Here is a 50,844-nt window from a genome sequence, read left to right on the forward strand (position 1 = left end):
GTCGTTGCCGTCCACCCGGATGCCGGGGAAGCCGAAGCCGGACGCCCGCTGGAACAGCGGCACCCGGCTCTGGCGCTCGACCGCCTCCGAGATCGCCCACTGGTTGTTCTGGCAGTAGAAGACCACCGGCAGGTTCGCCGCAGCCGCCCAGATGAAGGACTCGTTCACGTCGCCCTGGCTGGAGGCGCCGTCGCCGAAGAAGGCCAGCACCGCGGTGTCGCGGTCCGGCTCACCGGAGCCCACCGCACCGTCGCGCACCACGCCCATGGCGTAGCCGACCGCGTGCAGCGTCTGCGCGCCGAGGACGATCGTGTACAGGTTGAAGTTGTTCTCGTTCGGGTTCCAGCCGCCGAGGCTGACCCCGCGGAACATGCCGAGCAGGGTCACCGGGTCGACGTCGTGGCACCAGGCCACCCCGTGCTCGCGATAGGTCGGGAACGACATGTCCTGCGGGCGCAGCGCCCGGCCGACGCCGACCTGGGCGGCCTCCTGGCCCAGGCAGGACGCCCACAGTCCCAGCTCGCCCTGCCGCTGCAGCGCGGTCGCCTCGCCGTCGAAGCGGCGGACCAGCACCAGGTCGCGGTACAGGGACTTGATCTCGTCGTCGCTGATCTCCAGCGGGAAGTCCGGATGCGACACCCGAACGCCCTCCGGAGTCAGGAGCTGGATGAGATCCGGCTCCGGGGGAACATGTCCGTGCAGCGACATCAGGGTCTCCTCGCGTGTCGAGCACCGCTTCGGGATCACCGTACGGGTGCCGTCAGGCTTGCTGTTCTGGCCGAGGCGGCTCTGCCAGTGGCGACGATATGAACTTCTCCGTGGGACGAACTTCTCGGCGAGGAACACTCCGGCTCAGGGGTGGCGAGCTGGGGTGGAACTCGGCACCCCATAGTCGCATGAACTGATCGGAGCCCGTTGACAGCTGGCGATACTCGGCACTAACACGGTCGCCCGATGGCGGTAATCCTGCTCACAACCGGCGGCCGGTGGACTGCCGCCAGAGCAAGAAAACCCTTTCGGGGCTGCCGGTACTCCACTAGCGTCTGACCTCACGGGGCCGCCACTCCCAACACCAGGAGGCCAGATGCTGATTTCGGACATCTTGCGGCGCAAGGGCTCGGACGTCGTCACCATCCCGTCCGACGCGACCGTCCCCGAGCTGGTCGCCAAGCTCGCCGAACACCGGATCGGCGCGCTGGTGGTGGTCGAGGGTGGCCGGACGGTCGGGATCGTCTCCGAGCGGGACGTGGTGCGCCGGCTGCACCGAGCCGGTGCCGGGGTGCTGGAACTGCCGGTCTCGGAACTGATGACCACCGACGTGATCAGCTGCGAGCCCGGTGACAGCGTGGACGAGATCGGCGCCGCCATGACCGACCGGCGGATCCGGCACATGCCGGTGCTGTCCGGCGACCAGCTGGCCGGCATCGTGACCATCGGCGACGTGGTGGCGGCCCGGATCGCCGACCTGGAGCAGACCCGCGGCCAGCTGGAGTCCTACATCACCCGCGGCTGACCGCGCGGCCGGCTCGGCTCAGCCGGCCGGTTCGGCCTAGCAGCCGGTTCGGCCTAGCAGCCAGTTCGGCCTAGCAGCCAGTTCGGCTCAGCCGGCCAGCTCGGCCGGCAGCGGCTCGGTGTGCACCACCGCCAGCCGGGACACCGCCCTGGTCCAGCAGACGTAGAGGCGGCGCAGGCCTGCCAGCCGGTCCGGCTCGGCAGCCACGATCTCGGCCGGTTCCACCAGCACCACCGAGTCGAACTCCAGGCCCTTGGCCGCCGTCGCCGGCGCCACGGTGACCCGGTAGTCCTGATCCTGGGCCACCTCGTCGGCCAGTGACGCGGCGGTCACGCCGGCCGCCGCCAGCTCGGCGAGGACGGCGGCCACCCGCTCGTCCGGGACGATGATCGCGATCGAGCCCTCGGCAGCCAGGCAGCGCCGGACCGCGGCGAGCAGGTCGGTGCCGTAGCTGAGCGCGTCGGCCCCGGTCCGGATCGAGGACGCCGGCGGCACGTCGGAGGCGATGTGCGGCAGCAGCCGGTTGGCGACGCCGAGTACCTCGCCGGGTACCCGGTAGCCCACCGTCAACGGCCGGATCTCGGCAGACGGGTGGCCGAGGTGGGTCAGCGCCAGCTGCCAGGAACCGGCCGCCCACGGCGCGGTGGCCTGGGCCTGGTCGCCCAGCACGGTCAGCGAACCAAGCGGGCAGCGGCGGGCCACCGCCCGGCACTGCATCGGCGACAGGTCCTGCGCCTCGTCGACCACCACGTGCACGAAGCTCTCGACCCCGGTGATCAGCCCGGTCAGCTCGTCCAGCAGCACCTGGTCGGCGGCGGAGAAGGCGGCCTTGCTGGCCGGTACCGGCCGGAACGGCGCCGTCCGGCGCAGCAGCTGGAGCTCCTCCTCGCTCAGCCGGCCGCCGGCACAGCGGTCGGCGAAGCCGTCCTCGCTGTACAGCCGCAGCAACACCACGCGCGGGTCGAGCACCGGCCAGACGGCGTCGAGGAACTCGCGCACCTGCGCCGAACGGGCCACCTTGGCGGTCTCGGCGTCGGACGGCGCGCCGCCGGCGTCCTCGCGCTGCCGCCGGACGTCCTGGGCCAGCAGCTGCCGCAGCCGCTCCCGGGCGCTGTCCCAGTGCAGCTCGCCGGCGGCCATGCTGCGGCGCACGTCGTCGACATAGCGGCGCACCCGCTCCACCGGGATCCGGTACCGGCGGTTGCCCACGATCGGCACCACGTCCTCGGCGGGTTTCACGACGTGGCTGAAGACCGCCCGGCGCAGCAGCTCGGCCATCCGGGCGTCGCCCTTGAGGACCGCGACCGGCACCGGGTCGTGCCGGCCGGGCGGGGTGGCCGACACCAGCTGGTCGACGGTGCTCTGCTGGATGCCGTTCTCGCCGAGCGCCGGCAGCACCTCGGCGATGTAGCGCAGGAAGGCCGAGTTCGGGCCCACCACCAGCACCCCGGACCGGCGCAGCCGGTCGGGGTAGCTGTAGAGCAGGTAGGCGGCCCGGTGCAGGCCGACCGCGGTCTTGCCGGTGCCGGGCGCGCCCTGGATGCACAGCGAGGTGTCCAGGTCGGCCCGCACCAGCTCGTCCTGGTCGGGCTGGATGGTGGCCACGATGTCGCGCATCGGCCCGACCCGTGGCCGTTCGATCTCGGTGCGCAGCAGCTGCGAGGCCAGCCCCAGTTCCTCGCCGGCGTCGAGGTGCTCGTCCTCGAAGGAGGTCAGCTGCCCGTCGGCGAAGCCGAACCGCCGGCGCAGCCGCACCCCCTGCCGGTCGGCGGTGCTGGCCCGGTAGAACGGCCGGGCGATCGGGGCCCGCCAGTCGATCACCATCGGGTCACCGGAGTCGTCGCGGATGTGCCGGCGGCCGACGTGGAAGACCTCACCGGCCGGGTGCTGGCTGTCCGGATCCCGGTCGATCCGGCCGAAGAACGGGGGTGCGGAGCTGTCGGCCAGCTGCTTGAGCCGGTCGGCCCGCAGCCGGCCCAGGCCCTCGCTGGCCAGGGCATCCACGCCGTAGTCGGCGATCCTCTCGGCGGCCTCGCGCATCTGCTCCAGGCAGGCCAGCGACTGTCGTAGGTGGTTCCGTTCGGCAAGCAGTAGCGGATCGTCACTCACGATTGGTCAACGCTAGACCCCATCCGCAACTGATTTATCTCCCCGGGCGCCGACCGGACGGGCGCCGCGGGACCGCAACGGGATCGACCCGGCCCGCGTGGTGCGGACCGGGTCGATACCCGTGCTGTCAGGTGAGGTTCAGCCGGTCCTCACGGTGCCGGCCGAACCCGACCTGTTACTCCTCGTCGTTCCGGCGCCGCCGGCCGACCAGCATCAGTGCCAGCCCGGTGAGGGCCAGCGCGCCCGCCGAGGCGGCCGAGATCCGCTGGTCGCTCAGGCCGGTGTTGGCCAGCATCCCGCCGCCACCGGTGCTCGTCCCCGTGATCGGTGCGACCACCGAGGTGCCCGACGGCGGGTTGACCACCGTGGAGGCGTTCAGCAGGCGCGTCTTGCCGTTGGAGCCGATGCCGGATGCCACCACCGTCTTGGAGCCGGTGTTGTTGGCCACCGTGACCGGGATGCTGAACTTGCCAGCAGCATCGGCGTAGCCGTGGGCGAGCACGGTCAGCCGCATCTGGTTGTTGCTGCTGCTGTAGTACCAGCCGATCTCGATCGGCGCCCCCGGCTTGTAGCCGGTACCGGTGACGGTGATCACCTGGTTGACGTTCACCTTCTGCGGCACCCCGCCCAGCGCACCGTCGAACTTCGTCGGCAGCTTGGTCGGCAGCGGCGCCGCGGCCACCGCGGTCACCTTCAGGGTGAAGGTCTGGCTGGCGTCGGGGGTGATCCCGTTGCTGGCCTTGATGGTGAGGGTGTAGTTGCTGCTGGTGGTCTGCGTCGGGGTGCCGGCGATGGTCGCCGTCCCGTTGCCGTTGTCGGTGAACGTCACACCGGCCGGCAGCGCGCCGGTCTCGGTGATCGTGGTCGCCGTCGGGTAGCCGGCCGTGGTGGTCACCGTGAAGCTGCCCGCCAGGTGCGAGGTGAACGTGACGGTGTTGGTGCTGGTGATCACCGGCGGGGCCGTGACGGTCAGCGTGAAGATCTGCGTCGCGTCGGTGCTGGCCCCGTTGCTGGCCGTGATGGTGAACGTGAAGACCCCGGTCGCCGTCGGAGTGCCGGCGATGGTGGCCGTTCCGTTGTGGTTGTCGGTGAAGGTCACCCCGGCCGGCAGCGTGCCGGTCTTGGTGATCGTGGTCGCCGTCGGGAACCCGGCCGTGGTGGTCACCGTGAACGTCTGGCCGGCGACACCCTTCTTGAAGGTGGCGTGGTCAGCGCTGGTGATCACCGGCGAGGAGTTCGGCGGCTGCACCGTCAGGGTGAACGACTGCTGACGGGTTCCGGTGGTGTTGGTCGCCGAGAGCGTCAGCGGGTAGCTGCCGCTGGTGCCCGATGCCGGGTTGCCCGACAGCGTCGCGGTGCCGTCACCGTTGTCGGTGAAGCTCACCCCGGACGGCAGTGAACCGGTCTCGGTGATCGTGGTCGCGGTCGGGAACCCGGCCACCGTGGTCACCGTGAACGAGTTCCCGGTGCCGATGATGAAGGTGGCGTGGTTGGCGCTGGTGAAGTTCGCCAGCTCGTTGACCGTCAGGGTGAAGGACTGGGTCCCGGTCCCGGACGGGTTGGTGGCCGACAGCGACAGGGTGTACGTCCCACCGGTGCCGGCAGCCGGGGTGCCCGCCAGGGTGGCGGTGCCGTTGCCGTTGTCGGTGAAGGTCACGCCGGCCGGCAGCGTGCCGGTCTTGGTGATCGTCGCCGCCGCCGGGCTGGTGGTCACCGTGAAGCTGCCCGCGCTGCCAGAAGTGAACGTGGTGTGGTCGGCGCTGGTGATGGTCGGCGCCTCGGTCACGGTCAGGGTGAACGACTGCTGACGGGTGCCGGCCGAGTTGGTGGCCGAGATCGTCAGCGGGTAGCTGCCGGCAGTGCCGGCCGCCGGGGTACCCGCCAGCGTCGCGGTGCCGTCACCGTTGTCGGTGAAGGACACGCCCGACGGCAGCGACCCGGTCTTGGTGATCGTGGTAGCCACCGGGTAACCGGCCGTGGTGGTCACCGTGAACGAGCCCGCCGTGCCCAGGATGAACGAGGCGTGGTCGGCGCTGGTGATGGTCGGCAGCTCGGTGACCGTGAGCATGAAGCTCTGGGTCGCGTCGGTGGTGGCACCGTTGCTGGCCGTGATCGTGATCGGGAAGGCACCCGACGCGGTCGGGGTACCCGCCAGCGTGGCGGTGCCGTCACCGTTGTCGGTGAACGTCACACCAGCCGGCAGCGACCCGGTCTCGGTGATCGTGGTCGCGGTCGGGAACCCGGCCGTGGTGGTCACCGTGAACGAGCCCGCCGAGCCCTTGGCGAACGTGGTGTGGTCGGCGCTGGTGATCACCGGCGAGGCGTTCGCCGGCTGCACCGTCAGGGTGAACGACTGCTGCCGGGTACCGGCCGCGTTGGTGGCCGAGATCGTCAGCGGGTAGCTGCCGGCAGTACCGGCCGCCGGGGTGCCCGCCAGCGTCGCGGTGCCGTCACCGTTGTCGGTGAAGGACACGCCCGACGGCAGCGACCCGGTCTCGGTGATCGTGGTCGCCACCGGGAAGCCGGCCACCGTGGTCACCGTGAACGAGCCCGCCGTGCCGACGACGAAGGTGGTGTGGTCGGCGCTGGTGAAGCTGGCCTTCTCGTTCACCGTCAGCGTGAAGGACTGGGTGGTGAAGCCGGTGCTGTTCTGCGCCTTGATCGACAGGGCGTAGCTGCCACCGGTGCCCGTTGCCGGGGTGCCCGCCAGCGTCGCGGTGCCGTCACCGTTGTCGGTGAAGGACACCCCGGACGGCAGCGAACCGGTCTCGGTGAGCGTGGTGGCCGCCGGAACACCCGGGTTGGTGGTCACCGTGAACGAGCCCGCCGAGCCCACCGCGAAGGTGGTGTGGTCGGCGCTGGTGATGCTCGGCGCCGAGTTGACGGTCAGGGTGAACGACTGGGTGCTATCCGGGGCCACGCCGTTGCTGGCCGTGATGGTGATCGGGAACGAGCCGCCCGTGGTCGGCGTGCCGGCCAGGGTGGCGGTGCCGTCACCGTTGTCGGTGAAGGTCACACCAGCCGGCAGCGAACCGGTCTTGGTGATCGTGGTCGCCGCCGGAACACCCGGCGCCGTGGTCACCGTGAACGAGTCCGCGACACCGGTGGTGAAGGTGGCGTGGTCGGCGCTGGTGATCACCGGCGGCTGGTTGACCGTCAGCGTGAACAGCTGGGTGCCGTCCGGGGTGATCCCGTCACTGGCGGTGAAGGTGAGCGCGTAGCTGCCACCGGTGCCCGCCGCCGGGGTGCCCGCCAGCGTCGCGGTGCCGTCCCCGTTGTCGGTGAAGGTCACGCCCGAGGGCAGCGTGCCGGTCTCGGTGATCGTGACCGGACCCGCACCACCGGAGGTGGTCACCGTGAACGACCCGGCGTTGCCGGCCACGAACGTGGCGTGGTCAGCGCTGGTGAACACCGGCGACGCGGTCACCGTCAGCGTGAACGACTGGGTCGCCGGGGTGCTCGCCCCGTTGTTGGCGGTGATGGTGATCGGGTAGCTGCCCGCGGTCCCGGCCGCCGGAGTGCCGGCCAGGGTGGCGGTGCCGTTGCCGTTGTCGGTGAAGGTGACACCGGACGGCAGCGACCCGGTCTTGCTCAGCGCGGTCGCCACCGGGAAACCAGCCGCCGTGGTCACCAGGAAGTTGCCCGCCGAACCCACCTGGAAGGTGGTGTGGTCGGCGCTGGTGATGGTCGGCGACTCGTTCACCGTCAGGGTGAACGCCTGGCTGTCCGCCGGGGCGGTGCCGTTGTCGGCGTTGATGGTGAAGTTGTACTGGCCACCGCTGCCCGCCGGCGGGGTGCCGGCCAGGGTGGCGGTGCCGTTGCCGTTGTCGGTGAAGGACAACCAGGCCGGCAGGGTGCCGGTGGTGGTCAGCGTCGCGTTCGGGAACCCGGTGGTGGTCACCGTGAAGGTGCCCGCCGAGCCGACCGTGAAGCTGGTGGTGTTGGAGCTGGAGATGGTCGGCGCGGTGTTGACCGTCAGGGTCGCCGCGGTCGAGGTCGCCGAACCGGTCGAGTTGGTGAACACGGCCCGGTACTTGTTGCCGTTGTCAGCCGAGGCGGCGGTGAAGGTGTAGGTCGTGCTGGTCGCACCGGCGATGTTGGAGAAGTTGGCACCGCCGTCGGTGGACCGCTGCCACTGCACGGTCGGGGCCGGGAAGCCCGACGCCGCCGCGATGAAGCTCACCGAGTTCCCGTTGTTCACCGTCTGGCTCGACGGGTTGGTGGTGACCGCCGGCGCCTGGTTGACGGTGACCGTCAGCGTCTGGGTGCCGTTCGGGTTGACCCCGTTGGACGCGGTCAGGCTGAGCGAGTACACCCCACCGGTCCCGGCCGCCGGGGTGCCGGCCAGGGTGGCCGTGCCGTTGCCGTTGTCGGTGAAGGTCAGGCCGGACGGCAGGGTGCCGGTCTTGGTGATGGCCGGCGTCGGGTACGCGGTCGGCGTGGTGGTCACCGTGAAGCTGCCCGGCGTGCCGACCGTGAAGGTGGTGCTGTTGGCGCTGGTGAAGGCCGCCGGCTGGTTGACGGTGATGCTCAGGGTCTGGATCGCGGTCGGGTTGACCCCGTTGTTGGCGGTCAGGCTGAGAGAATAGAGACCACCGGCGGTCGGCGTGCCGGCCAGGCTGGCGGTGCCGTTGCCGTTGTCGGTGAAGGTCATGCCCGGCGGCGTGGTGCCGGTCTTGGTGATCGCCGGTGCCGGGTAGCCGCTGGTGGTCACCGTGAAGTTGGCCGCGGTGCCGACCGTGAAGGTCACCGTGTTGGTGCTGGTGATCGCCGGCGGGCGGTTGACGGTGACGGTCGCGGTGGCGGTGCCGTTGTCCAGGGTGGCCAGCACGTGGCCGGGGCCGCTGGTGTTCTGCGAGTTGTAGCTGGTGCTCGCCGAACCGGAGGCCAGGTTGACCGAGGCCGCACCCAGGGTGGCGCCGCTGGGCAGCGGGTCGCTGAAGCCGATCGGCAGGCCGGCGAAGGCGTCCAGGTTGGCAGCGCCGATCGCCGAGCCGAGCGAGTTCTGGGTGAGAGTGGCGGTGATGGTCGAGGTCGCGTTCGGGCCCACCACGGTGGCCGGGCTCGCGGTGGCGGTCAGCACCAGCCGCGGCGAGACGGTCGGGCTGCCGGCGGCGCTGTCACAGCCGGCGGTGCCGGGGCCGGTGTTGCAGCCCCACCAGTTGTCGGTGGCGTTCAGGGTGGCGCCGCTGGCGACGCCCAGGGAGACGCCCGATCCGGTCGCGCCGGTGTTGCCGGTGATCCGGTTGTAGTGCAGGGTCGTCGTGCCACCGAGGACGGAGACGGCACCGCCCTGCGGGTTGCTGCCACCGGCGACGGAGTTCGAGGTGAACGTCGACTCGGTGACGGTCAGGGCGCCGCCCTCGGAGAAGATGGCACCACCCTGCGGGATGCCGGTGCCGCTGCCGACCACCGTGTTGCCGGTGAACACACTGTTGGTCACGCTCATCGGCGTGGTGCCGCTGACGCCGGACACGTGCAGCGCACCGCCGACGTTGATGTTGGCGACCGAGGCGTTGGCGCTGTTGCCGCTGAACGTGCTGCCCGAGACGGTGAGCTGCTCATTCGCCGCGACGTCGAAATGCTGGTATTCCAGGGCTGAACCCGAGCTGCTGCCGCTGGTGTTGCCGGTGAACGTCGTGTTGGTGACGGTCAGCGAGCCGCCCTGGAACTCCACGCCGCCGCCGTACTTGTTGGTGGTGGCCGAGTTGACGTGGTTGTTGCTGATGACCGAGTTGCTGAGGGTCAGGACGTCCCTGGTCGTCGCGTTGCCGGAGCCCGCGATGATGCCCGCCCCGCCGAAGGTGGTGACTGCACCATTGGTGATGGTCACACCGGAGATGCTGGTGGTCACCCCGCCGATGACGCTGGGGTCGAGGTCGAACACCCGGCTGGCGTTGTTGCCGCTGATGATCGTGCTGGCCGAACCCGCGCCGGTCAGGGTGATGTTGCTGCCCGACACCTTGCCCATCTGCAACTCACCGTTGGTGAGCGTGTAGGTACCGGCGGCGACGGTGATGGTGGAGGAGGTGGCTCCGGCGTTGTTGGCGGCGCACACCGCCTCGCGCAGGCTTCCGCTCGAGGTGGTCTGGGCGGGGTTGCCGCACGCACCGAAGTTGGTGGCGACGTCTGCCGTCGAGGTGACGGTCAGCGTGGCGGCCGAGACCGAGGGCAGGAACACCACCTGGCCGGCCAGCGCCAGGGCCACTACGAGGCCGGCGCGTGGGAGTAGCCGCGGTAGCGAGGAACGAATCTGCAGCATCGACATGTCCTTAAAGCCCCCGTAGCGAGTGGACTCGCTGTAAAGATGTGACAAGAAGTTGTTGGCTAAGCAGGAAGTACGCGCAAGTAGCGCAGAGCGCAGCAGAAAACAAGAGCGAAGGAAACTGTAGCTAGCCGAGGAAGATTAAGAAACCCGAATGGCTACAGAACTTTAACGCCAGACCTTAGCATTACCTGGCAAATCGCTACAAAAAAAGTCCCTTCCGCCGGGTGATCTTTGTGTTATAAAGCTGCTTGCACTGCTGCTGCCACCTCGCGGGCCGGTGTTGGAACTGGTATTCATCCAGTTCACCGAGCCTAGGAGTCGCTGGATGACCGAACAGATACCGCGGCTCCTCTCGTCGCAGGGCGCTCCGCCCCTGCGACCCGCCGGTTCCTCGGACCAGGCGGTCCTGCTGCGGGTCTTCACCGAGGCGCACTGCGCCGGGTTCGAACTGCTCGGGATGGAGCCCGCCGCGCTGGCCGGCCTGGTCGGCATGCAGTACCGGGCTCGGCAGGCCCAGTACTCCGCCGCCCATCCCGAGGCCGTGGAGTACCTGATCTGCGGCAGCGACGGCAGCCCGGTCGGCAGCTGCTGGCTCGACGACACGCCCGGGCAGCTGCGGGTTCTCGACATCGCGGTGCTGCGCGAGCACCGTCGCCGCGGCATCGCCCGGGCGGTGCTCGGCTCGCTCTGCGAGCAGGCCGCGGCGGCCGGCAAGCCGGTCCGGCTCTCAGTCTGGCACGAGAACGTCGCCGCCCTCGAGCTGTACCGGTCGCTGGGGTTCACTACCCCGGCCGGCAGCGGCGACCCGGCCGATGGTGGCGACCTCGGCAACGGCTACCTGGAGCTGCAGTTCGTCCCCGACCGCGCACCTCGGCTCCGAGCCGGCGCGCGATGACCGACCGGGCACTGGGCTTCTCCGACTTCAGCGACCGGGTGGGCCAGCGGTTCACCATGCGCTTCTCCGTCCGGCCCGACGGCGAGGACGCCGACGGGGCCTGCGAGGTCGAGCTGACCGAGTGCGCCCGCAGCACCGTGCCCGGTGCCTCCCGCTCGTTCGACCTGACGTTCCGGGGCGGCCCGGACGCACCCCGCGAGCAGGGCAACTACCTGCTCGTCCGAGAGGACTTCCCACCGGCAGCGATCTTCCTGGTGCCGGTGCGAGCGCTAGCGGACGGCCTGGAATTCCATGCCGTCTTCAACCCACTGACGGAGGATGAGAATGTGCTATGAGTACTCCCTACATCGGTGAGATCCGGATGTTCGGCGGCAACTTCGCGCCGGTCGGCTGGTTGCTCTGCCAGGGCCAGCTGCTGCCCATCTCGCAGTACGACGTGCTGTTCAACCTGATCGGCACCACCTACGGCGGCGACGGCCAGAACACCTTCGCGCTGCCCAACTTGGCCAGCCGGCTGCCGGTGCACCAGGGCTCGGGCTACGTGCTCGGCCAGATGGCCGGGGTGGAGACCGTCACCCTGAACCGCAACCAGATGCCGGTGCACACCCACCAGCCGGTCGGTGCCGCGGTGGCCCAGGGCCCGTCGCCGAGCAACAGCTACTGGGCCAGCAACTCCAACCTGCCCTACACCCTGGCGGCCCCGGCGGCCGCGATGGCACCCAATGCGCTGAGCAACTCCGGCGGCAACCAGCCGCACGAGAACATGTCGCCCTACCTCGCGATCAACTTCATCATCGCCACCGAGGGCATCTACCCGTCCCCGAACTGACCGACGTCCAGACCGGAGTGGACTGACATGAGCGATCCCTACATCGGCGAGATCAAGCTGATCTCCTTCAACTTCCCACCCAAGGGGTGGGCCTTCTGCAACGGCCAGCTGCTGGCCATCAACCAGAACCAGGCGCTGTTCTCGATCCTGGGCACCATGTACGGCGGCAACGGCCAGACGAACTTCGCGCTGCCCAACCTGCAGGGCCGGGTGCCGATCCACCAGGGCATCAACCAGGGCAGCTACAACGTCGGCCAGGTCGGCGGCGAGACCTCGCACACCCTGACCATCAACGAGCTGCCGGCGCACCTGCACCCGGCGGTCGCCCAGTCGACGCCGTCGAACCCGGGTGGTGACAACCCGGCCAACTCGATCTGGGCCGCCACCCAGAATGCGGCCTTCGCCTCCGCGCCCAACGTCTCGATGAACCCGGCAGCGGTGACCACCACCGGCGGCAGCCAGCCGCACGAGAACATGCCGCCCTACCTGGTGCTGAACTACGTCATCGCCCTCGTGGGCATCTTCCCGAGCCGGAACTAGCTACGGAGCGCATACCGTGACCGATCCTTACCTCGCCGAGATCCGGATGTTCGGCGGCAACTTCGCACCCACGGGCTGGGCACTGTGCAACGGCCAGCTCATGTCGATCTCGCAGAACACCGCACTGTTCTCCCTGCTGGGCACCACCTACGGTGGTGACGGCAGGGTCACCTTCGGCCTGCCCAACCTGCAGGGCAGCACCCCGATGCAGCAGGGGCAGGGGCCCGGCTTGTCACCGCGCTATCTCGGTGAGATCGGCGGCAGCCCCTACGTCACCCTGATCCAGTCGGAGATGCCGCTGCACACCCACACCGCGCTGGGCGTCAGCGATGCGGGCACCGAGACCAGCCCGGCCAACGCCACCTGGGCCCAGTCGTTGAGTGGCCGGGTGGGCCTGAACATCTACTCGACGCAGGCACCCAACCTGATGATGGCTCCGCAGACGGTGCTGCCGACCGGTGGCAGCCAGCCGCACAACAACATGCCGCCGTACCTGACGATCACCTTCATCATCGCGTTGCAGGGCATCTTCCCGCAGCGCCCCTGAGAACGGCGCAGTCCTGCCGGACAGACAGCGACGCCCGAGGAGTACGAACTCCTCGGGCGTCGTCGTGTGTCTGGGTACCCGCCGGCTCAGCTCAGCCGGAGCTTGAGCGAGGCCAGCTCGTCGTGCAGCGAGGACGGCACCTTCTCGCCGATCTTGGCGAACCATTCCTCGATCAGCGGGATCTCCGCGCGCCACTCCTCGGCCTCGACGGCCAGCGCCTGGTTGAGCTGCTCCGGGGTGAGCTCGAGGCCCTCGGTGTCCAGCGCGTCCGGGGTGGGCACCCAGCCGATCGGAGTGTCCACCGCGTCGGCCCGGCCCTCGATCCGCTCGATGGCCCACTTCAGCACCCGGATGTTCTCCCCGAAGCCCGGCCACAGGAACGCCCCGTCGGCGTCCCGGCGGAACCAGTTCACGTAGAAGATCCGGGGCAGCTTGCCGGCGTCGCCGCTCTTGCCGACCTCGATCCAGTGCGCCAGGTAGTCACCGGCGTGGTAGCCCATGAACGGCAGCATCGCCATCGGGTCGCGGCGCACCACGCCGACCTTGCCGGTGGCGGCGGCGGTGGTCTCCGAGGACAGGGTGGAGCCGAGGAACACCCCGTGCTGCCAGTCGTGCGCCTCGGCCACCAGCGGCACGGTGTCCTTGCGGCGGCCACCGAAGAAGATCGCGTCGAGCGGCACGCCGCGCGGGTCGTTCCACTCCGGCGCCTTGGTCTCGCACTGGTGCAGCGGGGTGCAGTAGCGGGAGTTGGGGTGCGCGGCCTTCTCCGTCGAACCCGGCTCCCAGTCCCGGCCCTTCCAGTCGGTCAGATGCGCCGGCGGCTCGCCCATGCCGTCCCACCACACGTCGCCGTCGTCGGTGAGCGCGACGTTGGTGAACAGCGAGTTGCCCTTGGCGATGGTGCGCATCGCGTTGGGGTTGGTGTGCCAGTCGGTGCCCGGCGCCACCCCGAAGAAGCCGTTCTCGGGATTGACCGCGTACATCCGGCCGTCCTCGCCGAACCGGATCCAGGCGATGTCGTCGCCGACCGTCTCGACCTTCCAGCCGGGCAGGCTGGGCTGCAGCATCGCCAGGTTGGTCTTGCCGCACGCCGACGGGAACGCCGCGGCGATGAAGTACGGCTTCTGCTGCGGGCTGGTGAGCTTGAGGATCAGCATGTGCTCGGCCAGCCAGCCCTCGTCCCGGGCCTGGGCGGAGGCGATCCGCAGCGAGTGGCACTTCTTGCCGAGCAGCGCGTTTCCCCCGTATCCCGATCCGTAGGACCAGATCAACCGCTCCTCGGGGAAATGCACGATGTACTTGGTGTCGTTGCAGGGCCAGACCACGTCGGCCTGGCCGGGTGCCAGCGGGGCGCCGAGGGAGTGCAGGCCGGCGACGTAGGGCTGCTCCACGCCGTCCTTGACGAACAGGTCCAGGGCCTGGCGGCCCATTCGGGTCATGATGTGCATCGAGATGACCACGTAGGCCGAGTCGGTGATCTCGGCGCCGAGCATCGGCTTGTCGGCACCCAGCGGGCCCATGCAGTACGGGATGACGTACATGGTGCGGCCGCGCATCGAGCCGCGGAACCGCTCGGTCAGCAGCGCCTTCATGTCGCTGGGGTCCATCCAGTTGTTGGTGGGACCGCAGTCGTCGGGATCCTGGGAGCAGATGAAGGTCCGGTCCTCGACCCGGGCGACGTCGGACGGGTCGGAGGCGCAGTAGAACGAGTTCGGCTTCTTGGCGTCGTTCAGCCGGACCAGGGTGCCGGCGGCGACCAGCTGCTCGGTGAGCCGGTTCCATTCCGCCTCCGAACCGTCGCACCACACGATGTCGTCGGGCTCGGTCAGTTCAGCGGTTTCACGCACCCAGCGCAGCAGGCTGGCGTGGTCGGTGGGGGCGGTATCGAGCCGGACGGCGGTGCTCGTCATGATCAGAACTCCTTGTCAGTCGACGGTGACTGGCGGGGTGCCGCGGGACGGGCGACGGATTCGCGCTCCGGTCCTGGCGGGCAGTGATCAAAGCGTAACGAGCGGCAGCGCTTACAAGCCCGTCCGAAGCTTGCGGCCCCGGTCACAACAGCGCAGAACCGGATAAAGCGAGCCGGATATTCGCGGTATACCGGGCTTCTCGGAACGTGGTCGCGAACCCGAATGGCCTAGCTCACACCGGGGCCTATGAGGCCTGGCTCACAGTGGAGAAGTTGAAGTCCGCAACCCGCAGGGTGGGCATGGCCGTCCGGGTGAAGTAGTCGCTCCACTCCCGGGGCAGCGTCCGCTCGGTTCGGCCAACCTCGGTGATCCGGCCGAGCAGGTCCACCGGCGACTCGTTGAACCGGAAGTTGTTGACCACGCCGCGCACTTCGCCGTTCTCGATCAGGTAGACGCCGTCCCGCGTCAGGCCGGTCACCAGCAGGGTCTGCGGATCGACGGTGCGGATGTACCACAGGCAGGTAAGCAGCAGGCCGCGCTCGGTGCCGGCGATCATCTCGGCGAGGCTCTTGGCGCTCCCGGCGCCGCTCTCGGGCCCGGTCATGATCAGGTTGTCGACGAAGGGCACGAACGGCTGGCCGGTACGCGCCGCCCAGTTGCGGGTGCGCTGCAGGTTCGCCAGCACGCCGTTGTCGATCCAGCGGGTGGCCGGCACCGGGGCTCCGTTGTCGAAGATCGACTGCTCGCCGCCCTCGACGACCAGCTGGAACGGCACTGCCGCCATGCCGGGCTCGGCGGGGTCGGAGCGCAGCGTGATGCCCAGCTGCGACAGGGTCTCGCCGATCCGGCTGCGGCCCTCGCCGGCGGCGAAGACGCTGCGGCCCTCTTCGGCGTCGCGGGCGGTGGCGGTCCAGTACAGGTAAATCATCAGGTCGGCGACCGCCGAGGGCGGCAGCAGCGTCTCGTACCGGCCGGCCGGCAGGTCGATCCGGGTGGCCGCCCAGTCCAGCCGGGTGCCCAGGTCGGCGGCCATCGCCTCGACGTCGATGTCGGTCCAGTCCCGGGTCTGCGCGCCGGCCCAGGCGGTACGGGTCAGGTCGCGGGACTTGGCGTTGAGCTCCAGCCGGCCGGTCGGCTGGTCGTGGCGACGGCGCAGCCCGGTCGAGGAGGCCAGGAAGAGCGAGGACGTCAACTGCTCGGCGAAGCCGTAGAGCAACCGGTCGGCCTTCTCTGCCTCGGCGAAGGCCCGGCCCAGCGCCGGCGCGAAGCCCTCGAACACCTCGATGCCGGTGTTCGCCGCGGGTGCGTCCCAGTCGTCGGAGCTCTCGTACGGCTCGATCAGCGGCGAGACGTCATCGGCGGGCGAGGCCGACCGGGCGGCCTCCTCGCTGGCGGCCACCAGGGCGGGCAGGTCGTCGGGACCGGTCACCGCCCGCGACACCACCCCGGACGAGACGCCCTGCTCGCCCTCCACGATGGAGATCACGACGAGCTTGCGGGAATGCGCCTGGCCGTTGGTGGTGAGGCTGTTGCCGGCCCAGCGCAGGTTCGCGGTGGTCAGCTCCTCGCCGAGCACCAGGCACCCGGACGCGGTGGACAGCGCCAGCGCCTGCTCGACCAGGTCCTGGATCCGGACGCCGGTGGTGGTGGTGGTGCTGGTCATCATCGGCCGCCTTCGGTCACGGTGTTGAGGACGTTGACATTCTCGAACAGCGCAGCCGGGCAGCCGTGCGAGACCGCCGCCACCTGGCCGGGCTGGCCCTTGCCGCAGTTGAAGGCACCGCCCAGCACGTACGTCTCCGGGCCGCCGACCGCCGCCATCGATCCCCAGAAGTCGGTGGTGGTGGCCTGGTAGGCGACATCGCGCACCTGACCGGCCAGCTGGCCGTTGACGATCCGGTAGAACCGCTGGCCGGTGAACTGGAAGTTGTAGCGCTGCATGTCGATCGACCAGGACTTGTCGCCGAGCACGTAGATGCCGTGTTCCACGCCGCCGATCAGGTCGTCGATCGAGCGGGCGTCCGGGCTCGGTTGCAGGGACACGTTGGCCATCCGCTGCAGCGGAATGTGGCCCGGGGAGTCGGCGTAGGCGCAGCCGTTGGACCGGCCCAGTCCCTTGGCCGCCGCCATCTGCCGGTTGAGCTGGTAGCCGACCAGCACGCCGTCGGAGACGATGTCGAAGCTGGTGGTGGCCACCCCCTCGTCGTCGTAGCCGATGCTGGACAGGCCGTGTTCGACGGTGCGGTCGCCGGTCACGTTCATGACCTCGCTGCCGTAGCGCAGGCTGCCGAGCTTGTCGAAGGTGGCGAACGAGGTGCCGGCGTAGGCCGCCTCGTAGCCCAGCGCCCGGTCGAGCTCGGTGGCATGGCCGATCGACTCGTGGATGGTCAGCCACAGGTTGGACGGGTGGATCACCAGGTCGTAGCGGCCGGCCTGCACCGACGGCGCCGCGACGTGCTCGGCGAGCAGCTCGGGCAGCTCGGCCAGTTCGGCGTCGAAGTCCCAGCCGGTGCCGGTCAGGTACTCCCAGCCGCGGCCGGCCGGTGGCGCGAGGCTGCGCATCGAGGAGAACCCGCCGTTGGTCCGGTCGACGGAGACCGCGGTGAACTCCGGGTGCACCCGCACCCGTTGCTGGGTGGTCACGGTGCCGGCGGTGTCGGCGTAGTACTTGTTCTCCAGCACCTGGATCAGCTGGGCGTCGACGTGGTCGACCCCGGCCGCGCCGCGCAGCACCTCGGACAGTTCCGAGAGCCTGGCCAGCCGGACGGCGGCCGGCACCTCGAAGGGGTTGAGGTCATAGGCCGACACCCAGGTCGCGTCGGCGTGCGCCGGTTCGCCGGCCAGCTCCACCGGATCGGAGCTGAGCACCCGGCTGAGCTTGGCGGTGGCGACGGCCTGCTCGGCCAGCCGGGCCGCGGCCTCCGGAGTCCGGTCGATGCCGCTGGCGAACCCCCAGGCGCCCTCGTGCACCACCCGGACCGCCAGGCCCAGCTCCTCGTCGTCGGTGCTGGCGTCGAGCTGGCCGTCGCGCAGCCGCAGCGTGGCCCTGCGGTTGCGCTCGAGCCGGAAGTCGGCATGCGCGGCACCGAGCTCGCGGGCCCGGCTCAGCGCGGCGTCGGCCAGCGTGGCGGCGGGCAGGGCGAGGAATGCGGCGTCGATGCTGGGCATGGGCCCGATAGTAGATGTAGCCACCGACAGGACCTGCCGGCCGGTCGCTCCCATCGGCGGGCCTCGGGAACGGCTGTCCGGCGGCCCGCGCCACGGCCGCAGCCCCGGCTCGAAACTTACGCTACCGTAGGTTACGCATCAGTAACATAGTCCTGGAAGAAGGGACGACATGACCTCTGTGCTGCCCCGCACCCTGCAACTGCACGGCCAGCCGCTCAGCTATGCCGACGTCGGCGCCGGCCCGGCGGTGCTGTTCGTACACGGCCTGCTCGGCTCGCACCGGCACTGGGCGCAGCTGATGCACGCCCTCGCAGCCGACCGCCGGCTGATCGCGCCGGACCTGTTCGGGCACGGCGCCTCGGCCAAGCCGATCGGCGACTACTCCCTGGGCGCGCACGCCGCCACGCTGCGCGACCTGCTCGACCGGCTGGGGGTGGACCGGGTGACGCTGGTCGGGCATTCGCTCGGCGGCGGCATCGCGATGCAGTTCTGCTACCTGTTCCCGGACCGGGTCGACCGGCTGGTGCTGGTCAGCAGCGGCGGCCTGGGGCGCGAGTTGAGCCCGCTGCTGCGGGCCGCCGCGCTGCCCGGCGCCGAGCTGGTGCTGCCGGTGATCGCCTCAGGCTGGCTGCACCGGCAGGCCGCCTCGGTCGCGGCCGGCCTGAGCCGGCTGGGCATCCGGCCCGGCACGGACCTGGCCGAGGCCTGGCGGGGGCTCGGCGACCTGGACGCGGAGGGCCGGCGGGCCTTTCTGGCCACGGTCCGCTCGGTGATCGATCCGGGTGGGCAGACCGTGACCGCCTGGGGCCACCTGCCGATGACCACTGCCGTGCCGACCCTGCTGGTCTGGGGTGCGAAGGACCGGATCATTCCGTCCTGGCACGCCGTCACCGCCCAGACCGGCTTTCCCGGCTGCCGGGTCGAGATCTTCCAGCGCGCCGGGCACTTTCCGCACCTGGCCGAGCCGGAGCGGTTCGCCGCGCTGTTGGCCGGCTTCATCGGCGACCGGACACCCGATGGGACACAATGCCGGGCGTGACCAAGCTCCGCCTGGAACCGCTGACCGAGGCCCACCAGGCCGACCTCGAGAAGTTGCTCGCCGATGCGGAGGTGCTGCGCTTCACCCGGCTGCCCGACCCGCCGGTGCCGGGCTACGCCGCCGACTGGATCGCCCGCTACCGCACCGCCCGGGAGGAGGGCCGCGGCGAGGCGTTCGCGGCGGTCGACTCCGACGGCACCTTCCTCGGTGTCGCGCTGGCCCCGCACCTGGACCGCGAGTCGCTGGAGTCGGAACTGGGCTACATGGTCGCAACGGCCGCCCGGGGCCGCGGGGTGGCCAGCGAGATGCTGCGCCAGCTCACCACCTGGGCCTTCACCGAGCACGGCATCCTGCGCGCCACCCTGGCGATCGACGTCGCCAACGTCGCATCCCAGCGGGTGGCCGTCCGGGCCGGCTACACCCTGGAAGGGGTGCTGCGCTCCAGCTACTTCAAGCAGGGCATGCGGGTGGACACCCAGGTCTGGTCCCGGCTGCCCACCGATCCCGAGCCGGACGAGGCCGGCAGCCCGGCGGACCGGTAGGCCGTCAGCCGACGGCCTGCTCCAGCGCGGTCACCTCGTCGTCGAGGTAGCCCAGCATCCGCTGCAGGTGCGGCACGGTACGCCGGCAGCCGGTCAGGCCGAAGGACAGCTCGTCGGCGTAGCTGGTGCAGGTGATGTTCAGCGCCTGCCCGTGGTAGGGAATGGACAGCGGGTAGATGCCGTCCAGCCGGGCGCCGTTGAGGTAGAGCGGCGTGCGCGGGCCGGGCACGTTGGAGATGATCAGGTTGAACGGCGGGCGGGCCAGCTCGGCATAGCCGGGCAGCGACTGCAACATCAGCGGGCTCATCCCCAGCCCGGTCATCGCGACGATCTGCAGCGGGGTCAGCCCGGCCAGCGCCTGCTTGCCCTCCTTCATCGAGCGCCGCACGGTGCGCAGCCGCTCGGCCGGGTCGGCGAGCTGGGTGCCCAGGGTGCACATCACCGCGCCGACGGCGTTGCCGGACTCCCGGTTGCGGTCACGGACCTGCAGCGCGACCGGCACCATCGCGATCAGCGAGGTGTCGGGCAGCGCGTCGAAGCTCAGCAGGTAGGACCGCAACGCCCCGGAGCAGGCGGCGAGCACCACGTCGTTGACGGTGCAGCCGGCCCGGCGGCGAATCCGGGTGATGCGCTCCATCGGCCAGGACTGGGCGGCGAACCGGCGCGAGCCGGAGATCGGGACGTTGAACATCGAGCGCGGCGCGGCGAACGAGATCGGTGCGCTCTGCGCCTGCAGGCTGCGGTTGAGGGTGCGCACCAGCGCCGCCGGGATACCGGCCACGTCGGTGGCGACGTCCCGGGCGGTGCGCAGCAGGTTGGCCACCACCTCCTCCGGGGTCGGCGGCGGGTCGGCGGCCGGCTTCGGGGTCGCGGCGGCGGGCTTGGCCACCGGCCGGTTGGCCCACGGCGGCGGCAGGTCGCGGGCCGCCGGGTCCTTGGTGAGCACCCGCTGCAGCAGCCGCTGCGCCGAGACGCCGTCCAGCAGCGCGTGGTGCACCTTGAGGTAGAGCGCGAACCGGCCGTCGGCGAGCCCCTCGATGAAGTGCAGCTCCCACAGCGGCCGCTCCCGGTCCAGCAGGGTGCTGTGCAGCCGCGAGCACAGCGCCAGCAGTTCCAGCACCCGGCCGGGCTGGGGCAGCGAGTTGTGCCGGACGTGGTGGCGCAGGTCGAACTGCCGGTCCTCCTCCCAGGCCCACTGGCCGGCGGTGCCGAGCGAGCGGCGGGCGCGCTTGCGGAACAGCGGGGCGACGTCCTCGGCACAGCCGGTGCTGAGCCGCTCGAACAGCTCGGCGGGGCTGGAGAGGTCGGCGGGCGGTTCGAACAGTTCCAGGCCACCGACGTGCATCGGCGTCTGCGCCGACTCCACGGCCAGGAACACCGAGTCCGTCGGTGACATCGGCAGCAGCACGGGACAGATCCTGTCACCGATGCCTCGCGGACGCGAACCATCCCCTGCGGCGGCCGGCCGCGGCCGGTGCGATAAATATGCATTACGACTAGGTAACACTCTGCCCGCGGGAGCAACGCCGGGGGTCCGTCCGGACTCTTCTGTCTTGTTCGCAGCGCACCGACCGGAGCGGGCAGCACGGGGGATCGGCCATGTCGTCAGGCCAGCAGTTGTCAGTCGAGCAGGTGTCCGTTACGGCCGAGCAGGCCAGACCGGACGCTCGACTGCGGCGCGGCGAGACGGTGACCTGGTTGCTGCTGGCCGCTCTGGCCGGAGCGGTGCTGGACCAGGGCGGTTTCTACGCCGGCGCCCAGCGGGTGCTGGGGCTGGCCCTGGCCGCCGCCGTCGCGGTCGCGATGTGGTCGGCAGCCCGGCCGGTGCCCAGGACCTGGTCGGTGCCGGCGGTGACCGGATTTGCCTGCGCCGGCTGGGCTTTGCTGGACGGCTGGCTGCACGGCGCCCCGGGTTCGGGCGTGCGGCCGGCGCTGCTGGTGGTCGCGGCCGGCGCGGTGATCGCGCTGTGCCGGTGGCTGGACTCCGACCATCGCGCCCGGCTCAGCACCGCCGTGGCAATGTTGGGCTGCCTGACCGGCCTGCTGGGCTGGTACGGGGTGGCCAGCCACTCCCCGGCGTTCGCGCTGACCGGCCAGGGCCTCTGGCGTGCCATGGGCACGCTCGGTTATCCCAATGCCGCCGCGGCGTTCCTGGCGGTGCTGCTGGTCGGCACCGTTACCCGGCAGGTCCGGAACGGATCGGCGCACTGGCCGACGGCGCTGGCCGGCACCGCCCTGCTGGTCGGCCTGGGTGCCACGCTCAGCCGGGGCGGCCTGCTCGCCACCGCGGCCGGCCTGGCGGCGCTGGCCGCGTTGCTCGGGCCCCGGCGGGTGCTGGCCGCGCTGTGGGCACCGGTGCTGGGCGCGGCGCTGGCCCTGGCCGGCCTGCTGCCCGGGCTGGCAGCCACCGCCGCGCCGCACCCGGGGCTGGCCGCCGGCACGCTGGCCGCCGGGCTGGTCACCGGCGGCTGGGCACCGCTCGCATGGCATTGGCTGCGATCGAGAATGGCCCGTCTACCGTTGGCATTCCTCGGCTGCCTGGCCGTCTCGCTGACCGGCGCCCTGCTGGCAGCCACCGGCGCCGGGTCGGTGCTGTCTTCGCTGCGGCAGGCCCGGCTCACGCTGTCCTCGGCCGACCGGGTCGCCGCCTGGCAGGCGGTGACCGACGTCATCGCCCGCCATCCAGTCATCGGCGCCGGCCCCGGGCTGCGCACCTTCAGCTGGTCCGACCCGCACGGCGGCGTGTTGGTTTTCGCTTACGCGCACAACGAATACCTGCAGGTACTGGCCGAGCTGGGGACGATCGGGCTGGTACTGCTGCTGGCCTGCCTGGCAGCGCTCCTGCGGGTGCTCGGGCGGTGCCGGCCACGCTCGGCCGGCGGCGAGGCAGCCGCGGCGGCGATCGCCGGCCTGGCGGTGCTGTGCACCTCGGCCCTGTTCGACTTCACCGGGCACTTTCCGGCCATCGTGCTGACTGCAGCAGCCCTGGTCGGTTGCGCCGAGCCGGCTTTCCGGCCGCGCGATAGCAGTCCAACCTCCTGATCTTCTTATCCAGAAAGGCATTCCCATGATCAATACTGCCCTGCTCAAGATCGGTGCGGGGGCCACCGCCCTGCTGGCCGGCGGCGGCGTGGCCCTGCTCAGCCCCACCTCCCCGGCGGTGGCCTACTCCTCACCGCCGCTGTTCCTCGACATCTCGATCCAGTCGCCGGCGCACCTGGTGGCCCGAGGCGCCGCCGTCACGGTCCCGATCACCACCACCTGCACCAGCGGCCAGGCCTACGTGCGGGTCCAGGTCACCGAACGGGTCGGCAAGAAGGTGGCCAGCGGCACCCAGTACGTCACCGTCGGGTGCACCGGCTCGCGCCAGCAGAGCACCGTGACGGTGCCGGCCGGTTCGGCCACGGTGTTCAGCAAGGGCACCGCCTACGTCACCGCCAGCATCGACGGGTGCGCGTCCTACTTCTGCGGCGAGGAGAACAACAGCGCCACCATCAAGATCGCTTCCTGAACCAGGGCGTCCCGCCGGAATGAGCCCTCCAGCGTTTCGGCGGGACGCCCGCCAGGCGATGTCCGCATCGCCCGGCGGGAGGTCAGCGGGTGCTCAGGAGTCGCGGAACGGCGAGATGCTGGCGCCGAGCAGGTTCAGCCGCTCGGCCAGCTGCTCGTAGCCCCGGTCGATGACGTAGACGTTGCGCAGCAGCGAGGTGCCCTTGGCCGCCAGCATCGCCAGCAGCACCACCACGGCCGGCCGCAGCGCCGGCGGGCAGATCACCTCGGTGCCCGACCAGTGGGTGGGCCCCTCGACGTAGATCCGGTGCGGGTCCATCAGGGTCACCTTGGCGCCCAGCTTGGTGAGCTCGGTCAGGTAGAGCGCCCGGTTGTCATAGACCCAGTCGTGGATCAGGGTGGAGCCCTGGGCGGTGGCGGCGATCAGCGCGAAGAACGGCAGGTTGTCGATGTTCAGGCCCGGGAACGGCATCGGGTGGATCTTGTCCAGCGGGGCGTGCAGCTCCGACGGCAGCACCGTCAGGTCGACCAGCCGGGTCCGGCCGTTGGCCGCGGGGTACTCGGGGCTGCGCAGGTAGCGCAGGCCCATCTCCTCCAGCAGGGCCAGCTCGATCTCGAGGAACTCGATCGGCACCCGGTTGACGGTGATCTCGGAGGAGGTCACGATCGCGGCGGTCACCAGGCTCATCGCCTCGATCGGGTCCTCCGACGGGGCGTAGTCCACGTCGCGGCGGATCTCCGGCACCCCGTGCACGGTGAGGGTGGTGGTGCCGATGCCGTCCACCCGCACCCCGAGCTCGGTGAGGAAGAAGCACAGGTCCTGCACCATGTAGTTCGGGCTGGCGTTGCGGATCACGGTCACCCCGGCCCGGCGGGCGGCAGCCATCAGGGCGTTCTCGGTAACCGTGTCGCCGCGTTCGGTCAGCACGATCGGCCGGGCCGGCGACACCGACGGGTCCACCTGGACGTGGTAGGCGCCGGCGGCCGCCTCGACCTGCAGGCCGAAGGGCCGCAGCGCGGTCATGTGCGGCTCGACGGTGCGGGTGCCCAGCGCGCAGCCGCCGGCGTAGGGCAGTTCGAAGGTCTGCTCGTGGTGCATCAGCGGGGCCAGGAACATGATGATGCTGCGGGTCCGGCGGGCCGCGTCCAGATCCATGCCGGCCAGGTTCAGCCGCTCCGGCGGCACGATCTCGAGGTCGTTGTCGGCGTTGAGCCACCGGGTGCGCACGCCGATGCTGGTGAGCACCTCGAGGATCCGGTTCACCTCCTCGATCCGGGCCACCTTGCGCAGCACCGTCCGGCCCTGGTTGAGCAGCGAGGCACACAGTAGGGCGACCCCGGCGTTCTTGCTGGTCTTGACCTCGATGCTGCCCGACAGCCGCCGGCCGCCCTGCACCCGCAGGTGCGGCGGGCGGGACCGGCCGATCGAGACGATCTCGGACTCCAGCGCCTCGCTGATCCGGGTCAGCAGCTCCAGGCTGAGGTTCTGGTTGCCCTGCTCGATGCGGTTGATCGCGCTCTGCGAGGTGCCCAGGGACTCGGCCAGCTGCGCCTGCGTCCAGCCGCGGTTGCGGCGCGAGTCGCGGATCAGCGACCCGATCCGGCGGGCGTAGTCCTTGGCGGCGCTTACGTCATCGACCATGCCCGAACGATATCTCAGATATGAGTTCGACCATGCCCGGTTGCCCGGGTAACGCGCCGCAAACCTGCCATATCCGGACAGATTCCTGCGCCTGGTGAGATCGTGGTTACCGGGCATCGACTTTGCTGAGGGGTGGTGGCGCCGGCTGGTGCGCCAATGCCACGATCTGCAGGTATGAGCACCGGGCCGTCCCGTTCCGAGCGGGACCGGGATGCCGGCGGCCGGCCCCGCAACGCCCGTCCGCGGGACGCGCTCGGCCGGCCGCTCGACTACGGCAGCGCCGGCGTGCCCCCGGCCGTCGCGGCACCGGCCGGCACCGCGGAGGAGTCCCTGGAGCAGGCCCAGCGGCTGCTCGACGCCGGCCGGCCGTTCGAAGCGCACGAGGTGCTGGAGGACGCCTGGAAGGCCGCCCCGGCCGCCGAGCGGGACCTGTGGCGGGGGCTCGCCCAGCTCGCGGTGGGGCTGACCCACGCCGCCCGGGGCAACCGGACCGGGGCCGCCGCGCTGCTGGCCCGTGGGGCGGGCAACCTCACCGGCTACCGGGACGGGGCGCCGCACCGCATCGACGTGCCCGGCCTGCTGGCCTGGGCGGCGGCCGCCGGGGCGGCGGTGACCGATCCGGCGGCGGCAGGGCCCGGCGTCCCGCGCCTGGTCAGCCAGCTGTGACCAGCGTCAGCTCGCCTGGCCGGCGGTGACCAGCGCCGCCACCGCCGCGGCCAGCCGGTCCCGGGCCGCGGGATCGGTGACCAGGCCGTCCGGGCCGATCTCGGCGCGGGTCACCGGCACCTGCACGCAGGCCGGCTCCACGATCACCGAGTCGGTGTAGGTCAGCACCGTGCGGAGCTCTGCGTAGGCACCGGCCGCCCTGGTCGGACCGCCCCACGCGCAGTTAATCCACCCCACCGGCTTGCCGGACATCTCGCCACCGCCGACCGACCAGTCCAGCAGGTTCTTCAACGACCCCGGCAGGGCGCCGGCGTACTCGGGGGTGCTGAACAGCAGCGCGTCCGCCTCGCCCAGCTGGTGGCGCAACCGGGCCACCGCGGCCGGCAGGTGCTCGCCGTCGTCGTCGGGGTTGAAGTGCGGCAGCTCGGCCAGCTCGTCGTAACTGGACACCGCCACGTCGTCCGGCGCCAGCAGGCCGGCGGTCCGCAGCACCGCCGCGTTGCTGGAACCGGCCCGGACGCTTCCGCAGATCAACAGCAACCGGCTCGCCATCGCCCCAGACTACGGGCGGCCGGCCCGCGACGGGGTGGCCCGGATGCTCAGAACAGGGTCGGCTCGTCGGGTGGCAGCGCGCCTTCCAGCTGCAGCATCCGGCGCTTGGCCGCCACCCCGCCGTGCGCCGAGAAGCCGTGCATGGAGCCGTCGGCGGCCAGCACCCGGTGGCACGGCACGATGATCGGGCACGGGTTGTGTCCCAGCGCCCGGCCGACCGCCCGGGCCGCGCCCGGCTGCTGCAGCTCGGCGGCGATCGCCCCGTAGGTCAGCGTGGTCCCGGGCTGGATGCCACGGGTCACCCGGTAGACCTCGCGGTGGAAGTCGGGCACCCCGGACAGGTCGAGCTCGACGTCGGCAAGATCGTCCTTCGAGCCGTCGAACAGCGCGACGATCCGTTCGATCACCTGCTGGACCGCCGGCGGTGGCGGCTGCTCGCGACTGCCGGCCAGCCGGCGGGCGATCCGGCGGCGGGTGGCGTCGGGGCTGGCATCCGGCAGGTTCACGTCCACGATCCCGGCCTCGGTCCAGCCCAGCGCGCAGCACCCGATCGCGGTGTCGAACAGGGCGAATCCGGCGGCGGTCATGATGGCTGCCATTTTAGGCCCCGGACGGGCCGGCCGGAGCCGACCGGCCGGGTACGGCCACCGGAGCGCCGACCACCGGAGCGCCGGCCGGGGAGCCGACCGTGCCGACCGGGGCAGTGACCACGCCGGTCGGGGCGGCGACGGCGGCACCCGGGCGGGGCAGCCCGAGCGCCAGCATCCCGGTGACCACCCCGAGCAGGGCCGCGACCAGCCAGGCCAGCCGGAACTCGTCCCGGCTGGCGGCGTCGATGTGCACGCCGACCAGGGTGACCAGCAACGCCACCCCGACGGCGCTGGCGATCTGCCGGCCGGCGTTGATCATCGCCGAGCCGGTCGCCGAGCGCTGCGCCGGCAGCGCGGTGACCCCGGCGGCGATCAGGGTGCTCACCGCTAGGCCCACCCCGGCACCGCCGATCAGCATGCTGGGCAACAGGCCGGTCAGGTAGGACGGGCTGGTGTGCAGCCGGCCGGCCTGTATCAGCATGGCCACCGCGAACAGCGCCGAGCCGAGCGCCACCACCGGGGCGCTGCCGCGACGGCGCACCGCCCGGCTGGACAGCAGCGTCACCACCGGCACCATGGCCGGCCCCGGGGCCAGGGCAAGGCCGGTGCGCAGCGGCGAGTAGTGCCAGATCTCCTGGCACCACAGCACATCCGACAGCAGCATGATCGAGAAGCCGGCCCCGAACACGAAGGTGGCCGTGTTCGCCAGCCCGAAGCCCGGCACCCGGAACAGGCTCAGCTCGAACAGCGGTGACCGGTGCACCGCGCTGCGGCGCAGGAACAGCGCCGTCGCGGCGGCCGCCAGCCCCAGCAGGGCCAGGGTGGCGGCCGACGACCAGCCCCAGACCGGGGCCTGCACCAGCGCGCCGGTGAGGCTGCCGACCGCGACCGTGACCAGCGCGGCCCCGGCCAGGTCGGGCCACGGCTCGCGCTCCCGGGCCGGCGGGTGCGGCAGCACCCGCAACCCCGCCAGCAGCGACAGCAGCCCCACCGGCAGGTTCACCAGGAACACCCAGCGCCAGCTGTGCACCACCAGCAGGCCGCCGATCACCGGCCCGGCCGCGGCCGCCAGCGCGCCGACCGCCGACCAGGCCCGGGCGGCCGCCATCCGCCGCTCCGGCGGGAACACCACCATCAGCAGCGCCAGCGAGGTGGGCAGCTGCGCCGCCGCCCCGGCTGCCTGCAGCACCCGGGCGGCGATCAGCACCGGCAGGTTGGGCGCCAGCGCGCAGAGCCCGGAACTGACCGTGAAGACCACCACGCCGGCGAGGAAGACCCGGCGGTGCCCGATCCGGTCGCCGAGCCGGCCCGCGGCCACCAGCAGGGCGGCCAGTCCTACCGCATAGCCGTTGAGCACCCAGGACAGGTCGGCCAGGCTCGGCGGCCGGCCACCGGAGGAGAAGCCGGTGCCGATGGTCGGCAGCGCGACGTTGACGATCCAGAGGTCCAGGTTGGTCATGAAGACCGCGGTCACCACTACGGCCATCACGTAACCGCGGGCGGCAACGCCTGGGTTTGATTTCCCTACTGACATGAGCCGAACAGTAGCGGTCCTCGGTTTGATATGCCAACCTTGAATGTGTGACCGCCGTTCCGACCTCCCGCATCGACCCGACCGCCCTGCCCGGACGTCCCTGCTCGGCCGCCGCCGCGCTGGAGCTCGTCGGGGACCGGTGGTCGCTGCTGGCGGTGCGCGAGGTGATGTTCGGCAACCGGCGCTTCAGCGAGATCGCCCGCAACACCGGCGCGCCGCGCGATCGGCTGGCCGCCCGGCTCAAGGTGCTGGTGGACGCCGGGGTGCTCGAACGGCGCCAGTACCAGCAGTCGCCACCCCGCTCGGACTACCACCTCACCCCCGCCGGCTGGGCGCTGGCCCCGGTGCTGCAGGCGCTGCTGGAGTGGGGCGACGCCTGGGCCGTCGACTCGGCACCACCGATCACCCTGCTGCACCATGACCACGTGCTGCACGCGTCCTGGACCTGCGCCGAGTGCGGCGAGCCGGTGCACCGCCGGGACGTCCACCGGAAGATGAACGTGCCCGGCTGGGACCTGGCCGGCCCGGTTGCCGACTGAGCTGCCGCCGGTGGACCGCTGCCGCGGGCCGAGGGGCAGAATGGGATCTTGCCCGCGGACAGGAGACCTCGCATGACCAGAACGGCCGGATGGCTCGCGCCGGTAGTGGTGCTGGGCGTCGTCCTGACCGGCTGCGGCGGCTCGTCCCCGGCCGCGCGTCCCGGCACGAGCCCGAGCCCGTCGGCCTCCAGCAGCGCCGTCATCGGCCCGTCCGCGCCCGCCTTCGCCTCCACCTCGGCAGGCTCGCCCCGCGACGTGATCTCCAAGCCGGACTTCCTGATCGACGCCAACGCGATGTGCTCGGCGGTCGACGCCCAGCTGCAGGCGCTGCCCGCTCCGACCGACGACGCCGCCATGCGGGTCTACGTGACCGGCGTGCTGCGGATCATGCCGGTCTACCTCTCGCACGCCCAGACGCTGGTCGCCCGGACGGCCGAGCGCGCCCAGCTCGAGAAGAACTGGCTGATCCCCGAGCGCGCCGACTACGACGCCTTCAAGCCGGCCGGCCAGGCGCTGCTCCAGGCCCTGGACGCCCACGACGACGCCGCGGTGCAGGCCGCCGTCAGCGACCTGTCGGCAGTGCCCGACCACAGCGACGTCGTGCAGGCCTACCTCAACGGCTACGGGCTGCCCAGCTGCGCGCACATCGACAAGAGCTGAGCCCGTACCTCGCAAGGACGCGAGCCGGTCCGGGATGGGGCAGGATCCAGCACCATGGCCACCCGATTCCAGGTCACCGTCGACTGCCACGACCCGGTCCTGATGGTGCGGTTCTGGTGCGAGGTGCTCGGCTACGTGCCCGAGCCGCCACCGGCCGGCTTCGACAGCTGGTACGAGTTCCTGCGCGGCATCGGGGTGCCCGAGGAGGAGATCGCCGACCACGACCTGTGCGACTCGGTGGTCGACCCGGACGGCCAGGGCCCGCGGATCTGGTTCCAGCTGGTTCCCGAGGCCAAGCAGATCAAGAACCGGCTGCACCTGGACCTGGAGATCGGCGGCGGCCACCAGGTGCCACTGGCCGAGCGGCGCCGCCGGATCCAGGCCGAGGCGCGCCGGCTGGAGGCGGCCGGCGCCCGGCGGTTGTCCGAGCTGGCCCAGGACGGCCTGGACCACTACGCGATCACGCTGGCCGATCCGGAGGGCAACGAGTTCTGCCTGCACTGACCCGGTGGCGGGCTGCACTCACCCGGTGGCGGGGCTTCGAAAGCATCACTTTGCTGCGCACCGCAGGCCGGTCGGCCTAGGCTCCCCGGCATGCACGACTACGGCGCCGACCTCGTGGCCGGAGAGCGACGCGACGACCTGCTCGACGCGCTGGTGGAAGCCCGGCTGACCCCGGCCGCCGACGGTGTGGTGCGGCTGAGCATGAACCTGCCCGCCAACTGCCCGCTGGTCCGGGCGCTGATGCGGGTCGAGGCCGAGCTGATCCTGATGGACGCCGATGCCATGGCCCGGGGCCGCTTCGCGCCCCGCACCAGCGACCAGCGCCGGGCCGACGCGTTCATGGCCCTGGCCCTGCGGGCCGCCGACATCCCGGCCCCCTAGAGCAGCCGGCGGCCTCAGGGGTTGGGCTCGAGCAGCGGCGAGGTCTGGGTCTGCCGGCCGATCACCGACTGGCTGGCAATCTCCAGCTGGCCGGCCTGCGGAGTCCGGAAGGTCACCTGGCAGGAGATCCGGTAGGTGTGCCCGGCCCGGACCAGGAAGGGGTTCGGGCACCGTCCGGTGGCGACGTCGCCCAGCGTCACCGACAGGATGGCCACCGGATCGCCGTCGGAGGCCACGATGTAGTCCACCGTGAACGGATAGCTGCGGCCCGGCACCACCGTGGTGCCGGCGAGCTCGCGGGCCGGCCCGCCCAGGCCGGTGTAGCCGGGATGCTCGGCCGACGCCGGCCCGACCGCCACCCCGGTCACCTCGGTGGCCTCCGGAACGCCGGCCGTCGCCTCGGCGAACCGGGTAGCTGCCCGGTCCCGCGCCACCGAGAATCCCTGCAGCGGCAGCGCGAGCCCGCCTTCGGACCCGGCAGCGTGATAGGAGATTACGAGCTGACCGTCACCACCCGGTCGGTAGACGGCCCGGCAGTGCAGCAGATAGGTGTGCACCGAGCGCGCCAGGAAGGGCCCGGGGCAGGCGCCGGTGCTGACCCCCCGAAGTTCCGAGGAGAACACTGCCACCTCAGGGGCGTTCCGTCCGGCGATGTATTTCACGGTGAACTCGAACGGCTCGCCCGGGGCCGGCTCCGGACTGGGGTACTCGGCGATCGTGGGTGAGAAATAGTAATAATCCTGGGGATCCCCGTACAGGATGGCGTCGTCGGCCGTTGCCGGCACGACAGTCACCCCGGCGACGTCCTCCGCCTCCGGAACGCCCCTCGCCTCGGGAAAGGACGCCGTCGGCAGCGCCGACCGGGACGGCGACGGGGTCGCCGGGACGTGGGCCCGGCGCAGCCCGGGCTCCCGGTTCATCGTGATGGCCAGGATCATGCCGGCGGCCAGCAGTGCTGCCAGCGAGGCCGCCAGCACCGGCAGCGCCCACTGCCGCAGGCCACCTGCCGGCCTGGACCGCTCGATGAGCGCCAGCCGGTCGAACTCGGGCACCATCCGGTGCCCGGCGAGCTCGGCGTCGACAGCGGAGTTGACCAGCTCCTTGATGGTGGTGTCGAGGTCGGTCACGACAGTTCTCCCCGGAGAGCGCGCAGGGTGGCTATGCCCCGGCTGGCGGCGGACCGGACGTGGGCCGGCGACATGCCGGTGGCCTCCGCGATCTCAGCATCGGTGAGGTCGACGAGGAACCGCAGGGTCAGCACCTCGCGTTGCCGGCGGGGCAGCGCGGCCAGCGCCTGGCGGGCCAGTTCCTGCTCGGCCGACCGCAGCGAAGACTCGTCGGCCGCCGGCGCGTGCTCGACGGCCTCGCGCAACCCGCCGAGCCAGGCCCGCACCGTCCGGCGCCGGCGCAGCGTGGACCGCGCGCCGTTGACCACGCTGGCCCGCAGGTACCGGACCGCCGCCTGGCTGTCGGCGATCAGGTTCGCGCAGTTCCAGGTGCGGTACAGCCCGGCGAAGGCGTCCTGCACCACGTCCTCGGCGGAGCTGACGTCGTCGACCAGGCCCTGGGCCAGCCGGAGCATCGGCCACCACTGGGCCCGGTAGAGCGCGGCGAAGCGCCGGTCGTCCACCGGGCCGGGCGGCTGGTCGGCGGCCAGCCAGACTGCCGTCGTGTCCATCAAGGGCCCACCTCGTGGCGTCGTCGCGCGCGCTCTGCATGCAAGACGCATGAGCAGACGATTTGTTGCACATCCCCGCGAACTTCGCCCGGCCGGTCCGTTCCACGGCTCACTGCGGAAGCGGTCGGATCGCATGGAGCGAGAATTCGACTGCCTACCAGCCCATGTAAGGTATGCCTAACCTAACTCCCAGGAAAGGCTGACTGACGTTGCGTTCGAACAAGCGATGGGTGCTGATCGCCCCGGTGGCTGCCACCGCCCTGCTGGCAACCGGCTGCGGCGCCGGCTCCGATGACGGCGGGAGCGCGGGCTCCGGCACGATCACCGTCTACAACGCCCAGCACGAGTCCCTGACCCAGGCTTGGGCGGACGCCTTCACCAAGGAGTCCGGCATCAAGGTGGTGCTGCGCAACGGCGACGACTTCGAGATGGCCAACCAGATCAAGCAGGAGGGCAGCGCCTCGCCCGCCGACGTCTTCCTCACCGAGAACTCCCCCGCGATGACCGTGGTGGAGAACGCCGGCCTGTTCGCCGACGTCGAGGACGCCACGCTGGACCAGGTGCCGCCGCAGTACCAGCCGTCCACCGGCAAGTGGGTCGGCATCGCGGCCCGCTCGACCGTGTTCGTCTACAACACCGGCAAGCTGACCGAGGCGCAACTGCCCGCCTCGCTGATGGACCTGGCCGACGACTCCTGGAAGGGCCGGTGGGGCGCCTCGCCGGCCGGCGCGGACTTCCAGGCCATCGTGAGCGCGATGCGCGAGCTCAAGGGGGCGGCGGCCACCCAGGCGTGGCTGGCAAAGATGAAGACCAACGCCGAGCCGTACAAGGGCAACAGCGCGGTGCTCAAGGCCGTGAACGCCGGCCAGCTGGACGGCGGGGTGATCTACCACTACTACTGGGCCGGCGACCAGGCCAAGACCAAGGAGAACAGCAAGAACACCAAGCTGCACTACTTCGGCAACCAGGACCCCGGCGCCTTCGTGAGCCTGTCCGGCGGTGGCGTGCTCAAGTCCAGCAAGCACGCGGCGCAGGCCCAGCAGTTCCTGAAGTTCGTCACCGGCAAGGCCGGGCAGCAGGTGCTGCAGACCGGCACGTCGTACGAGTACCCGGTGGGCAGCGGGGTGGCCGCCAACGCCGCGCTCAAGCCGCTGTCCGAGCTGGGCGCGCCGGACATCGACGAGGCCAAGCTCAACGGCCCCGAGGTCGTGGACATGATGACCGAGGCCGGCATTCTCTAGCATCCGTCCGTGCCCGCCACCCTGACCCCTGCCGCCCGCCCGGCTGCCCGGCCCCGTGCCGGCCGGCCGGGCGGCGGTCGCGGCAGGTCCCGGCGGGCCCCGGCCGGGGTGCTGCTGGCCGCCGTCGTGGTGGCGGTGTTCTCGCTGGTCCCGCTGGGCTACGTGCTGGCCCAGACCGTCGCCACCGGCTGGGACCAGGCCTACGCCCTGCTGGTGCGGCCCCGGGTCGGCGAGCTGCTGCGGCACACGCTGGGCCTGGTGGCCTGCACGGTCACCGGCAGCGTGCTGCTCGGGGTGTCGGCCGCCTGGCTGGTGGAGCGGACCGACCTGCCGCTGCGCCGGCTGTGGGCGGTGCTGTTCGCGCTGCCGCTGGCCGTCCCGGCCTTCGTCACCAGCTACGGCTGGGTCTCGCTGTACCCCTCGATCGAGGGGCTGCGCGGCGCCGCGCTGATCACCACCGCTGCCTACTTCCCGTTCGTGTACCTGCCGGTGGCGGCGGTGCTGCGGCGGCTGGACCCGGCGTTGGAGGAGTCGGCCCGATCGCTCGGGCACTCCCCGGCCCGGGTGCTGGCCGGGGTGGTGCTGCCGCAGTTGCGCGTCGCGATCGGAGGCGGGGCGCTGCTGGTCGGCCTGCACCTGCTCGCCGAGTACGGCGCGCTGCAGATGATCCGGTACTCGACCTTCACCACCGCGATCATGGAGCAGTACCAGTCCACCTTCAACGGCGCGGCGGCGACCATGCTGGCCGCGGTGCTGGTGAGCCTGTGCCTGCTGCTGATCACCGTCGAGGTGCTGCTGCGCGGCCGGGGCCGCTACGCCCGGCTGGGTTCCGGCGCCGCCCGGCCGGCCCGCCCGGTACGGCTGGAACGGGCCACCGGGCCGGCGCTGCTGGCGAGCGCGGCGGTCTGCGCGCTGGCCATCGGGGTGCCGTTCGTCAGCGTCGCGCGCTGGCTGGCGCACGGCGGCCGCGGGCTGTGGACGGCACCGGAGCTGCTGCCGGCACTGCTGAGCACGCTGGTCCTGGGGGGATACGCCGCCGTGCTGACGGCCGCGGTCGCGCTGCCGGTGGCCTGGCTCGCGGTGCGCCACCGGAGCTGGGGCTCGACGGTGCTGGAGCGCTGCACCTACCTGGCCAGTGCCATGCCCGGCATCGTGGTGGCGCTGGCCTTCGTGACGGTGGCGATCCGCTACGCCCGCCCCGTCTACCAGAGCACCCTGCTGCTGGTGACCGCCTACGCCCTGCTGTTCCTGCCCCGGGCGATGGTGAGCCTGCGGGCCGGCATCGAGCAGGTCCCGCCCGAGCTGGACGAGGCGGCCCAGGCGCTGGGCAGCTCGCCGCTGCGGCTGTTCGGCCGGGTCACCCTGCCGCTGCTGGCCCCCGCGCTGGGCGCCGGCGCCGCGCTGGTGTTCATGGCGGTGGTCACCGAGCTGACCGCCACCCTGTTGCTGGCCCCGACCGGCACCCGGACGCTGGCGACCCAGTTCTGGTCGGCGAGCTCGGCGATCGACTACGCCGGTGCGGCGCCGTACGCGCTGCTGATGATCGTGCTGTCGATGCCGGTGTCGTGGTTCCTGCTGGTGCAGTCGCACCGGATGGCCGGGCGGTGAGCGCGCTCACGGTCCGCGGGGTGCACAGCTCCTACGGCCGGGTGGAGGTGTTGCGGGGCATCGACCTCGACATCGTCGACGGCACCACCACCGCCATCGTGGGGCCGTCCGGGTGCGGCAAGACCACGCTGCTGCGGGTGATCGCCGGCTTCGAGCGGCCGGCGCCGGGATCGGTGGCCATCGGCAACCGGCAGGTCTGCGGGCCCGGGGTGTGGGTGCCGCCGCACCGGCGCGGCATCGGCTACGTCGCCCAGGACGGGGCGTTGTTCCCGCACCTGACGGTGGCACAGAACATCGCCTTCGGGCTGCCCCGGGCCGAGCGCCGGTCCCGGGCCCGGATCGCCGAGCTGCTGGAACTGGTGAACCTGGACCCGGCGCTGGCCGGCCGCCGGCCCGACCAGCTGTCCGGCGGCCAGCAGCAACGGGTGTCGCTGGCCCGGGCGGTGGCTCCCCGGCCCGGGCTGGTGCTGCTGGACGAGCCGTTCAGCGCGCTGGACGCCGGGCTGCGGACCAGTACCCGGGCAGCGGTGGCCGCGGCGCTGGCCGAGCGCGGCGTGACCACCCTGCTGGTCACCCACGACCAGTCCGAGGCATTGTCCTTCGCCGACCAGGTGGCAGTGATGCGCGCCGGCCTGCTGACCCAGATCGGGCCGCCGCGCCAGATCTACGAGCAGCCGGTGGACCTCGACACCGCCGCGTTCGTCGGCGACGCGGTGGTACTGGCCGGCGTGCTGGCCGGGTCGGTCGCCGAGTGCGCGCTGGGCAGCGTGCCGGTCCAGCAGCCGGCTCCCCGGCCGGGCTCCGGCAGCGTGCTGCTGCGGCCGGAACAGATCGAGCTGAGCAGCGGGCCGGGCGGCGCGGACGATGCGGGAGTGTCCGGCACCGTCACCGGGCTCGACTACTACGGCCACGACGCCATGGTGCGAATCCGGCTGGACGGGCCCGGGGCGGACGTGATCAGCCTGCGCCACACCGGCATCGACGCCCCCGCCCGGGGCGCCGCGGTCCGGCTGCGGGTACGCGGCACGGCGCGCTGGTACCCGGCAGCCGGCTGAGCCGCCCGGCACCTTCCCGTCGGGTGCGGGGAATTCTCCCGAGTTGATTGAGCGTTCAAGCGAACGTTCGACTTCCTGCCCGCGCACCCGAAAGGCGTTGTCTTCATGTCCGAACCCACCAAGGTCGCCGTCATCTACTACTCCTCGACCGGCACCGTGTACGAGCTGGCCAAGTCCATCGTCGAGGGAGCCGAGAAGGCCGGCGCCGAGGTCCGGCTGCGCAAGGTGGCCGAGCTCGCCCCGGCCGAGGCGATCGCCGCCAACGCCGGCTGGGCCAGCCACGCCGCCGAGACGCAGGACGTGCCGGTGGCCAGCGGCGAGGACATTCTGTGGGCCGACGCGGTGATCCTGGGCTCGCCGACCCGGTTCGGCAACGTCGCCTCGCAGCTCAAGCAGTTCCTCGACACCCTGGGCCCGCTGTGGGCGCAGGGCCTGCTCGCCGACAAGGTCTACAGCGGGTTCACCGCGACCTCGACCAAGCACGGCGGCCAGGAGTCCACCCTGCTGGCGCTCTACAACACCATCCACCACTTCGGCGGCATCGTGGTCGCGCCCGGCTACACCGACCCGGTCAAGTTCGCCGACGGCAACCCGTACGGCACCAGCCACGTCGCCGGCCAGGGCGACCTGCCGGTGGACGACACCGCACGCGAGGCCGGCGCCTACCAGGGCCGCCGGGTGGTCCGGATCGCCACCGCAGTCAAGGCCGGCCTGGCCGCCTCGGCCGGCTGAGCACTCCTCCGGCCGCTGAGCCCGGCTGCCAGCGGGTCCAGCCGCTGGCCGCTGGGCCCCGCCCGCTGGATCAGGCTGCCGCCCCACGGCGCAGCCTGATCCAGCGGTACCCCCAGCCGTTGAGCCGCAGCTGCGCCATGCTGCTCGCCGGCGGTTCGTACTCGCCGTCGGAGAAGACCTCGTACGGCTTCTTGCCCTTCCGGTCGATGCCCAGGTCGGCCTTGCTGAGATCCAGCGTGACGGGCGAGTCAGCGAGGTTGTGCAGCAGCAGGATGGTGCCCTCGGGGGCGTCGTAGCGGTGCACCAGCACCGACCGGGGCAGCGCCGCGTCGAGCACGCTGGGCTGGCCCACCCCGACTTCCGGGCACTCGCGCAGCACCCGGATCATCTCCTCGAACCAGCGCAGCAGCGACTGCCGGTCGGTCCGCTGGTCCTCCACGTTGACCCGCTTGGCGGTGTAGGCGCCGCGGGCCGGCAGCGGCCGGACGAGCTTGTCCACTCCGGCGGTGGAGAACCCGCCGCCGCGGCTGGCGTCCCACTGCATCGGGGTGCGGATCGCCTGCCGGCCGGGCAGCTTCAGCTCCTCGCCCATTCCGATCTCCTCGCCGTAGCGCAGCACCGGGGTGCCGGGCATGGTGAACTGCAGCGAGTAGGCGAGCCGGATCCTGCGCTGCTCACCGTTCATCATCGACGCCAGCCGGCGGCGGATGCCCCGTCCGTACAGGCGCATCTCGGGCTTGGGCGCGAAGGCGGCGAACACGTCGCCGCGCTGCTCGTCGGTCAGCTTGCTCAGGTCGAGCTCGTCGTGGTTGCGCAGGAAGGTGGCCCACTGGGCCATCGCCGCCAGCTTGGGCAGGCTGCCCAGCGCCTCGATCAGCGGCTCGGCGTCGCAGCGGGCCAGCGCCAGCCAGAGCCGGGCGTTGAGGGCGAAGGCGAACATCATGTGCGCCCGGTCGTTGGGGCCGTCCGGGGCGGCCGAGCAGTACTTGGGCAGTTCCTCGGGGCCCACGTTGGCCTCGCACAGCAGCACCGCCTCGCTGTTGCGCCACTGCACGTCCTGGCGCCAGTCGTCGAGGATGGCCCAGTCCATCGGACCCGGGTCCACCCCGGCGCTGATCTGCTCGAGCACGAACGGCGCGGCGTCGATCCGGAACCCGGACGCGCCCAGCTGCAGCCAGAAGCCCATCACCTTCTTGATCTCCGCACGCACCGCCGGGTTCGCCCAGTTCAGGTCGGGCTGGAAGTCGTAGAAGCGGTGGTAGTACCACAGCTTGGCGACCTCGTCCCACGACCAGGTCTCGGTCTGCTCGCCGGGAAACACGATGCCCTGCCGGCGGTCCGGCGGCTCGTCGGCGCTCCAGACGTAGAAGTCGCGGAACGGCGAGTCCGGGTCGCTGCGCGCGGAGACGAACCACGGGTGCTGGTCGGAGGTGTGGTTGACCACCAGGTCGAGCAGCAGCCGGATGCCGCGCGAGCGGGCCTGGGTGGCCAGCTCCACGAAGTCGCCGAGGCTGCCCAGCCGCGGGTCGACGCCGTAGTAGTCGCTGATGTCGTAGCCGCCGTCGCGCTGCGGCGAGGGATGGATCGGGTTGAGCCAGATACAGGTCACCCCGAGCCGGGCCAGGTAGTCCAGCCGGCTGATCAGGCCCGGCAGGTCACCGCAGCCGTCACCGTTGGAGTCGGCGAAGGTGTCGACCTCGACGCAGTAGATGACCGCTTCCTTGTACCAGCGCTCGGACACCGGCGATCCCTTCGGCTCTCGGGAGTTGCGGAGTGCCCATTGAATCAGCCCCGGTCGGCGGTTCCCGCCCCGCGCGGGGTGGGGATGCGGCAGCCGTCGCTCGCCTGGCTCGTGGAGGGATGTGTAACAAATTTGTTAAGCCGCGTGCCTGGGCTGCGCTGTCCGGTTACTTTGCATTGTCGATAAGTAGGTCTTCGAAGGACTGTTCCCGTGACTTTCTCCAGCATGCAGGCCTGGGCCGCCCGGCGCTCGATCCGGTTCTGGATCCTCGGCGCCGTGGTCGCCTTCGTGCTGCTCCTGTTCGCCCTGCCCCAGGCGCCCTCCTCTGCCGACCGGTCCGGGCCGGCCAAGCTGCATGCGGCACCCGCCGGCTCGCCGTTGTCGAGCGCCCCGGGGAGCAGCTCGGCATCGGCCGAGGCGGTCGCCGCGGCCAGCCGGGCGGCCGAGCAGGCGTCGGCAGAGGCATCCCGCTCGGCGGCCGCCAGCGCCGCGGCAGCAGCCTCCCGGTCCGCCGCGGCGGCCAGCTCGGCGGCCGCGTCCCGGTCTGCCGCGGCATCGCGCTCTGCCGCCGCGTCCCGGTCTGCCGCCAGCGCATCCGCGTCCCGCTCCGCTGCCGCAGCCAGTGCCGCCGCTGCGTCGCGGTCGGCCGCCGCCGCTGAGGCGTCCCGATCGGCAGCGGCTGAGGCGTCCCGGTCGGCTGCCGCCCAACCGCCGGCCCAGGCGTCCGGCTGCGAGCCGGGCTACAGCCCGTGCATCCCGCTCGGCTACGGCGACATCGACTGCAGCAGCGGAACCGGCAACGGGCCGCGCTACGTGCACGGCCCGGTCTACGTGACCGGCAGCGACCCCTACGACCTCGACCGGGACGGCGACGGTATCGGCTGCGAGCGGGGTTAGTCCGGCAGCAGCGGGACGGTCAGGCCCGGGTCGACGTGCAGCAGCACGCCCCGGGTGATCGCCGCCGTGCCGTAGCGGTCGCGGACCCGGTCCACCACCGAGTCCAGCTCCAGCGGGCTGCGCCGGGTGAACGGCAGCTCCAGCTGGACGGCGTCGGCGTTGTCCAGGTTGGCCAGCGTCACCCCGATCAGGGTGATGCCCTGCTCGCGCACCAGGCCGGCGTTGGCCTGCAGCAGCCGGCGCAGCGCTGCCAGCAGCACGGCAGTGTCGTCGGTGGCGGTGGGCAGCGTGTGCGAGCGGGTAGCGCGGCTGAAGTCGTCGAAGCGCAGCCGCAGCACCACGGTGCGGCACAACCGGCCGGCGGTGCGCAGCCGCCGGCAGACCCGGTCCACCAGCACGATCAGCCGGCCGTCCAGCTCGGCCGGTGACAGCCGGCGCCGGCCCAGCGCGGCCTGCGCGCCGATGGAGTGCCGCCGCCGGCCGACGGTGACCGGGCGTGGGTCCCGGTTGTGCGCGAGGGCATGCAGGTGCCGTCCGGACGCCCCGCCCAGCATCGCCCGCAGCGACCGCTCGTCCACCTCGGCGAGTTCGGCGACGGTGCAGATGCCGCGGGTACGCAGCTTCTCGGCGGTGACCCGGCCGACGCCCCAGAGCCGTTCCACCGGCAGCGGGTGCAGGAACGCCAGCTCGGCGTCGGCCGGCACCACCAGCAGGCCGTCGGGCTTGGCCACCCCGCTGGCCACCTTGGCTAGGAACTTGGTGCGGGCCACCCCGACGGTGATCGGCAGGCCGACCTCGTCGCGTACCCGCTGCCGCAGCCGGACCGCGACCTCGGTCGGCGACCCGGTGATCCGGTGCAGGCCGCCGACGTCGAGGAACGCCTCGTCGATCGACATCGGCTCCACCACCGGCGTGGTGTCGCGAAACACCTCGAACACCGCCTTGCTGGCAGCCGAGTAGGCGCCCATCCGGGGCGGCACCACGACCGCGTCCGGGCACAGCTGCCGGGCCTGCCGGCCGTTCATCGCGGTCCGGACGCCGAACGCCTTGGCCTCGTAGCTGGCGGCCAGCACCACGCCGCCGCCGACGACCACCGGACGGCCGCGCAGCCGGGGATCGTCACGCTGCTCGACCGAGGCATAGAAGGAGTCCAGGTCGGCGTGCAGGATCGAGGCCTTCTCACGCACCCGCAAATAATCGCACGCGTGTTCGAATTCTGCTAGCCTTCCGCAGTGCCCTCCCTACCGCCTGGGTCCCGGCGCCGACGGTTCACTACCGGCGGCTGATCCCGGCCGGGATCCAGGCGTAGGCGCGTACCGGGAAGGTGCCGAACCCGGCGATGCGCGGCGGCGCGGCGGTGAATCGCGCGCCGGTGGGCGGCAGCTGGTCCAGGCCGGTGAGGTGCTCCACGATCGGGATGCCGGCCGCCAGCAGCAGGGTGTGCGCCGGCCGTGGCCCGCCGCTGACCGCCTCGTCGATGTTCACCGCGTCGATGCCGACCAGCCGGGCACCGTGCTCGACCAGCCAGCGGGCCCCGGCCTCGGTGAGGTACGGCGCGTCGCGGGCGTAGTCCGGGGTGCCCCAGTGCCGGTCGCCGCCGGTGTGCAGCAGCACCGCCCGGTCGCGCGCCTCGACGGCGGCCAGCGCGCCCACGTCGACGGCTCGGATCCCGCTGCCGGCGGTCCGCACCAGCACCGCGGGCAAGTCGACCAGCGCGGACAGCGGCAGGCCGGCCAGGTCCGTCCCGTCCGGGTAGCGGTGGTACGGGCTGTCCAGGTAGGTGCCGGTGTTGCCGATCATGCTGATCCGGTCCATCGCGAACTCGGTGCCCGGCGCGTACAGCTCGCGGGAGGCCTCGCGGGTCAGGTGCGGCACGATCTCCGGCGCCGGCAGCCCCGGATAGGTGACCATGCCGGCCTCGATCGGGTGGCTGAGCTCGACCAGGGTGCCGCCCCCGGTGGCCGGCGCGGCCGGCAGGTCGCTCGGGCCGCCACGGGTGCCCTTGTGCGGTTCGGCGAACAGCCGCAAGGCCGTCAGTTCCACCCGCTCGACCATCAGCAGGTTCAGCGAGGCGACGAACAGCTCGGTGACCTGCCGCTCGGACGTGTCGGGCCCGGGGACGTCCACCCGGAATCGTTCGGCCCGCAGGCCGCCGCCGTTGGAGAAGGTGACCGTCGCGTCGAACTCGGCCCGGTACTGCTCAGCTGTCATGGCGTTACCCTGCCGTAACGGGTAGCGGCCGGTGAAGTGCCGGCCCGGCCGTTCTTCGCCGAGATAGCGCCAGGCACTACCGCGGCTCGGCCGGCGGATCGGTGTCGTCGTCGCCGATGCTCCGCTGCACCCAGGCCACATCGTGCCAGCGGCCGTGCTTGAAACCGACCCGACGGTATGTTCCGACCGGGATGAACCCCAGCGCCCGGTGCAGCCCCTCGCTGGCGTCGTTGGGCAGCGTCATGCCGGCCAGCGCGGTGCGGAAGCCCCGCTCGGCCAGCCGGGACAGCAGCGCCTGGTACAGCGCCCGGCCACCGCCGCGGCGCTGCCGGCCGGGTTCGAGGTAGACGCTCACCTGGGCCGACCACCGGTAGGCCGCGCGCGGGTTGAACGGGCCGGCGTAGGCGTAGCCGACCACCCGACCGGCCTCTTCGAGCACCAGCCAGGCGTGTGCGCGGGTGGCGGCCTCGATCCGGCGGGCCATTTCCTCCGCCGACGGTGGCTCGGTCTCGAAGGAGATCGCGGTGTCGGTCACGTACGGCGCATAGATCGCCGCGCAGGCCGGCGCGTCGGTGGCGACGGCGGGCCTGATCAGCCGATCGTCACCGGTCATGGCGGCGAGGGTAGCGCCCGGGCCGGCGGGTACGGTCGATGAGGAGCTGAGCAGTCAGCGCGCCCAAGCTCGTGGCCCTCGAGGTGACCTCGTGAAGCTCAGTACCGGACTTCTCGCTGGCGCGGCCGCCGGCGCCGCCGGAACGACCGCGCTCAACGCCGCTACCTACCTGGACATGGTCTGGCGGGGGCGGCCGGCCAGCAGCACCCCGGAGGACACTGTCGAGAAGCTGGCCGCGCGGTCTCCGCTGACCATCCCGGGCGATTCCGATACCCGGCCGAACCGGGTCAGCGGCCTGGGCGCGCTCACCGGCATCCTGGCCGGGGTCGGCGCCGGTGCCGTGCTCGGAGTGGCGCAGGCGGCCGGCTGGCGGCCCCGCTTGCTGCCGGGCGCCGCTGTGGCCGGCGCCGCCGCGCTGCTGGCCGGCAACGGCCCGATGACGGTGCTGGGCGTGACCGACCCGCGATCGTGGTCGGCCGCCGACTGGATCAGCGACGTGCTGCCGCACCTGGCCTACGGCACGGTCGCCGCCGCGGTGCTGAACCGCCTGACCGACCGGTAACCGTGCGCCGGCGGCCACTCGTCTTCCTTTGGCCAGGTGCCGAGCACGGTGCTGTTCCCGGTCAGCGCAGCACGCCGGTGAACGTCTCGTCGACGTAGTGCAGCAGCAGCGAGGTCGAGGTGCGGCCGTCCGGCAGCCGGTCCCGCCAGTGCGGCAACCGACGGCCGGCGAAGACCAGCGCGTCCCCGGGAAGCTGGTGCACCGCCACGGGTTTCCCGGCCACCTTCAGCCAGAGCGGCCAGGGCTCCCAAGTGCCCTCCGCGGTGCCCTCGATCAGCAGGCTGACGGTGTACTCGCACTGCTCGCGATCGATGTGCGGCGCCAGCACCGCACCTGCCTCGTAGATCAGGGAGTACGAGTAGGCCGGCAACACCGGCTTCCCCACCACGCGCGACACCGCGCCTGCCAGCTGGTGGAGCAGAAAGCGTGCCATCGGCTCGTTGTACATGCCGTAGCGCCGGCCGCACTGCTCGTCGCCGAGCGACACCTGGCCACTGCCGACCAGCGCGCGCTGGTAGTCGGCCAGCGCCCGCAGATGCGCCTGCGGCACCAAGCCCGACACGGTTGCGTGGGAGAAGGTCCGGAAGTGCTCGGCTGCGGCACCGAACGCGTGCTCCTGCGATTGGTCATTCGGCACGGAGGGGCCGGTCAGCGCGCCCACCGCCCGCAGGGCAGGCACCATCGGCGCCGGGAGGGATGGCGCGGGCCTGCCTGGCCGGAGCTGGGCCAGGGCAGCGCCCCATGACCGCGGGGTCCAGTACGGCGCGGCGAACCCGGTCACCGGATGGCTCACCCACACCAGCGGGTACCCGCCGAGGAAGCGATTGCGGTGCGGGGTTGCCTGCATGAGCCGGTGCGAGGGCGTCGAGCCGAGTTGCACCTCCACGCCGGTGCCCACCCGCAGCCCGGCAGCGTCGGGGCCGCCGCCGGTCTCTTCGCTCAGGAAGCAGGAGTAGCGCGGTACCGGGGTGGCATGAATCGCAGGCATAGGCGCTCGACCGTGCCTGCGCTACTCGGACGGGGAGCCGTCGTCCGGCCGGGCGAGATCGTCCGGCGGGCCACCGGGCGGGGCGAAACCCAGCTCGTCCGGCGGGCCACCGGGCGGGGCGAAACCCCAGTCCGGGACGTTGCCGGGCGGAGCGATACCTGCTCGGCCCGGAATGTCACCAGGCGGGGCCAGCCGCAGCTCGTCCGGCGAACCGGGCGGGAAAGCATCCGGCGGCGCAGACCGCAGCTCGTCCGGGGAACCGGGCGGGAAAGCATCCGGCGGCGCAGACCGTAGCTCGTCCGGCGAACCAGGCGGGAAAGCATCCGGCGGCGCGAGCCCCGGACGGTCGCTGTCGAACAGGCCGCCGTCGATCCAGACGATCTCATGCACCACCCGATCGGTGAACCGGCCTTGGCCGGTGGCCAGGTACAGGCCGGCGAAGTAGCCGGACAACCGATCCAGGACGGAGTCCTCGATCTGGTGGGCGAGCAGCTCCGGAACGCTGATCCGGTCCAGGCTGAGGGCCTTCGCCAGCTTTCCCGCCTCCGTCCGGTAGAAGCGGTACCTCGCCTGATCGGTCACCTGCAGGTCATCGCTCGGGGAGAAGCCCACGCCGCGCAGCAGGCGGTCGGCGAACCGCGAGTCCTGCACGACCAGGTAGTTCACCTCAGCGCCCTGGGCCTCGCTGAGGTTCTCGAGGGCCTCCTTGTAGACGGCGGCGATCATGCCGATGTTCGTCGCGTCCTCGTCCGCGGTGTAGACGGGTGAGATAGCGTAGCTGTTCCTGCCCACCGGATGCACCTGGCACAGCGCCCCGATGGCCCGGGCGCCCAGCCCCCACGGCGGCCAGGGGCGGTCCCGAGCCGCCAGGTAGACCCGCGAGCCCCCGCCCTCCATGGTGGGGACGATTCGTTCGGGATACAGGTGGCTGATACCCAGGCGCCGGAAGAAGCCCATCATCGCGACGCCGAGGTGGGAGTCGATCTCCTCGATGCGGTCGATCCGAACCACGTCGTTGAGCTGGTCATGAAAACCGGGCTCAATCCCCATGTCGCTTCCCTTCAACGGGCCGCCAACGTGCCGAGAGAGTAGCGGGAAATCCGCCCGGCGGGAATCGTTGCCCACCTGCTCCGTCCAGGCCCGGCGGCCCCCGCGCGGATCGGGTGCCCGACGACGACCACTGTCCGGTCAGGGCTCTGGGAACCAGGTCACCATGCTTGCCCGGAAGCCGTGGGTAACCGGGGCCACCTCGTGCAACTGCCCGCTGCCGAATGCGACGAGCAGGCCCGGCTGTCCCCACAGCCGGGCCCGGATCCCGTCGTCGCCGGGCAGGCCGGGCAGTCGGAAGAAGGTCAACTCGCCGCCGCAGTAGCTGTCCGGCTCGGGCAGCCGGGTCTGCCGGCCGAGGAAGAGAACCACCGAGACCCGACGGCGGCGGATGAACGCCGGCAACCCCGGGTCCCTGGTGTTGTCCTGGTGCGGGCGGAAGAAGTCACCCTTTCGGTAGGCAAGGAACTGTGGTTCCTCAGGATCGCCCAGCGCGACCCGGAAATGCTCGGCCAGCCGGGGACGGAGCGCCGCCAGGCCCGCCCTGATCGTGTGTTGCAGCTGCGCCGGCACGAACACCCCGCTGGTACGGCGGATCCGGGTGTCCAGCACGTGATCCCGGCCGCCACGGGCGATGGTCGCCGTGACCGTCGCACCGCTTCGCATGACCGAGCACAGTTCGGCGCAGCCGGCCTCGGTCAGGAAGCCCGGCAGCGTGAACAGGCCCGCGCTGGTCAGCGCGCCCAGGCTGACACCGGTGCGGCCCTGCGCCGCGGCGCTCATCTCGCTACCGCCAGATTCACGCCGGCATCCTAATGGTGTTCCCACTGCCCGGCCGGGGTTAGTCGGTTGCTCCGCCGGGCCGGGACGCCCCACCCGCTGCGGGCGTGGCGGCGGCCACCAGGGCCGCCACGGTGGCCGTACGGAAATCTGGCTGGTAGGACATCGGCGCGCGATAAGACCTTCGTCGTAGTACCCGCCCACCACCGCTGCGTCGGACTACCCCGGTCTACCTGGGCAGGGCGAGCCATTCCTCGCGGGTGATCGCGTACTCGACCTCGCCGTGTTCGGCACCGGGGATCGGCTCGTCCCAGTCGGCGGTGAAGGTGCGTACGTAGCGCAGCCCGGCGGACGCCATGGTCGCCCGGGAGGCCTCGTTGACCGCCATCGTCTCGGCGAAGATCCGGTGCAGGTGGAGGTCTTCGAAGCCGTGCCGGAGCAGTTCGCGGGCGCCCTCGCTGGCCAGGCCCTGCCGCCAGTACCGACGAAGCAGGCGGTAGCCGAGTTCGGCCTGGCCCTCGACCGGTCCCTGGTCGGCGCGCTGCGGTGGTTCGAGGATCCACCAGCCGACGAACCGCTCGCCGGCGAAGCCGGCCCAGAACCCGAGCCCGGGCACCTGCTCGGCCGCGGCCAGCCGGGCGCGGTGGTAGCGCTCCACCTCGGCGCGGGTGCGGGCCGTCCCGTTGCCCAGGTAGCGCATCACCTGCGGATCGGAGTCGAGTTCGACCTCGTACTCCAGGTGCTCCTCGGCCAGCGGAACGAGGCTGAGCCGGCGGGTCCGCAGCGTTGCCTGGCTGGTCATCGAGGAACCGCCACCAGCCGTTCGGTGGTGAGCAGCTGGCCGGGGCCGAGCGGGATGACGAAGGTCATGCCCTGCATTCTGACCGAGCCTCCCTGGCCGGCTTCGTCATCTCCGCCGTCGTTGCCAGCTGCCACTTCCTGCTGGCTGGTAGTCAAGTTGGGCGCAGCCCCCCACGACAGCTGTGCCTCCGCAGGGGATCGTTGAGGTATGCACTCGCGTGGTCGACCGGCTGGCGCCGGTGCCCGCACCGAGCTGGCTCGAAGCTCTTCCTGCCTGGAGGCAGCAATGACCCAACAGCGGCCACTATCCGACCAGCAGCCGCCCGGCACCGTTGCCGAGATCGACGAGCGGATCGCGCACGATCGGCTGCGCTACATCACAGCCTTCTTCGCCGGAAACCAGAGCGAGGCGCAGTACTGGGTGTACGAGATCGCCCGGCTGGAGAACCTGCGCAACCTCGTGCAACGCCGGGACGCGTCGTGATGCCGCGGCTGCGGGGCAGGCCCGAACGCCGCGGATGGCTGGAGCAGTGACGGGTTTGGTGATGTCACTGCCCGCGTGGCCCCACTGAGACGGTCCGACACCGGCCGTAACCCCCGACCTCAGTGGCTGACCCACGTTATGCCATCCGTGTTGCGGGACACCGAGCCTCCTCGGTGTCCGGGAGGGGAGGGGGCGCACGCCCCCTCCCCTTTCACAACGACTTCCACCTCCAGCGCGACGGCGGCGCCTGGGTAGCCCTACCGCCGCCGTGGACCGAACCAGGTTTCCGGGTAACAGGAATGCGGCGGTTGCCGGAAGCGACCAGAGTGAGGCCATGGTGCGCTGCTTGATCGTGGACGACAGCCGGCGGTTCGCCGAAGCTGCCAGCGCACTGCTGGAGCGTCAGGGTCTTCAGGTGGTGGGAGTGGCCGCCAACGGGCCTGACGCGCTGCGGCTGGCCCAGCAGTTGCGGCCCGACGTCACCCTGCTGGACATCGACCTCGGCGGCGAGAGCGGTTTCGAGGTGGCCCGGCGGTTGCAGCGCGAGACCGCTTCACCGATCATCCTCATCTCGACGCATGCCGAGCAGGATTACCGCGACCTCATCGCGGCCAGCACCGTGCTCGGCTTCCTGCCGAAGGCCGCCCTCTCGGCGGCGGCGATCCACCTGCTCCTGCAGGGGAATTGAGGGTTTGCCGCGACTCAGTGCGCGTCGAGGAAGGTCACGACCGCCAGCACCCGCCGGTGGTCGTCGCCGGTCTCGCCGAGGCCCAGCTTGGTCAGAATGTTGCGCACGTGCTTCTCCACGGTGCCTTCGCTGACCCACAGCCGCCGGGCGATGCCGGCGTTGGAACGCCCTTCTGCCATCAGCGAGAGCACCTCGCGTTCGCGTGGGCTGAGCAGCGCGAGTGGATCGTTGCGGCGCCGCGCGGAGATCAGCTCCTGCACCAGTGCCGGATCCACCACCGAGCCGCCCCGCGCGATCCGCTCGAGGGTTTCGACGAATTCGGCCATGTCGGTCACCCGGCTCTTGAGCAGGTAGCCGATCTTGCGGCCGCCGGCGAGCAGTTCCATGGCGTGCTCGACCTCGGCATGCGCGGACAGCACCAGGATGGCGACTTCGGGGAACTCCTCGCGGATGGCACGAGCAGCCTGCAACCCCTCCGTCAGGTAGCCCGGCGGCATCCGGACGTCGACGATCGCCAGCTCGGGCGGCGAGCCGCGTACCAGCGACAGGAGCGCGGCGGCGTCGGCGACCTGGCCGACAACGTCGAAGCCGGAGCGTTGGAGCAGGCTGGCGATGCCTTCTCGCAGCAGGATGTCGTCCTCGGCAAGAACTACGCGCAGCCCACTCACGACGACTCACTCAGCTCGCGCGTCCGCGCCGGTCCGAGCGGGCCGTCGCGGGTTCCCGTCCATTGCACGCCTGAGTCATAGGAGAGAACCTAACCTGCCGTTGCCGCTGGGACGACCGCCTTCTTCTGACGCAAGTGGGACCACCCGGGCAGCGGCAATGGCCGCGCGGTGACCACTCGGCTAATTTGAGTCTCGTGAGAGCACCGGCGCTCGCGGGTGCGGTGGTTGGGAACTGTCTGTCGGGCCTGGAGCAGGCTGGCCGCCGGGCGGCGGGCGGCTGCCGGACGCCCCGAGTGGTGGCACGCTCACCCGGAGCCCACCATGCCCGCTGAGCGGTTTCCGGCCGGGATCGCGCGCTCCTGGCGCTCGCTGACCCGGTGGGCCGGCACGGACGACCCGGGCGCCTCGGCATCCCGGTTGCGCCGGTGGAGCAGCGCAACCGCCGCCAGCGCGGCACTGGTGGCCGCGATCAGCCTGGCCGTCGAGGTGCTGGAAGATCACGCCCCGGTCCTGGCACTGGGCGTGCTCTACCTGCTGGCCGTGGTACCGGTCGCGGTGCTGTGGGGCACGGTGTTCGCCACTGCGGTCAGCGTGCTGAGCATCCTGACGTTCGGCTACCTGTTCGTGCCGCCCCGCCGGCAGCTCAGCCTCGACGAGTCGGGCAACTGGATCGCGCTGGTGGTCTTCGTGATCACCGCAGTCGCGGTCAGCGAACTGGCCGCGCGTTCGCAACGAGCCGCCCGGGCCTCGGCACGCCTGGCCAAGGAGCAGGGTGCGCTGCGCCGCGTCGCGACGCTGGTGGCGCAGGAAACCACCCGGGAACAGCTCGACGCGCTGATCTCGGCGGAGGTCGGGAAGCTGCTCGGTGCCGACCTCGCGGTGATGCGCCACTACCAGGACGACGGCAGCACCCGGGTGATGGGCCAGTGGGCCAGGTCGACGCCCGGCCCGGCCACCGGGTACCCACCAGCGGTCGAGCGGGTCACCGAGCTGATCGCGCGGACCGGCACGACGCAGCGGATCGAGAGCCAGCCGCCCGGCGACGACGCGGTGGGTTCGGCGGTGGGCGCGCCGATCACCGTCGAGGGTCGGCTGTGGGGCGCGATGATCGTCGCCTCGGGCCTGCACGCGCTGCCGTCGAACACCGGAGCGCGGCTGGCCGACTTCACCGCGTTAGTCGCGACCGCGATCGCCAACGCCAAGAACCGCGCCGACCTGGCCGCCTCCCGGGAGCGTGTCGTGGTTGCTGCCGACCAGGCCCGCCGGCGCATCGAACGCGACCTGCACGATGGCGCGCAGCAGCAGCTGGTCGCGCTGGCGATCGACCTGCAGGCCATGCGGGAGGCGGTACCGAGCGAGCTGGTGCAGCTGCGCGCCGACCTCGCGCAGGTCGCCCAGGGGCTGGTCAGCACCCTCGACGAGCTCCGCGAGATCGCCCGGGGCATCCACCCTGCGATCCTCGTCCAGGGCGGCCTCGGACCCGCGCTCAGGACGCTGGCACGCCGCTGCCCCGTTCCGGTGCACTTGGAGCTGGAGGTGACCTCGCGGCTGGCCGAACAGGTCGAGGTCGCCACCTACTACGTCGTGGCCGAGGCGCTGACCAACGCCGCCAAGCACGCCGGTGCCTCCCTGATCCGGGTCACCGGCGCCGCTCGCGACGGGGTGCTGCGGGTCAGCGTGCGGGACGACGGTCGGGGCGGCGCAAGCCCGGCTCGCGGCTCCGGGCTGGTCGGCATCACCGACCGGGTGGAGGCGCTGGGCGGCGAGTTGGTGCTGCGCAGCCCACCCGGATCGGGCACCTCGGTGGAGCTGACCCTGCCACTCAGCAGCCCGACCTGACGGGCATCGTTGCGCGGTGGTAGCGCTCCACCTCCGCACGGGTACGAGCCGTCCCGTTGCCCAGGTAGCGCATCACTTCAGGGTCGGAGTCGAGTTCCACCTCGTACTCCAGATGCTCCTCGGCCAGCGCCACCAGGACGAGCCGGCGGGTCCGCAGCGTTGCCTAGCCGGTCATTGAGCGCAGGCCCCGATCGACTTCACGGTCCGAGCAGGGCCGCCGCCTCGGGCCAGGTCAGGTCGCGCAGGTAGTCCGCATACGGCGGCGACGTCGCCAGCCGGATGGGCTGGCTCACGAGGGCATGTCCACGAAGCGGGACAGGTGGCCCTGGAAGGCGACCGTGGCCTGGCCGGTCGGGCCGTTGCGGTGCTTGGCGATGATGATGTCCGCCTCACCGGCCCGCGGCGACTCCCGCTCGTACATGTCCTCCCGGTGCACCAGCAGCACCACGTCGGCGTCCTGCTCGATCGAGCCCGACTCGCGCAGGTCCGACAGCATCGGCTTCTTGTCGGTGCGCTGCTCCGGCCCACGGTTGAGCTGGGACAGCGCCACCACCGGCACCTCCAGCTCCTTGGCGATCAGCTTCATCGCCCGGGAGAACTCCGAGACCTCCTGCTGCCGGGACTCCACCCGCTTGCCCGAGGTCATCAGCTGCAGGTAGTCGATCACGATCAGCTTCAGGTCGTGGCGCTGCTTGAGCCGGCGCGACTTGGCCCGGATCTCCATCATGGTGAGGTTGGGCGAGTCGTCGATGAACAGCGGTGCCTCGGCCAGCTCGGAGGACCGCAGCGCGATCTTGCGCCAGTCCTCGTCGGTCATCCGCCCGGACCGGATGTCGTTGAGCTTCACCCGGGCCTCGGCCGAGAACAGCCGCATCATGATGTCCTGCTTGCTCATCTCCAGCGAGAAGATCACCGTCGAGGCGTGCTGCTTGATCGCCGCCGACCGGGCGAAGTCCATCGCCAGCGTCGACTTGCCCGACCCCGGACGGCCCGCCACCACGATCATCTGCCCCGGGTGCAGGCCGTGGGTGATCTCGTCCAGGTGCTCGAAGCCGGTCTTGATGCCGGTACCGACCCCGCCGTTGGAGGTCATCCGGTCCATCTCGTCCAGGGTGCCCTCGAGCAGGTCCTCGATCCGGACGTAGTCCTCGCTGGTGCGCCGCTCGGTCACCTCGTAGATCTCGGCCTGCGCCCGGTCCACCACGTCGTCGACGGTGCCGGCCATCCCCTCGCCGCTGGCCGCCCCGTAGCCCATCTGCACGATCCGGGTGCC

49 protein-coding genes are annotated in these 50,844 nt (G+C 71.5%); 24 read left to right on the forward strand and 25 right to left on the reverse strand.

Annotated features, from left to right (window positions below):
• Positions 1-708: thiamine pyrophosphate-dependent enzyme (locus VLJ82_RS06515; protein WP_408662517.1), on the reverse strand; the 708-nt coding region annotated here is incomplete at its 3' end.
• Between the two features lie 376 nt (positions 709-1,084).
• Between VLJ82_RS06515 and VLJ82_RS06520 the strand changes: the two genes are divergently transcribed.
• Positions 1,085-1,513 carry a CBS domain-containing protein gene (locus tag VLJ82_RS06520; protein ID WP_408662518.1) on the forward strand — a complete coding sequence of 143 codons (429 nt, stop codon included), beginning with the start codon at positions 1,085-1,087 and terminating at the stop codon, positions 1,511-1,513.
• Positions 1,514-1,600: 87 nt separating this feature from the next.
• Here VLJ82_RS06520 and VLJ82_RS06525 read toward each other — a convergent pair whose 3' ends face one another.
• Positions 1,601-3,622: a HelD family protein gene (locus tag VLJ82_RS06525; RefSeq protein ID WP_408662519.1), complete on the reverse strand. Its 2,022-nt coding sequence runs from the start codon at positions 3,620-3,622 to the stop codon at positions 1,601-1,603.
• Positions 3,623-3,797: 175 nt separating this feature from the next.
• Positions 3,798-9,884, reverse strand: a complete 6,087-nt coding sequence (locus VLJ82_RS06530; RefSeq protein ID WP_408662520.1) for a beta strand repeat-containing protein — start codon at positions 9,882-9,884, stop codon at positions 3,798-3,800.
• 331 nt (positions 9,885-10,215) lie between these two features.
• Here VLJ82_RS06530 and VLJ82_RS06535 point away from each other — a divergent pair, with 331 nt between their 5' ends.
• The 5 genes from VLJ82_RS06535 to VLJ82_RS06555 are packed head-to-tail and all read left to right on the forward strand — an operon-like array spanning position 10,216 to position 12,701.
• Positions 10,216-10,785 (forward strand): GNAT family N-acetyltransferase, encoded by a 570-nt coding sequence (locus VLJ82_RS06535; RefSeq protein ID WP_408662521.1) that lies wholly within the window; start codon positions 10,216-10,218, stop codon positions 10,783-10,785.
• On the forward strand, positions 10,782-11,120 hold the full coding sequence (locus tag VLJ82_RS06540) for a DUF6916 family protein (RefSeq protein ID WP_408662522.1): 339 nt from the start codon (positions 10,782-10,784) through the stop codon (positions 11,118-11,120). Before VLJ82_RS06535 ends, VLJ82_RS06540 begins: the two co-directional genes overlap by 4 nt.
• Positions 11,117-11,614, forward strand: coding sequence for a phage tail protein (locus VLJ82_RS06545; protein ID WP_408662523.1), 498 nt, complete (start codon positions 11,117-11,119; stop codon positions 11,612-11,614). The genes VLJ82_RS06540 and VLJ82_RS06545 overlap by 4 nt, the downstream gene beginning before the upstream one ends.
• Positions 11,615-11,641: 27 nt before the next feature.
• Positions 11,642-12,154 (forward strand): phage tail protein, encoded by a 513-nt coding sequence (locus VLJ82_RS06550; RefSeq protein WP_408662524.1) that lies wholly within the window; start codon positions 11,642-11,644, stop codon positions 12,152-12,154.
• Positions 12,155-12,170: 16 nt separating this feature from the next.
• Positions 12,171-12,701: a phage tail protein gene (locus VLJ82_RS06555; RefSeq protein ID WP_408662525.1), complete on the forward strand. Its 531-nt coding sequence runs from the start codon at positions 12,171-12,173 to the stop codon at positions 12,699-12,701.
• An 86-nt stretch (positions 12,702-12,787) separates the two neighbouring features.
• Here VLJ82_RS06555 and VLJ82_RS06560 read toward each other — a convergent pair whose 3' ends face one another.
• The 3 genes from VLJ82_RS06560 to VLJ82_RS06570 form a co-directional block, all read right to left on the reverse strand.
• The gene (locus VLJ82_RS06560; RefSeq protein ID WP_408662526.1) at positions 12,788-14,611 is read right to left on the reverse strand and encodes a phosphoenolpyruvate carboxykinase (GTP); all 1,824 of its coding nucleotides are present in this window, start codon (positions 14,609-14,611) and stop codon (positions 12,788-12,790) included.
• 244 nt (positions 14,612-14,855) lie between these two features.
• The gene (locus VLJ82_RS06565; RefSeq protein ID WP_408662527.1) at positions 14,856-16,274 is read right to left on the reverse strand and encodes a metallopeptidase TldD-related protein; all 1,419 of its coding nucleotides are present in this window, start codon (positions 16,272-16,274) and stop codon (positions 14,856-14,858) included.
• On the reverse strand, positions 16,274-17,779 hold the full coding sequence (locus VLJ82_RS06570; protein WP_408662528.1) for a TldD/PmbA family protein: 1,506 nt from the start codon (positions 17,777-17,779) through the stop codon (positions 16,274-16,276). The genes VLJ82_RS06565 and VLJ82_RS06570 overlap by 1 nt, the downstream gene beginning before the upstream one ends.
• A gap of 169 nt (positions 17,780-17,948) precedes the next feature.
• Here VLJ82_RS06570 and VLJ82_RS06575 point away from each other — a divergent pair, with 169 nt between their 5' ends.
• Together VLJ82_RS06575 and VLJ82_RS06580 are read left to right on the forward strand one after the other, a co-directional pair.
• Entirely contained in the window at positions 17,949-18,818 is an 870-nt protein-coding gene (locus tag VLJ82_RS06575) for an alpha/beta fold hydrolase (protein ID WP_408662529.1), read from the forward strand.
• Positions 18,815-19,360 carry a GNAT family N-acetyltransferase gene (locus tag VLJ82_RS06580; protein ID WP_408662530.1) on the forward strand — a complete coding sequence of 182 codons (546 nt, stop codon included), beginning with the start codon at positions 18,815-18,817 and terminating at the stop codon, positions 19,358-19,360. Before VLJ82_RS06575 ends, VLJ82_RS06580 begins: the two co-directional genes overlap by 4 nt.
• Positions 19,361-19,364: 4 nt before the next feature.
• On the opposite strand, the gene VLJ82_RS06585 is transcribed toward VLJ82_RS06580, so the two are convergent.
• The gene (locus VLJ82_RS06585) at positions 19,365-20,768 is read right to left on the reverse strand and encodes a WS/DGAT/MGAT family O-acyltransferase (RefSeq protein WP_408662531.1); all 1,404 of its coding nucleotides are present in this window, start codon (positions 20,766-20,768) and stop codon (positions 19,365-19,367) included.
• Positions 20,769-20,959: 191 nt separating this feature from the next.
• Between VLJ82_RS06585 and VLJ82_RS06590 the strand changes: the two genes are divergently transcribed.
• Complete coding sequence (locus tag VLJ82_RS06590) at positions 20,960-22,402, forward strand: O-antigen ligase family protein (protein ID WP_408662532.1); 1,443 nt, start codon at positions 20,960-20,962, stop codon at positions 22,400-22,402.
• Positions 22,403-22,427: 25 nt separating this feature from the next.
• On the forward strand, positions 22,428-22,871 hold the full coding sequence (locus VLJ82_RS06595; protein ID WP_408662533.1) for a hypothetical protein: 444 nt from the start codon (positions 22,428-22,430) through the stop codon (positions 22,869-22,871).
• Positions 22,872-22,964: 93 nt separating this feature from the next.
• Here VLJ82_RS06595 and VLJ82_RS06600 read toward each other — a convergent pair whose 3' ends face one another.
• Entirely contained in the window at positions 22,965-24,512 is a 1,548-nt protein-coding gene (locus VLJ82_RS06600) for a UDP-N-acetylglucosamine 1-carboxyvinyltransferase (RefSeq protein ID WP_408662534.1), read from the reverse strand.
• Between the two features lie 174 nt (positions 24,513-24,686).
• Between VLJ82_RS06600 and VLJ82_RS06605 the strand changes: the two genes are divergently transcribed.
• Positions 24,687-25,178: a DUF309 domain-containing protein gene (locus VLJ82_RS06605; RefSeq protein ID WP_408662535.1), complete on the forward strand. Its 492-nt coding sequence runs from the start codon at positions 24,687-24,689 to the stop codon at positions 25,176-25,178.
• Between the two features lie 6 nt (positions 25,179-25,184).
• On the opposite strand, the gene VLJ82_RS06610 is transcribed toward VLJ82_RS06605, so the two are convergent.
• Genes VLJ82_RS06610 through VLJ82_RS06620 form a run of 3 tightly spaced genes read right to left on the reverse strand, consistent with a single transcriptional unit; the run spans position 25,185 to position 27,806 of the window.
• Positions 25,185-25,730, reverse strand: a complete 546-nt coding sequence (locus tag VLJ82_RS06610; protein WP_408662536.1) for an NADPH-dependent FMN reductase — start codon at positions 25,728-25,730, stop codon at positions 25,185-25,187.
• Positions 25,731-25,777: 47 nt separating this feature from the next.
• On the reverse strand, positions 25,778-26,317 hold the full coding sequence (locus VLJ82_RS06615; RefSeq protein ID WP_408662537.1) for a methylated-DNA--[protein]-cysteine S-methyltransferase: 540 nt from the start codon (positions 26,315-26,317) through the stop codon (positions 25,778-25,780).
• Positions 26,318-26,330: 13 nt separating this feature from the next.
• Entirely contained in the window at positions 26,331-27,806 is a 1,476-nt protein-coding gene (locus tag VLJ82_RS06620) for an MFS transporter (RefSeq protein ID WP_408662538.1), read from the reverse strand.
• Positions 27,807-27,901: 95 nt separating this feature from the next.
• On the opposite strand from VLJ82_RS06620, the gene VLJ82_RS06625 reads away from it, so the two are divergent.
• From VLJ82_RS06625 to VLJ82_RS06640, 4 genes are all read left to right on the forward strand, one after another.
• Positions 27,902-28,393 carry a winged helix-turn-helix transcriptional regulator gene (locus tag VLJ82_RS06625; RefSeq protein WP_408662539.1) on the forward strand — a complete coding sequence of 164 codons (492 nt, stop codon included), beginning with the start codon at positions 27,902-27,904 and terminating at the stop codon, positions 28,391-28,393.
• Positions 28,394-28,465: 72 nt separating this feature from the next.
• A complete protein-coding gene (locus tag VLJ82_RS06630; RefSeq protein WP_408662540.1) occupies positions 28,466-29,053 on the forward strand; it encodes a hypothetical protein in 588 nt (195 codons plus the stop codon).
• Positions 29,054-29,107: 54 nt separating this feature from the next.
• Positions 29,108-29,557 (forward strand): VOC family protein, encoded by a 450-nt coding sequence (locus VLJ82_RS06635; RefSeq protein WP_408662541.1) that lies wholly within the window; start codon positions 29,108-29,110, stop codon positions 29,555-29,557.
• 90 nt (positions 29,558-29,647) lie between these two features.
• Positions 29,648-29,938, forward strand: coding sequence for a hypothetical protein (locus VLJ82_RS06640; RefSeq protein WP_408662542.1), 291 nt, complete (start codon positions 29,648-29,650; stop codon positions 29,936-29,938).
• Positions 29,939-29,952: 14 nt separating this feature from the next.
• Here the strand turns inward: VLJ82_RS06640 and VLJ82_RS06645 are convergent, their stop codons facing one another.
• Both VLJ82_RS06645 and VLJ82_RS06650 read right to left on the reverse strand, forming a co-directional pair.
• Positions 29,953-31,065, reverse strand: coding sequence for a hypothetical protein (locus VLJ82_RS06645; protein ID WP_408662543.1), 1,113 nt, complete (start codon positions 31,063-31,065; stop codon positions 29,953-29,955).
• Entirely contained in the window at positions 31,062-31,616 is a 555-nt protein-coding gene (locus VLJ82_RS06650; RefSeq protein ID WP_408662544.1) for a sigma-70 family RNA polymerase sigma factor, read from the reverse strand. Before VLJ82_RS06650 ends, VLJ82_RS06645 begins: the two co-directional genes overlap by 4 nt.
• 203 nt (positions 31,617-31,819) lie before the next feature.
• On the opposite strand from VLJ82_RS06650, the gene VLJ82_RS06655 reads away from it, so the two are divergent.
• The 4 genes from VLJ82_RS06655 to wrbA all read left to right on the forward strand — a co-directional run bounded on the left by VLJ82_RS06655 (position 31,820) and on the right by wrbA (position 36,252).
• The gene (locus VLJ82_RS06655; RefSeq protein WP_408662565.1) at positions 31,820-32,857 is read left to right on the forward strand and encodes an iron ABC transporter substrate-binding protein; all 1,038 of its coding nucleotides are present in this window, start codon (positions 31,820-31,822) and stop codon (positions 32,855-32,857) included.
• Positions 32,858-32,866: 9 nt separating this feature from the next.
• A complete protein-coding gene (locus VLJ82_RS06660) occupies positions 32,867-34,465 on the forward strand; it encodes an ABC transporter permease (RefSeq protein ID WP_408662545.1) in 1,599 nt (532 codons plus the stop codon).
• Entirely contained in the window at positions 34,462-35,520 is a 1,059-nt protein-coding gene (locus VLJ82_RS06665) for an ABC transporter ATP-binding protein (RefSeq protein WP_408662546.1), read from the forward strand. Before VLJ82_RS06660 ends, VLJ82_RS06665 begins: the two co-directional genes overlap by 4 nt.
• A 105-nt stretch (positions 35,521-35,625) precedes the next feature.
• Complete coding sequence (gene wrbA, locus VLJ82_RS06670) at positions 35,626-36,252, forward strand: NAD(P)H:quinone oxidoreductase (protein ID WP_408662547.1); 627 nt, start codon at positions 35,626-35,628, stop codon at positions 36,250-36,252.
• Between the two features lie 70 nt (positions 36,253-36,322).
• On the opposite strand, the gene VLJ82_RS06675 is transcribed toward wrbA, so the two are convergent.
• The gene (locus tag VLJ82_RS06675; RefSeq protein ID WP_408662548.1) at positions 36,323-37,993 is read right to left on the reverse strand and encodes an alpha-amylase family protein; all 1,671 of its coding nucleotides are present in this window, start codon (positions 37,991-37,993) and stop codon (positions 36,323-36,325) included.
• Between the two features lie 210 nt (positions 37,994-38,203).
• Between VLJ82_RS06675 and VLJ82_RS06680 the strand changes: the two genes are divergently transcribed.
• Positions 38,204-38,890 (forward strand): hypothetical protein, encoded by a 687-nt coding sequence (locus tag VLJ82_RS06680; protein ID WP_408662549.1) that lies wholly within the window; start codon positions 38,204-38,206, stop codon positions 38,888-38,890.
• On the opposite strand, the gene dinB is transcribed toward VLJ82_RS06680, so the two are convergent.
• From dinB to VLJ82_RS06695, 3 genes are all read right to left on the reverse strand, one after another.
• Complete coding sequence (gene dinB, locus VLJ82_RS06685) at positions 38,887-40,083, reverse strand: DNA polymerase IV (protein WP_408662550.1); 1,197 nt, start codon at positions 40,081-40,083, stop codon at positions 38,887-38,889. The two genes, VLJ82_RS06680 and dinB, sit on opposite strands and share 4 nt — an antisense overlap.
• A 79-nt stretch (positions 40,084-40,162) precedes the next feature.
• Positions 40,163-41,101, reverse strand: coding sequence for a cyclase family protein (locus tag VLJ82_RS06690; protein ID WP_408662551.1), 939 nt, complete (start codon positions 41,099-41,101; stop codon positions 40,163-40,165).
• A 76-nt stretch (positions 41,102-41,177) separates the two neighbouring features.
• Positions 41,178-41,714 carry an arsinothricin resistance N-acetyltransferase ArsN1 family B gene (locus VLJ82_RS06695; RefSeq protein WP_408662552.1) on the reverse strand — a complete coding sequence of 179 codons (537 nt, stop codon included), beginning with the start codon at positions 41,712-41,714 and terminating at the stop codon, positions 41,178-41,180.
• Positions 41,715-41,805: 91 nt separating this feature from the next.
• Here VLJ82_RS06695 and VLJ82_RS06700 point away from each other — a divergent pair, with 91 nt between their 5' ends.
• The gene (locus VLJ82_RS06700) at positions 41,806-42,276 is read left to right on the forward strand and encodes a hypothetical protein (RefSeq protein ID WP_408662553.1); all 471 of its coding nucleotides are present in this window, start codon (positions 41,806-41,808) and stop codon (positions 42,274-42,276) included.
• Positions 42,277-42,337: 61 nt separating this feature from the next.
• Here VLJ82_RS06700 and VLJ82_RS06705 read toward each other — a convergent pair whose 3' ends face one another.
• The 5 genes from VLJ82_RS06705 to VLJ82_RS06725 form a co-directional block, all read right to left on the reverse strand.
• Positions 42,338-43,264: a hypothetical protein gene (locus VLJ82_RS06705; RefSeq protein ID WP_408662554.1), complete on the reverse strand. Its 927-nt coding sequence runs from the start codon at positions 43,262-43,264 to the stop codon at positions 42,338-42,340.
• Positions 43,265-43,285: 21 nt separating this feature from the next.
• Positions 43,286-44,314: a hypothetical protein gene (locus tag VLJ82_RS06710; RefSeq protein ID WP_408662555.1), complete on the reverse strand. Its 1,029-nt coding sequence runs from the start codon at positions 44,312-44,314 to the stop codon at positions 43,286-43,288.
• A 138-nt stretch (positions 44,315-44,452) separates the two neighbouring features.
• Positions 44,453-45,094, reverse strand: coding sequence for a 2OG-Fe(II) oxygenase (locus VLJ82_RS06715; RefSeq protein WP_408662556.1), 642 nt, complete (start codon positions 45,092-45,094; stop codon positions 44,453-44,455).
• Positions 45,095-45,320: 226 nt separating this feature from the next.
• The gene (locus VLJ82_RS06720) at positions 45,321-45,893 is read right to left on the reverse strand and encodes a GNAT family N-acetyltransferase (RefSeq protein ID WP_408662557.1); all 573 of its coding nucleotides are present in this window, start codon (positions 45,891-45,893) and stop codon (positions 45,321-45,323) included.
• Positions 45,890-46,048, reverse strand: a complete 159-nt coding sequence (locus VLJ82_RS06725; RefSeq protein WP_408662558.1) for a hypothetical protein — start codon at positions 46,046-46,048, stop codon at positions 45,890-45,892. Before VLJ82_RS06725 ends, VLJ82_RS06720 begins: the two co-directional genes overlap by 4 nt.
• A gap of 130 nt (positions 46,049-46,178) precedes the next feature.
• On the opposite strand from VLJ82_RS06725, the gene VLJ82_RS06730 reads away from it, so the two are divergent.
• On the forward strand, positions 46,179-46,376 hold the full coding sequence (locus VLJ82_RS06730; RefSeq protein ID WP_408662559.1) for a hypothetical protein: 198 nt from the start codon (positions 46,179-46,181) through the stop codon (positions 46,374-46,376).
• A gap of 334 nt (positions 46,377-46,710) precedes the next feature.
• Positions 46,711-47,064, forward strand: coding sequence for a response regulator transcription factor (locus VLJ82_RS06735; protein WP_408662560.1), 354 nt, complete (start codon positions 46,711-46,713; stop codon positions 47,062-47,064).
• Positions 47,065-47,078: 14 nt separating this feature from the next.
• Here the strand turns inward: VLJ82_RS06735 and VLJ82_RS06740 are convergent, their stop codons facing one another.
• The gene (locus tag VLJ82_RS06740) at positions 47,079-47,732 is read right to left on the reverse strand and encodes a response regulator (RefSeq protein ID WP_408662561.1); all 654 of its coding nucleotides are present in this window, start codon (positions 47,730-47,732) and stop codon (positions 47,079-47,081) included.
• A gap of 321 nt (positions 47,733-48,053) precedes the next feature.
• On the opposite strand from VLJ82_RS06740, the gene VLJ82_RS06745 reads away from it, so the two are divergent.
• Complete coding sequence (locus VLJ82_RS06745) at positions 48,054-49,571, forward strand: DUF4118 domain-containing protein (RefSeq protein WP_408662562.1); 1,518 nt, start codon at positions 48,054-48,056, stop codon at positions 49,569-49,571.
• Here VLJ82_RS06745 and VLJ82_RS06750 read toward each other — a convergent pair.
• Both VLJ82_RS06750 and dnaB read right to left on the reverse strand, forming a co-directional pair.
• A complete protein-coding gene (locus tag VLJ82_RS06750) occupies positions 49,555-49,704 on the reverse strand; it encodes a hypothetical protein (protein ID WP_408662563.1) in 150 nt (49 codons plus the stop codon). The genes VLJ82_RS06745 and VLJ82_RS06750 overlap by 17 nt on opposite strands.
• Before the next feature lie 156 nt (positions 49,705-49,860).
• On the reverse strand, positions 49,861-50,844 hold a 984-nt coding region (gene dnaB, locus VLJ82_RS06755), incomplete at its 5' end, for a replicative DNA helicase (RefSeq protein ID WP_408662564.1).

Origin of the sequence: Jatrophihabitans sp., from assembly GCF_035474675.1 — a bacterium.
Classification (GTDB): Bacteria; Actinomycetota; Actinomycetes; order Mycobacteriales; family Jatrophihabitantaceae; genus Jatrophihabitans_A.

Bases quoted from the DNA above. Each gene is read 5' to 3' on its own strand.
- VLJ82_RS06520 (WP_408662518.1), top strand. From the start codon at position 1,085: ATGCTGATTTCGGACATCTTGCGGCGCAAGGGCTCGGACGTCGTCACC.
- VLJ82_RS06530 (WP_408662520.1), bottom strand. From the start codon at position 9,884: ATGCTGCAGATTCGTTCCTCGCTACCGCGGCTACTCCCACGCGCCGGC.
- VLJ82_RS06535 (WP_408662521.1), top strand. From the start codon at position 10,216: ATGACCGAACAGATACCGCGGCTCCTCTCGTCGCAGGGCGCTCCGCCC.
- VLJ82_RS06540 (WP_408662522.1), top strand. From the start codon at position 10,782: ATGACCGACCGGGCACTGGGCTTCTCCGACTTCAGCGACCGGGTGGGC.
- VLJ82_RS06545 (WP_408662523.1), top strand. From the start codon at position 11,117: ATGAGTACTCCCTACATCGGTGAGATCCGGATGTTCGGCGGCAACTTC.
- VLJ82_RS06550 (WP_408662524.1), top strand. From the start codon at position 11,642: ATGAGCGATCCCTACATCGGCGAGATCAAGCTGATCTCCTTCAACTTC.
- VLJ82_RS06560 (WP_408662526.1), bottom strand. From the start codon at position 14,611: ATGACGAGCACCGCCGTCCGGCTCGATACCGCCCCCACCGACCACGCC.
- VLJ82_RS06565 (WP_408662527.1), bottom strand. From the start codon at position 16,274: ATGACCAGCACCACCACCACCACCGGCGTCCGGATCCAGGACCTGGTC.
- VLJ82_RS06570 (WP_408662528.1), bottom strand. From the start codon at position 17,779: ATGCCCAGCATCGACGCCGCATTCCTCGCCCTGCCCGCCGCCACGCTG.
- VLJ82_RS06575 (WP_408662529.1), top strand. From the start codon at position 17,949: ATGACCTCTGTGCTGCCCCGCACCCTGCAACTGCACGGCCAGCCGCTC.
- VLJ82_RS06590 (WP_408662532.1), top strand. From the start codon at position 20,960: ATGTCGTCAGGCCAGCAGTTGTCAGTCGAGCAGGTGTCCGTTACGGCC.
- VLJ82_RS06595 (WP_408662533.1), top strand. From the start codon at position 22,428: ATGATCAATACTGCCCTGCTCAAGATCGGTGCGGGGGCCACCGCCCTG.
- VLJ82_RS06600 (WP_408662534.1), bottom strand. From the start codon at position 24,512: ATGGTCGATGACGTAAGCGCCGCCAAGGACTACGCCCGCCGGATCGGG.
- VLJ82_RS06605 (WP_408662535.1), top strand. From the start codon at position 24,687: ATGAGCACCGGGCCGTCCCGTTCCGAGCGGGACCGGGATGCCGGCGGC.
- VLJ82_RS06610 (WP_408662536.1), bottom strand. From the start codon at position 25,730: ATGGCGAGCCGGTTGCTGTTGATCTGCGGAAGCGTCCGGGCCGGTTCC.
- VLJ82_RS06615 (WP_408662537.1), bottom strand. From the start codon at position 26,317: ATGACCGCCGCCGGATTCGCCCTGTTCGACACCGCGATCGGGTGCTGC.
- VLJ82_RS06620 (WP_408662538.1), bottom strand. From the start codon at position 27,806: ATGGCCGTAGTGGTGACCGCGGTCTTCATGACCAACCTGGACCTCTGG.
- VLJ82_RS06630 (WP_408662540.1), top strand. From the start codon at position 28,466: ATGACCAGAACGGCCGGATGGCTCGCGCCGGTAGTGGTGCTGGGCGTC.
- VLJ82_RS06635 (WP_408662541.1), top strand. From the start codon at position 29,108: ATGGCCACCCGATTCCAGGTCACCGTCGACTGCCACGACCCGGTCCTG.
- VLJ82_RS06640 (WP_408662542.1), top strand. From the start codon at position 29,648: ATGCACGACTACGGCGCCGACCTCGTGGCCGGAGAGCGACGCGACGAC.
- VLJ82_RS06650 (WP_408662544.1), bottom strand. From the start codon at position 31,616: ATGGACACGACGGCAGTCTGGCTGGCCGCCGACCAGCCGCCCGGCCCG.
- wrbA (WP_408662547.1), top strand. From the start codon at position 35,626: ATGTCCGAACCCACCAAGGTCGCCGTCATCTACTACTCCTCGACCGGC.
- VLJ82_RS06690 (WP_408662551.1), bottom strand. From the start codon at position 41,101: ATGACAGCTGAGCAGTACCGGGCCGAGTTCGACGCGACGGTCACCTTC.
- VLJ82_RS06695 (WP_408662552.1), bottom strand. From the start codon at position 41,714: ATGACCGGTGACGATCGGCTGATCAGGCCCGCCGTCGCCACCGACGCG.
- VLJ82_RS06705 (WP_408662554.1), bottom strand. From the start codon at position 43,264: ATGCCTGCGATTCATGCCACCCCGGTACCGCGCTACTCCTGCTTCCTG.
- VLJ82_RS06710 (WP_408662555.1), bottom strand. From the start codon at position 44,314: ATGGGGATTGAGCCCGGTTTTCATGACCAGCTCAACGACGTGGTTCGG.
- VLJ82_RS06715 (WP_408662556.1), bottom strand. From the start codon at position 45,094: ATGAGCGCCGCGGCGCAGGGCCGCACCGGTGTCAGCCTGGGCGCGCTG.
- VLJ82_RS06720 (WP_408662557.1), bottom strand. From the start codon at position 45,893: ATGACCAGCCAGGCAACGCTGCGGACCCGCCGGCTCAGCCTCGTTCCG.
- VLJ82_RS06730 (WP_408662559.1), top strand. From the start codon at position 46,179: ATGACCCAACAGCGGCCACTATCCGACCAGCAGCCGCCCGGCACCGTT.
- VLJ82_RS06735 (WP_408662560.1), top strand. From the start codon at position 46,711: ATGGTGCGCTGCTTGATCGTGGACGACAGCCGGCGGTTCGCCGAAGCT.
- VLJ82_RS06745 (WP_408662562.1), top strand. From the start codon at position 48,054: ATGCCCGCTGAGCGGTTTCCGGCCGGGATCGCGCGCTCCTGGCGCTCG.